Source organism: Sphingorhabdus sp., from assembly GCF_044338195.1.
Taxonomy (GTDB): domain Bacteria; phylum Pseudomonadota; class Alphaproteobacteria; order Sphingomonadales; family Sphingomonadaceae; genus Sphingorhabdus_B.
Genome location: NZ_JBIIMC010000003.1, coordinates 1 through 57,671, shown reverse-complemented (window position 1 = coordinate 57,671; position 57,671 = coordinate 1). Strand labels below are relative to the sequence as shown.

General features: G+C 55.6%; 51 protein-coding genes (1 of these 51 running past the window's edge). 26 read left to right on the top strand and 25 right to left on the bottom strand.

The window, feature by feature from the left end:
- Positions 1 to 755: the 5' portion of an enoyl-CoA hydratase-related protein gene (locus ACIQZK_RS01600; RefSeq protein WP_397574678.1), read on the bottom strand. The gene continues 4 nt to the left of window position 1, outside the view; only the first 755 of its 759 coding nucleotides appear in the window; its start codon is at positions 753 to 755; its stop codon lies off the left edge, out of view.
- Between ACIQZK_RS01600 and ACIQZK_RS01595 the strand changes: the two genes are divergently transcribed.
- On the top strand, positions 734 to 784 hold the full coding sequence (locus ACIQZK_RS01595; RefSeq protein WP_397574677.1) for a hypothetical protein: 51 nt from the start codon (positions 734 to 736) through the stop codon (positions 782 to 784). The genes ACIQZK_RS01600 and ACIQZK_RS01595 overlap by 22 nt on opposite strands.
- A gap of 131 nt (positions 785 to 915) precedes the next feature.
- Here the strand turns inward: ACIQZK_RS01595 and mce are convergent, their stop codons facing one another.
- The 3 genes from mce to ACIQZK_RS01580 are packed head-to-tail and all read right to left on the bottom strand — an operon-like array spanning position 916 to position 3,372.
- Positions 916 to 1,356, bottom strand: coding sequence for a methylmalonyl-CoA epimerase (gene mce / locus ACIQZK_RS01590; RefSeq protein ID WP_397574609.1), 441 nt, complete (start codon positions 1,354 to 1,356; stop codon positions 916 to 918).
- The gene (locus ACIQZK_RS01585; protein WP_397574608.1) at positions 1,353 to 1,811 is read right to left on the bottom strand and encodes a hypothetical protein; all 459 of its coding nucleotides are present in this window, start codon (positions 1,809 to 1,811) and stop codon (positions 1,353 to 1,355) included. Before ACIQZK_RS01585 ends, mce begins: the two co-directional genes overlap by 4 nt.
- 34 nt (positions 1,812 to 1,845) lie before the next feature.
- The gene (locus tag ACIQZK_RS01580) at positions 1,846 to 3,372 is read right to left on the bottom strand and encodes an acyl-CoA carboxylase subunit beta (RefSeq protein ID WP_397574607.1); all 1,527 of its coding nucleotides are present in this window, start codon (positions 3,370 to 3,372) and stop codon (positions 1,846 to 1,848) included.
- A gap of 144 nt (positions 3,373 to 3,516) precedes the next feature.
- On the opposite strand from ACIQZK_RS01580, the gene ACIQZK_RS01575 reads away from it, so the two are divergent.
- Together ACIQZK_RS01575 and ACIQZK_RS01570 are read left to right on the top strand one after the other, a co-directional pair.
- Complete coding sequence (locus tag ACIQZK_RS01575) at positions 3,517 to 4,458, top strand: rhodanese-related sulfurtransferase (protein ID WP_397574606.1); 942 nt, start codon at positions 3,517 to 3,519, stop codon at positions 4,456 to 4,458.
- Complete coding sequence (locus ACIQZK_RS01570) at positions 4,451 to 5,080, top strand: glutathione S-transferase (RefSeq protein ID WP_397574605.1); 630 nt, start codon at positions 4,451 to 4,453, stop codon at positions 5,078 to 5,080. The genes ACIQZK_RS01575 and ACIQZK_RS01570 overlap by 8 nt, the downstream gene beginning before the upstream one ends.
- A gap of 60 nt (positions 5,081 to 5,140) precedes the next feature.
- On the opposite strand, the gene gorA is transcribed toward ACIQZK_RS01570, so the two are convergent.
- Entirely contained in the window at positions 5,141 to 6,487 is a 1,347-nt protein-coding gene (gene gorA, locus ACIQZK_RS01565) for a glutathione-disulfide reductase (RefSeq protein ID WP_397574604.1), read from the bottom strand.
- An 84-nt stretch (positions 6,488 to 6,571) separates the two neighbouring features.
- Entirely contained in the window at positions 6,572 to 8,074 is a 1,503-nt protein-coding gene (gene pgi / locus ACIQZK_RS01560; protein WP_397574676.1) for a glucose-6-phosphate isomerase, read from the bottom strand.
- Positions 8,075 to 8,194: 120 nt separating this feature from the next.
- Between pgi and lepB the strand changes: the two genes are divergently transcribed.
- From lepB to era, 3 genes are read left to right on the top strand one after another with little or no spacing between them, the layout of a single operon-like run.
- Complete coding sequence (lepB, locus tag ACIQZK_RS01555; protein WP_397574603.1) at positions 8,195 to 9,085, top strand: signal peptidase I; 891 nt, start codon at positions 8,195 to 8,197, stop codon at positions 9,083 to 9,085.
- Positions 9,082 to 9,750 (top strand): ribonuclease III, encoded by a 669-nt coding sequence (gene rnc, locus ACIQZK_RS01550; protein ID WP_397574602.1) that lies wholly within the window; start codon positions 9,082 to 9,084, stop codon positions 9,748 to 9,750. The genes lepB and rnc overlap by 4 nt, the downstream gene beginning before the upstream one ends.
- Complete coding sequence (gene era / locus ACIQZK_RS01545) at positions 9,747 to 10,640, top strand: GTPase Era (protein ID WP_397574601.1); 894 nt, start codon at positions 9,747 to 9,749, stop codon at positions 10,638 to 10,640. The genes rnc and era overlap by 4 nt, the downstream gene beginning before the upstream one ends.
- A 129-nt stretch (positions 10,641 to 10,769) precedes the next feature.
- Here the strand turns inward: era and topA are convergent, their stop codons facing one another.
- The 3 genes from topA to plsY all read right to left on the bottom strand — a co-directional run bounded on the left by topA (position 10,770) and on the right by plsY (position 15,096).
- Complete coding sequence (gene topA, locus ACIQZK_RS01540) at positions 10,770 to 13,313, bottom strand: type I DNA topoisomerase (protein ID WP_397574600.1); 2,544 nt, start codon at positions 13,311 to 13,313, stop codon at positions 10,770 to 10,772.
- A gap of 80 nt (positions 13,314 to 13,393) precedes the next feature.
- Positions 13,394 to 14,488 carry a DNA-processing protein DprA gene (dprA, locus tag ACIQZK_RS01535; RefSeq protein ID WP_397574599.1) on the bottom strand — a complete coding sequence of 365 codons (1,095 nt, stop codon included), beginning with the start codon at positions 14,486 to 14,488 and terminating at the stop codon, positions 13,394 to 13,396.
- An 8-nt stretch (positions 14,489 to 14,496) separates the two neighbouring features.
- Entirely contained in the window at positions 14,497 to 15,096 is a 600-nt protein-coding gene (plsY, locus tag ACIQZK_RS01530) for a glycerol-3-phosphate 1-O-acyltransferase PlsY (RefSeq protein WP_397574598.1), read from the bottom strand.
- Between the two features lie 255 nt (positions 15,097 to 15,351).
- On the opposite strand from plsY, the gene hemA reads away from it, so the two are divergent.
- The gene (hemA, locus tag ACIQZK_RS01525) at positions 15,352 to 16,611 is read left to right on the top strand and encodes a 5-aminolevulinate synthase (RefSeq protein WP_397574597.1); all 1,260 of its coding nucleotides are present in this window, start codon (positions 15,352 to 15,354) and stop codon (positions 16,609 to 16,611) included.
- On the opposite strand, the gene ACIQZK_RS01520 is transcribed toward hemA, so the two are convergent.
- Entirely contained in the window at positions 16,599 to 17,585 is a 987-nt protein-coding gene (locus tag ACIQZK_RS01520; RefSeq protein WP_397574596.1) for a threonine/serine dehydratase, read from the bottom strand. The genes hemA and ACIQZK_RS01520 overlap by 13 nt on opposite strands.
- Before the next feature lie 54 nt (positions 17,586 to 17,639).
- On the opposite strand from ACIQZK_RS01520, the gene ACIQZK_RS01515 reads away from it, so the two are divergent.
- From ACIQZK_RS01515 to ACIQZK_RS01495, 5 genes are all read left to right on the top strand, one after another.
- Positions 17,640 to 18,848: a saccharopine dehydrogenase family protein gene (locus ACIQZK_RS01515; RefSeq protein WP_397574595.1), complete on the top strand. Its 1,209-nt coding sequence runs from the start codon at positions 17,640 to 17,642 to the stop codon at positions 18,846 to 18,848.
- Positions 18,848 to 20,002, top strand: coding sequence for a carboxynorspermidine decarboxylase (locus ACIQZK_RS01510; protein ID WP_397574594.1), 1,155 nt, complete (start codon positions 18,848 to 18,850; stop codon positions 20,000 to 20,002). Before ACIQZK_RS01515 ends, ACIQZK_RS01510 begins: the two co-directional genes overlap by 1 nt.
- A gap of 128 nt (positions 20,003 to 20,130) precedes the next feature.
- Complete coding sequence (locus tag ACIQZK_RS01505) at positions 20,131 to 21,336, top strand: type III PLP-dependent enzyme (RefSeq protein WP_397574593.1); 1,206 nt, start codon at positions 20,131 to 20,133, stop codon at positions 21,334 to 21,336.
- Between the two features lie 67 nt (positions 21,337 to 21,403).
- Positions 21,404 to 21,832 carry an MAPEG family protein gene (locus ACIQZK_RS01500; protein ID WP_397574592.1) on the top strand — a complete coding sequence of 143 codons (429 nt, stop codon included), beginning with the start codon at positions 21,404 to 21,406 and terminating at the stop codon, positions 21,830 to 21,832.
- Between the two features lie 35 nt (positions 21,833 to 21,867).
- On the top strand, positions 21,868 to 22,311 hold the full coding sequence (locus ACIQZK_RS01495) for an MAPEG family protein (RefSeq protein ID WP_397574591.1): 444 nt from the start codon (positions 21,868 to 21,870) through the stop codon (positions 22,309 to 22,311).
- Here the strand turns inward: ACIQZK_RS01495 and ACIQZK_RS01490 are convergent.
- The 6 genes from ACIQZK_RS01490 to ACIQZK_RS01465 all read right to left on the bottom strand — a co-directional run bounded on the left by ACIQZK_RS01490 (position 22,308) and on the right by ACIQZK_RS01465 (position 30,236).
- Positions 22,308 to 23,507, bottom strand: a complete 1,200-nt coding sequence (locus tag ACIQZK_RS01490; protein WP_397574590.1) for a class I SAM-dependent RNA methyltransferase — start codon at positions 23,505 to 23,507, stop codon at positions 22,308 to 22,310. The two genes, ACIQZK_RS01495 and ACIQZK_RS01490, sit on opposite strands and share 4 nt — an antisense overlap.
- A gap of 142 nt (positions 23,508 to 23,649) precedes the next feature.
- On the bottom strand, positions 23,650 to 25,371 hold the full coding sequence (gene ilvD, locus ACIQZK_RS01485; RefSeq protein ID WP_397574589.1) for a dihydroxy-acid dehydratase: 1,722 nt from the start codon (positions 25,369 to 25,371) through the stop codon (positions 23,650 to 23,652).
- A 36-nt stretch (positions 25,372 to 25,407) separates the two neighbouring features.
- Positions 25,408 to 26,142 carry an N-formylglutamate amidohydrolase gene (locus ACIQZK_RS01480; RefSeq protein WP_397574675.1) on the bottom strand — a complete coding sequence of 245 codons (735 nt, stop codon included), beginning with the start codon at positions 26,140 to 26,142 and terminating at the stop codon, positions 25,408 to 25,410.
- On the bottom strand, positions 26,142 to 26,972 hold the full coding sequence (locus ACIQZK_RS01475; protein WP_397574588.1) for a 4-(cytidine 5'-diphospho)-2-C-methyl-D-erythritol kinase: 831 nt from the start codon (positions 26,970 to 26,972) through the stop codon (positions 26,142 to 26,144). Before ACIQZK_RS01475 ends, ACIQZK_RS01480 begins: the two co-directional genes overlap by 1 nt.
- The gene (locus ACIQZK_RS01470) at positions 26,972 to 28,621 is read right to left on the bottom strand and encodes a tetratricopeptide repeat protein (RefSeq protein ID WP_397574587.1); all 1,650 of its coding nucleotides are present in this window, start codon (positions 28,619 to 28,621) and stop codon (positions 26,972 to 26,974) included. Before ACIQZK_RS01470 ends, ACIQZK_RS01475 begins: the two co-directional genes overlap by 1 nt.
- A complete protein-coding gene (locus ACIQZK_RS01465; RefSeq protein WP_397574586.1) occupies positions 28,596 to 30,236 on the bottom strand; it encodes an electron transfer flavoprotein-ubiquinone oxidoreductase in 1,641 nt (546 codons plus the stop codon). Before ACIQZK_RS01465 ends, ACIQZK_RS01470 begins: the two co-directional genes overlap by 26 nt.
- Positions 30,237 to 30,350: 114 nt before the next feature.
- Between ACIQZK_RS01465 and ACIQZK_RS01460 the strand changes: the two genes are divergently transcribed.
- The 4 genes from ACIQZK_RS01460 to ACIQZK_RS01445 all read left to right on the top strand — a co-directional run bounded on the left by ACIQZK_RS01460 (position 30,351) and on the right by ACIQZK_RS01445 (position 34,569).
- A complete protein-coding gene (locus ACIQZK_RS01460) occupies positions 30,351 to 31,112 on the top strand; it encodes a uracil-DNA glycosylase family protein (RefSeq protein WP_397574585.1) in 762 nt (253 codons plus the stop codon).
- A gap of 23 nt (positions 31,113 to 31,135) precedes the next feature.
- Positions 31,136 to 32,878 (top strand): lytic transglycosylase domain-containing protein, encoded by a 1,743-nt coding sequence (locus tag ACIQZK_RS01455; RefSeq protein ID WP_397574584.1) that lies wholly within the window; start codon positions 31,136 to 31,138, stop codon positions 32,876 to 32,878.
- A 4-nt stretch (positions 32,879 to 32,882) separates the two neighbouring features.
- Complete coding sequence (moaB, locus tag ACIQZK_RS01450) at positions 32,883 to 33,392, top strand: molybdenum cofactor biosynthesis protein B (RefSeq protein WP_397574583.1); 510 nt, start codon at positions 32,883 to 32,885, stop codon at positions 33,390 to 33,392.
- 88 nt (positions 33,393 to 33,480) lie between these two features.
- Positions 33,481 to 34,569 carry a PA0069 family radical SAM protein gene (locus tag ACIQZK_RS01445; RefSeq protein ID WP_397574582.1) on the top strand — a complete coding sequence of 363 codons (1,089 nt, stop codon included), beginning with the start codon at positions 33,481 to 33,483 and terminating at the stop codon, positions 34,567 to 34,569.
- A gap of 37 nt (positions 34,570 to 34,606) precedes the next feature.
- On the opposite strand, the gene ACIQZK_RS01440 is transcribed toward ACIQZK_RS01445, so the two are convergent.
- The 5 genes from ACIQZK_RS01440 to ACIQZK_RS01420 all read right to left on the bottom strand — a co-directional run bounded on the left by ACIQZK_RS01440 (position 34,607) and on the right by ACIQZK_RS01420 (position 42,227).
- On the bottom strand, positions 34,607 to 36,205 hold the full coding sequence (locus ACIQZK_RS01440; protein WP_397574581.1) for a long-chain fatty acid--CoA ligase: 1,599 nt from the start codon (positions 36,203 to 36,205) through the stop codon (positions 34,607 to 34,609).
- Between the two features lie 63 nt (positions 36,206 to 36,268).
- Positions 36,269 to 39,745 carry a DNA polymerase III subunit alpha gene (gene dnaE, locus ACIQZK_RS01435; protein WP_397574580.1) on the bottom strand — a complete coding sequence of 1,159 codons (3,477 nt, stop codon included), beginning with the start codon at positions 39,743 to 39,745 and terminating at the stop codon, positions 36,269 to 36,271.
- A 62-nt stretch (positions 39,746 to 39,807) separates the two neighbouring features.
- Positions 39,808 to 40,296: a glutathione peroxidase gene (locus ACIQZK_RS01430; protein ID WP_397574579.1), complete on the bottom strand. Its 489-nt coding sequence runs from the start codon at positions 40,294 to 40,296 to the stop codon at positions 39,808 to 39,810.
- Between the two features lie 16 nt (positions 40,297 to 40,312).
- Positions 40,313 to 40,984 (bottom strand): ABC transporter ATP-binding protein, encoded by a 672-nt coding sequence (locus ACIQZK_RS01425; RefSeq protein WP_397574578.1) that lies wholly within the window; start codon positions 40,982 to 40,984, stop codon positions 40,313 to 40,315.
- On the bottom strand, positions 40,977 to 42,227 hold the full coding sequence (locus tag ACIQZK_RS01420) for a lipoprotein-releasing ABC transporter permease subunit (RefSeq protein ID WP_397574577.1): 1,251 nt from the start codon (positions 42,225 to 42,227) through the stop codon (positions 40,977 to 40,979). Before ACIQZK_RS01420 ends, ACIQZK_RS01425 begins: the two co-directional genes overlap by 8 nt.
- A gap of 451 nt (positions 42,228 to 42,678) precedes the next feature.
- Here ACIQZK_RS01420 and ACIQZK_RS01415 point away from each other — a divergent pair, with 451 nt between their 5' ends.
- Positions 42,679 to 43,164, top strand: coding sequence for an Hsp20 family protein (locus ACIQZK_RS01415; RefSeq protein WP_397574576.1), 486 nt, complete (start codon positions 42,679 to 42,681; stop codon positions 43,162 to 43,164).
- A gap of 107 nt (positions 43,165 to 43,271) precedes the next feature.
- Here ACIQZK_RS01415 and ACIQZK_RS01410 read toward each other — a convergent pair whose 3' ends face one another.
- The 3 genes from ACIQZK_RS01410 to tpiA form a co-directional block, all read right to left on the bottom strand.
- Entirely contained in the window at positions 43,272 to 44,906 is a 1,635-nt protein-coding gene (locus ACIQZK_RS01410; protein WP_397574575.1) for a CTP synthase, read from the bottom strand.
- A 101-nt stretch (positions 44,907 to 45,007) separates the two neighbouring features.
- On the bottom strand, positions 45,008 to 45,361 hold the full coding sequence (gene secG, locus ACIQZK_RS01405) for a preprotein translocase subunit SecG (RefSeq protein ID WP_397574674.1): 354 nt from the start codon (positions 45,359 to 45,361) through the stop codon (positions 45,008 to 45,010).
- 84 nt (positions 45,362 to 45,445) lie between these two features.
- The gene (gene tpiA, locus ACIQZK_RS01400; protein WP_397574574.1) at positions 45,446 to 46,192 is read right to left on the bottom strand and encodes a triose-phosphate isomerase; all 747 of its coding nucleotides are present in this window, start codon (positions 46,190 to 46,192) and stop codon (positions 45,446 to 45,448) included.
- Positions 46,193 to 46,346: 154 nt separating this feature from the next.
- Here tpiA and ACIQZK_RS01395 point away from each other — a divergent pair, with 154 nt between their 5' ends.
- The 9 genes from ACIQZK_RS01395 (at position 46,347) to lexA (ending at position 55,525) form a co-directional block, all read left to right on the top strand.
- Positions 46,347 to 48,287: a SurA N-terminal domain-containing protein gene (locus tag ACIQZK_RS01395; protein ID WP_397574573.1), complete on the top strand. Its 1,941-nt coding sequence runs from the start codon at positions 46,347 to 46,349 to the stop codon at positions 48,285 to 48,287.
- Complete coding sequence (gene trpE / locus ACIQZK_RS01390) at positions 48,274 to 49,749, top strand: anthranilate synthase component I (protein WP_397574572.1); 1,476 nt, start codon at positions 48,274 to 48,276, stop codon at positions 49,747 to 49,749. Before ACIQZK_RS01395 ends, trpE begins: the two co-directional genes overlap by 14 nt.
- A gap of 13 nt (positions 49,750 to 49,762) precedes the next feature.
- Positions 49,763 to 50,752 (top strand): SRPBCC family protein, encoded by a 990-nt coding sequence (locus ACIQZK_RS01385; RefSeq protein ID WP_397574571.1) that lies wholly within the window; start codon positions 49,763 to 49,765, stop codon positions 50,750 to 50,752.
- A complete protein-coding gene (locus ACIQZK_RS01380) occupies positions 50,749 to 51,333 on the top strand; it encodes an anthranilate synthase component II (protein ID WP_397574570.1) in 585 nt (194 codons plus the stop codon). Before ACIQZK_RS01385 ends, ACIQZK_RS01380 begins: the two co-directional genes overlap by 4 nt.
- The gene (trpD, locus tag ACIQZK_RS01375; protein WP_397574569.1) at positions 51,330 to 52,325 is read left to right on the top strand and encodes an anthranilate phosphoribosyltransferase; all 996 of its coding nucleotides are present in this window, start codon (positions 51,330 to 51,332) and stop codon (positions 52,323 to 52,325) included. The genes ACIQZK_RS01380 and trpD overlap by 4 nt, the downstream gene beginning before the upstream one ends.
- A complete protein-coding gene (gene trpC, locus ACIQZK_RS01370) occupies positions 52,325 to 53,107 on the top strand; it encodes an indole-3-glycerol phosphate synthase TrpC (RefSeq protein ID WP_397574568.1) in 783 nt (260 codons plus the stop codon). The genes trpD and trpC overlap by 1 nt, the downstream gene beginning before the upstream one ends.
- The gene (gene moaC / locus ACIQZK_RS01365) at positions 53,100 to 53,567 is read left to right on the top strand and encodes a cyclic pyranopterin monophosphate synthase MoaC (protein WP_324476517.1); all 468 of its coding nucleotides are present in this window, start codon (positions 53,100 to 53,102) and stop codon (positions 53,565 to 53,567) included. The genes trpC and moaC overlap by 8 nt, the downstream gene beginning before the upstream one ends.
- The gene (locus ACIQZK_RS01360; protein ID WP_397574567.1) at positions 53,564 to 54,745 is read left to right on the top strand and encodes a molybdopterin molybdotransferase MoeA; all 1,182 of its coding nucleotides are present in this window, start codon (positions 53,564 to 53,566) and stop codon (positions 54,743 to 54,745) included. Before moaC ends, ACIQZK_RS01360 begins: the two co-directional genes overlap by 4 nt.
- A gap of 93 nt (positions 54,746 to 54,838) precedes the next feature.
- Complete coding sequence (gene lexA, locus ACIQZK_RS01355) at positions 54,839 to 55,525, top strand: transcriptional repressor LexA (protein ID WP_397574566.1); 687 nt, start codon at positions 54,839 to 54,841, stop codon at positions 55,523 to 55,525.
- Here the strand turns inward: lexA and ACIQZK_RS01350 are convergent.
- Positions 55,519 to 57,671 (bottom strand): ComEC/Rec2 family competence protein (locus tag ACIQZK_RS01350; protein WP_397574565.1); only part of this gene is annotated, 2,153 nt, incomplete at its 5' end. The two genes, lexA and ACIQZK_RS01350, sit on opposite strands and share 7 nt — an antisense overlap.

The window sequence follows — 57,671 nt, the reverse complement described above, 5'->3', positions numbered from 1 at the left end:
TGTCCCTTAAACTCGGCCTTACGTTTCTGCAAAAAGGCAATCGCACCTTCGCGGGCATCGTTGCTGTCACCCGCAATCTTTTGACCTTCGGCCTCACGCAGCAAGGCGGTTGCATAATCCGCATCCAACGCCGCAGCGATATTCTGACGCATGATGCCAATGGCGACGGTCGGCCCGTTGGCCAACCGTGTTGCCAAAGCCATCGCTTCAGTCATCAGTTCGGCATCATCGACAGACTTGTAGATCAGGCCCCAATCTGCAGCTTTATCCGCAGGGATTTTTTCGCCAAGCAACATCATTTCGGTCGCGCGTGCCTTACCGACAAGGCGCGAAAGCATCCAGCTTGCGCCGCCGTCGGGCACCAAACCAATGTTGACAAAGGCCTGGAGGAAGTAAGCGGATTTGCCGGCAATCGCAAAATCGCTGGCGAGCGCAAGGCTGCAGCCAACGCCGGCTGCAGGACCGTTGACAGCTGTGATGATTGGCACGTCAAGTTTGGCCAGCTTGAGCATCAACGGGTTGTAGCTTTTGGTCAGCGCCGAATAAGCCCCCTGCCCGCCGCTCACCGATGCACCTGCGCCGCGTGCAGACAAGTCAGCGCCCGAGCAAAAGGCGCGGCCTTCGCCGGTAATCAGGACAACGCGCGCGCCATTCAATTGGTCAAGCGCAGCGCTAATGTCGTCCGCCATCTGCGGCGCCATGGCGTTCAGGCGCTCAGGGCGGTTGAGGGTTATTGTTGCGACATTGTCCGAAATGTCGAGGCGGATGGTTTCATAGGTCATAGTTCAAGCTCCCTTCATTCTATTCACCGTCATGCTGAACTCGTTTCAGCATCCATTTTGCCTCCCAAAAACCCACGCTCTGGGATTATAAATGGACCCTGAAACACGTTCAGGGTGACGATGTGGTGGTTGGTCAATGTGCCTGCGAAGGCACCTCCATAATTTCAGTCAGCACACCCTGCATGTCCTTCGGGTGCACAAAGAAAATCAGCGTCCCGTGCGCACCAATCCTTGGTTCGCCCAGCACGCGCTTGCCCATAGCCTCAAACTCCGCCTTGGCAGCGTGAATGTCGGGTACTTCGTAACACACATGATGCTGCCCGCCCGCAGGGTTCTTTTCCAGAAACGCGGCGATGGAGGTATTGCCCGGCAGCGGCTCAATCAGCTCGATCTGCGTTCCGTTCAACGCGCCATCGGCCCCGGGCGTGTCGACAAAGCAAACCTTCACCCCCTGATCCGGCAAGTCGAACGGATCATGGATCTTCGTCGCGCCCATCACGTCGCGGTAAAAGACGATGCTGTCCGCAATGGAAGGCGTGGCGACGCCGATATGGTTGAGACGGCCTAGTTTCATAATTCTTCATCAAATTTCTGTGTTGTGGCAACTGCCTCTTCGACATTCGTTATGGGCAGAAGTTTTTTAGCGAAATGGAGTTCAATTAAAGCGTTGTCTAACTCTGTCTCTAGCATTTGTACGCGTTTTTTTGCTGTGACAATTTCAGCCTCTTTTAATGCCACTCGCCTTTCAGCCTTCTCGACCTTCCTTACAATAACCTGATTCTTCGAAAGCGGTTCTGTTTTTTGTTTGGCTTGTTGTGGTTTGATTACACGTTTCGAAGTTTCTTTTGCCTTCCGGCGGTGATTCTTCTTCGGCCGCTCGGCTAACGCCCGGGCGCTTTCGCGGGGAGCCTTATCTGTTAAATGGTAATCTATATTTATTTTATTTTTCAATTTTCCACGAGCTATACCGATAAATGACCCGTGCAACCCGATTGCGGTCGAACCGCCGAAATGATCTCCTTTTGCCATTTCAATCTCCAACAAAGATCAAATAAATCATTTACTACAACGGAATATTGTCATGCTTTTTCCAAGGGTTTTCCAACCCCTTGTTCCGCAATTTTCTCAGGCCCAAGGCAATCCGTTTCCGGGTAGAATGCGGGTAGATGACCTCGTCGATAAAGCCCTTGCTCGCCGCCACAAAGGGGTTAGCAAAGCGGTCTTCATATTCCGCGGTCTTCACCGCCTGCTCTTCAGTGGATAGCCCGCGGAAGATGATTTCAACCGCGCCCTTTGCGCCCATCACCGCGATTTCAGCGGTCGGCCATGCGTAGTTAAGGTCACCGCGCAAATGCTTGGACGCCATCACGTCATAGGCGCCGCCATAGGCCTTGCGCGTGATGATGGTGATTTTGGGCACGGTTGCCTCGGCATAGGCAAAGAGCAATTTCGCGCCATGCTTGATGATACCGCCATATTCCTGCGCGGTCCCTGGCAAGAAACCAGGAACGTCGACGAAGGTGACGATCGGAATATCGAATGCGTCGCAGAAGCGGACAAAGCGCGCGGCTTTTTTGGAGCTGTTGATGTCGAGCACACCCGCCAGCACCATGGGCTGATTGGCGACGATGCCCACTGTCCGGCCCTCAATGCGGCCAAATCCGATGATAACATTGGCCGCATGTGTTGGCTGAACCTCAAAAAAGTCGCCCTCGTCAACCGTTTTGCGGATCAGCTCATGCATATCATAAGGCTGGTTCGCGCTTGGCGGGATTAACGTGTCGAGGCTTGGTTCAATCCGGTCCCACGCGTCTTCGGTTGGCCGTTCCGGAACGCCGGTGCGGTTATTCTCTGGCAAATAGTCGAAGAAATCACGGACCGACAGCAGCGCCTCAATATCATTTTCGAAAGCATTGTCGGCGACACCCGACTTGGTCGTATGCGAAACCGCGCCGCCAAGCTCTTCCTGCGTGACGACTTCATTGGTCACCGTCTTGACCACATCAGGACCAGTGACGAACATATAGCTGCTGTCCTTCACCATGAAGATGAAGTCCGTAATCGCTGGCGAATATACCGCACCACCCGCGCATGGGCCCATGATGAGGCTGATTTGCGGAACCACCCCGCTTGCAAGTGTATTGCGTTGAAACACCTCGGCATAGCCGCCAAGCGATGCGACGCCTTCCTGAATACGCGCGCCGCCGCTGTCGTTTAGGCCAATGACGGGCGCGCCGACCTTCATCGCATTGTCCAAGACCTTGCAGATTTTCATCGCATGCGCCTCGGATAGCGACCCGCCGAATACCGTGAAATCTTGACTGTAGACATAGACCAAGCGGCCGTTGATAGTGCCGCTGCCGGTGACAACGCCGTCGCCGGGGATCTTCTGTTCGGCCATGCCAAAGTCGGTGCAATTATGCGTCACATAGGCGTCGAGCTCTTCGAAGCTGCCTTCATCCAGCAGAATATCAAGCCGTTCGCGCGCCGTCAGGCGGCCCTTGGCATGTTGCGCGTCAATACGCTTTTGTCCGCCACCCAATTTGGACGCTGCGCGCCGCAATTCCAGTTCAGCAATATTGGCCGACATGGTTTTCCCCATAAGCAATTTTGTTGCGTGAAGCTTTGGCATCGTGGCGATGCAATTGCAAATTAATCGTGCGATTAAATTTACGATTATCGGGGTAATATTCAAAGCTGCCAAAAGCGAAAAAGGACGCTATAGGGCCACTCCATGGAACAAGTTCATCCCATCAAAGTCGCTGCACTCTATCGCTTCGTTTCGTTCGATACGCCTGCAGCGCTTCAGCCGCTAATCCACGATCAGTGCACTGCAGGCGGCATCAAAGGCACCATTTTACTAGCGCATGAAGGAATCAACGGCACCGTCGCCGGAGAGCCCGCTGCTATCGACGCCCTCATTTCGTTTCTGCGCGCCATTCCGGGCTGCGCCGAACTCGACGTCAAATATTCGCATGCCAATCAAATGCCATTCTATCGGATGAAAGTGCGGTTGAAGAAGGAAATTGTTACGCTGGGCGTTGACGGTATCGACCCGAAACGTGAAGTCGGCACCTATGTGCAGCCAGAGGATTGGAATGCATTGATCTCCGATCCGGACACCGTCCTCATCGATACCCGCAATGATTATGAGGTTGCGATTGGCACCTTTGAAGGCGCAGTCGATCCGCGGACCAAATCATTCAGCGAATTTCCGGAATGGTTTCGCGCGCATCGCAATGAACTTGCTGCCGGAAAAACCAAGTTTGCGATGTTCTGCACCGGCGGCATACGTTGCGAAAAATCGACCGCCTTCCTGAAATCGGAGGGGATAGACGATGTCTACCACCTCGAAGGCGGCATATTGCGCTATCTTGAGAATATTCCAGAAGCAGAGAGCAAATGGCAGGGCGAATGCTTCGTCTTCGACGAGCGCGTGTCCGTGAAGCATGGGCTTGAGCTTGGCGAAATGGAATTGTGCCATGCCTGCCGCAGACCGATTTCGCAAGAGGACAAGGCGTCAGCACATTTCATCGAAGGCGTCGCCTGCCCGGCTTGCTATGCCGAACGCACCGACGAAGACCGCGCGCGTTTCGCCGAGCGGCAGAAACAGATCGCGCTCGCCAAAAAACGCGGCAAACAGCATATCGGCGTCAATCCTCGACTTGATGACTGACCGCCCGATCCTCTACAGTTTCCGCCGATGCCCTTACGCCATGCGGGCAAGAATGGCGATTGCGGTGAGTAAGGTTCAGGTCGAACTACGCGAAGTGGTGCTTCGGGACAAGCCGCCTGAAATGGTCGCGGTGTCGCCAAAGGGCACAGTTCCGGTGTTAGTTGTGGGCGACGGTCATGTTGTCGACGAGAGCCTGGACATCATGCGCTGGGCATTGGCGCAAAATGATCCTGAGAATTGGCTGGCCCATGAGGATGCGGGCATGATCGCCGCCAATGATGGCCCGTTCAAACACGCGCTCGACCGCTACAAATATCCGCATCGTTATGGTCTGGCAGACGGTTTGGAACATCGTGAGGCCGCACGGGAGCATTTGTCGGGCATGAACGAGATATTGGCGACGCAACCCTATTTAGGTGGCGCCCAGCCGGCATTTACCGACATCGCGTTGTTTCCTTTTGTCCGGCAGTTTGCTGCAACGGACCCGATATGGTTCGACGCATTGCCACTGTCCGCGCTTCAGGCTTGGCTGAACGGACTGCTTGCGTCGGACCTGTTTGGCCATATCATGACCCGCTACCCCAAATGGACATCGGGCGACGAAATCATTCACTTTCCATAAACCGCAGTGATAGCTGATAAACGCCCTTCGACAGGCTCAGGGCTTCGGTGAAGTTTTCCGTTATTTCATCAACACCAGTTCTTCGGACATGCTTGGATGCAGCGCGACGGTATCGTCGAAATCCTGCTTCGTCAGCCCTGCTTTGACCGCAATGGCCGCTGCTTGAAGGATCTCGCCACTGTCTGGACCAATCAAGTGCAACCCGACCACGCGCTCGTTTGCGCCCGCGACCACCATTTTATACAAAGCGCGTTCGTTGCGGTCGGCCAACACATTCTTCATCGCGCGGAAATCGCTTTTGTATATTTTGACGTCAGGATGCGCCGCGCGGGCTTCGGTCTCGGTCATCCCGACGCTGGCAATTGGCGGATTACTGAACACCGCAGTCGGTATGCAGTCATAATTCACCGTGCGCGGATTGTTGCCAAAGACGCTGTCGGCAAAAGCATGGCCTTCGCGGATCGCAATGGGTGTGAGCTGCACGCGATTGGTGACATCGCCCACCGCATAAATGCTGGGCACGTTGGTCCGATTGTCGTCGCCAACCTGAACCGAGCCGTCCTTACCAAGCGCGATGCCAACCTCTTCAAGGCCAAGGCCTTTGCTGTGCGGCGTCCGACCAATGGCCCATAGCAGAAGATCGGTTTCAATCGTCTCGCCTTGGTTGGTTTCGATCACCAAGCTGCCATCATCCTGCTTGGTGATGGATTTGAAGCTACAGTTGAAGCGAATATCGATGCCCTTATGGCCGCTAATGTCCACAAGGCGGTCAACAATTTCGTCATCATAACTGCGCAGAATGCGGTCGCCATGGGTCACAAGGCTGACTTTGACGCCAAGTTCGTTGAAGATACCGGCAAACTCATTCGCGATATAGCCGCCGCCTGCGATCACCGCCCGTTTAGGCAGCTCGGGCAAGCTAAACACTTCATTTGACGTGATACCATGCCCGGCGCCCGGTATTTCAGGAACCGATGGCCAAGCGCCCGTGGCGATAAGGATATAGGCCACCGAAATCTCGCGTCCGCTTGCCAAACGCACGCTGTTGGGCCCTGTCACGACCGCGCGTTCGCGAAACACCTCCACCTTGTTGTTGCCAAGCGTCTGGCCGTAAAGACCTTCGAGACGGTTCACCTCCGCCGCGACATTGTCGCGCAAAATATTCCAATCGAACGTCGCGCCCGCCATGTTCCATCCGAAACGTTGCGCGTCGTGCAGGTCTTCGGCGAAATGGGATCCGTAGACGAGCAGCTTTTTGGGAACACATCCGCGGATAACGCATGTGCCACCCACGCGATGTTCTTCGGCAACGGCGACACGCGCGCCATGCGACGCCGCTATCCGCGATGCGCGAACCCCGCCCGATCCAGCGCCAATGACAAACAGATCATATTCAAATTCAGCCATGCTATTTTTTCCTTATATCATGGACATATGGTTGCGCCGCAACGCATTTGCCAATGGCATTTTTTCATCTGTCTTATCGAACGGTCAGTTGTCGCCCAATGCCGCCGCAATCAATGCCGTCGTGGATGGATCAAAGCCCGTGGCGCCAGTATCGCCGATGCTTTTTGCGATTTGCTTGCCCAGCTCAACCCCGAATTGGTCAAACGGGTTAATGCCGAGCAACACTGCATTCACAAAAGTCCGGTGTTCGTAAAACGCAATCAATGCGCCCAACGCCGACGGCGTCACATCGTCCATCAATATCGTGGTTGATGGTCGGTTGCCAGCGTAGTTGCGTGCCAGATCATCTGACTTCTGCCCCGCCATCAACGCCGCGCCTTGGGCAAAACAGTTCACCAACAGCGTCTCATGATGCGCGGTATCATAGTCATGTCCGGGCGTTTTGCTCGCAATGAATTCAACGGGAATAAGATGCGTCCCCTGATGCAATAACTGGAATACCGCATGTTGCGCGTCGGTTCCAACCCCGCCCCATGTGACTGGCGCGCTGTTGCGGCCGAGCGGCACACCTTCGGCTGTCACCGATTTGCCGTTTGATTCCATTTCCAACTGCTGAAGATAATCGGGCAGCAATCGCAGACGTTCGTCATAAGCAAAAACCGCGCGGGTCTCGCAAGCCTTTATCTGGGCATAATATAGATCGCAGAACGCAGCCATCGTTGGTGCATTTTCCAACAGGGGCGCATTGCGGAAATGCCGGTCCATCGCCGCGGCACCTTCAAGCAGTTCTTCATACACGGCCCAGCCAAGCCCGAGTGCCACGGGAAAGCCAATCGAGCACCAAAGCGAATAGCGCCCGCCAACCGATTCATTGAACGGCAATATGCGGTTTTCATCCACGCCCCATTCAAGCGCTTTGTCCGGATTGGCCGTAAGCGCCACGATCTGGGCATAAGGATCGGCAACGCCGCCGTCGCGCATCCACTCCATTGCGCTGGTTGCATTCAGCAAGGTTTCCGTCGTGGTGAAGGTTTTGGATGCGACCGCGACGATTGTCTTATGCGGGTCCATGCCTTTCACAGCCTCCGTCAGAGCAGCGCCATCGATATTCGACACAACTTTGACATCGTACCGTGCACCATCGCGGCCGAGCGCATCGACCAGCAATTTCGGCCCAAGCGCAGAGCCGCCAATGCCGATGTGCAAAATATGTTTGATGTCGCCCATGAAGCCAGCGTCGATCGCCTCGACAAGGCCACGCATGCGTTCTTGAAGTGCACGTGCATGGGCAACGGCCTGCACATCGCCATTGCCACGCTCTGCCGTATGCTCGGCAGCACGGCCTTCAGTCACGTTGATTGCTGCGCCCGAAAATAATGCCGATTTGGGGTCGTCCAAATGCATGTCTTCGGCAAGTTTGGCAAATTGAGACAGCATGGCGTCATCAAGATGTGTTTTCGACATGTCAAAGCGCAGTCCCGACTGTTCTATGGTCATTTTGGCAACGCGGTCGGGGTCTGACGCAAACAGCTCAACCAGCGTTTTTTCTTGCTGCTTTTCAAGCTCAGCCCAGCTGTGATCCGTCATCATATACCCTTTATCAATCGCGCGAATGTCGCCTGTGAATCTCGACGCTGGCAAATAGCGCGTCTACGCGATAAAAGGCCAGCCAATCCGTCATAAGACGACATTAATTTGCGAGATTATGTGACCTCACCCACCGACAAGACAGACGACGCGAACGCGGCTGCTCCTTCACAACCGCAACCAGCAACGCCCCCATCCGAATGGCGCGAATTTGGCGGCTTCCTTTTGAAGCTGGCGGTATTCGTGTTCATTCTGCGCAGTTTCATCGTGTCCCCGTTCAATATTCCTTCGGAATCGATGCAGCCCCGCTTGCTCATCGGTGACTATCTGCTGGTGGCAAAATGGCCGTATGGCTATTCCAAATATAGCCTGCCATTTTCCTTGCCCCTTATCCCCGGGCGGATATTCGCCAGCGCGCCAAAGCGCGGCGATGTTGTGGTGTTCAAGGCACCCATGTCGAACGGTACAGATTATATTAAGCGCGTGATCGGCCTTCCCGGTGACGTCATCCAAATGCGCAACGGCATTTTGGAGATTAACGGTGTGGCGGTCAAAAAAGAACGCATTGCCGATCTTGTTATCCCGGTGACCCAAAATATGCGCGATACCGCTGAAATGGACCGCAACCCCTTCCCGTGCTGGCGCCCCGACATGGAAGAGGCCAGCCCGGATGGTGGCACGCAATGCCGGTACCCGCGTTTTCGTGAGACTTTGCCAGAGGGCAAGAGCTACGAAATTCTCGACCTCGCCAACGGATTGGAAGGCGACAACACCGAAGCCTTTGTTGTTGGTGAAAAGGACCTGTTCCTGATGGGCGACAACCGCGACCGCAGCGCGGACAGCCGCTGGACACCCATTGATAAGCCCGGTGCCATCGGCATCGTGCCACAAGAAAATCTCGTCGGGCGCGCGCTGGTGTCGGTATTTTCGACCGATGGGTCGTCACATTGGCTGCTGCCATGGACATGGTTTACCGCGGCACGCCCTGACCGCATTGGACAAGGGTTTTGACCAACAGCGATAAGGATAATTGGCTGAAGGCTTTAATGCCCGAGCCACCGTTGGATCTGGCGCTATATCACCGCGCGTTAACGCATGGCAGCACCGGACAGGCGGATTATCAACGGCTTGAGTTTTTGGGTGACCGGATATTGGGTCTGGTCATCGCGGACATGCTGTACCACCGATATGCCGAGGAGGCAGAAGGTCGCTTGTCGCACCGATTGAACGCCTTGGTATCGGGACTGACATGTGCGGATATCGCGCGTCAGCATGGGGTTCCCGATCATTTGCGGCTTGGCAAACAAGCGCGCGACGACGGGGCGCAGCAAAGCGACAATGTGCTTGGGGACGTTATGGAGGCGCTGATCGGCGCTCTTTATTTGGACCACGGTATCGACGCCGCGCGCACGCTAATCGAACGCCTCTGGGGTCCGTTGATCGAAACTGCCAATGGTGCGCCAAAGCACCCCAAATCCGCGCTTCAGGAATGGTGTGCCGCACATGGCCGCAAGGTTCCGGAATATATAATAACGAAAAAAGAAGGCCCTCCCCACGCTATGACATTTGAAATTACCGTCACCGTAAAAGGTTTTGACCCCGTCACCGCGACGGCGCACAGCAAACAGGCTGCGGAAACTGCGGCCGCGCTCGCATTTTTGGACGTACACGCATGACCAAAAAATGCGGTCATGTCGCCATTATTGGCGCACCGAATGCGGGCAAATCCACGCTGGTCAATGCTTTGGTTGGCCAAAAGGTCGCGATTGTCAGCCCCAAGGCGCAAACGACCCGCACACGTATGCTTGGAGTCGCGCTCGCCGGCGAAACACAGATCATATTGGTCGACACGCCAGGCATATTTGCGGCACAACGCCGCTTTGACCGCGCCATGGTTGCCGCGGCTTGGGATGGTGCGGGCGATGCTGACATGATTGCGCTCATCGTCGACGGCCGCGCCGGTGCTGGTCCAAAGGTGGAAAAGATATTGGAAGGCCTCAAGGGCCGCCCCGAACGCAAGTGGTTGGTGCTGAACAAGGTCGATATTGCCGCCAAGGAAAAGCTGCTGTCGCTGACGACGAAATTGACCGAAAAATGCGATTTCGAACAAATTTACTATATAAGCGCGGCAACGGGTGACGGCCTTGACGAATTTAAGCAGGCGCTTGCGGATGCGATGCCCGAGGGCGAATGGCATTTCCCTGAAGATCAGGTTTCCGACGCCACAGACCGTCTGATCGCGTCTGAAATCACGCGAGAGCAGCTATATCTCCAACTCCATGAAGAGCTGCCTTATGCCAGCGCCGTGGAGACCGAGAAATATAGCGAACGCGAAGATGGTTCGTTGGAAATCCACCAACAAATCCTTGTCGCCAGACCGACCCAGCGCGCAATCGTACTTGGCAAAGGCGGCGCACGGATCAAGGCGATTGGCGAAGCGGCCCGCACCGAATTGGCCAAATTGATGGGCGTGAAGGTCCATCTCTATTTGCATGTGAAGGTGCACGCCAAGTGGGACGAGGATCGCACCTTGTATCGCGATATTGGGCTCGAATGGGTCGAGTAACGAAACTGCCTCCTACATCCAAATAGTGTCGTTCCCGCGCACGCGGGAACCCATGGTCTGACGGTTCAGTTTAAGGCTTACAGCCAAGTCCATGGATTCCCGATCAAGTCGGGAATGACAAAATTGGAACTATTTCGCTGTTTTTGCCTTAGGTTTAGCTGCCGCCTTTTTCTTAGGTGCAGCCTTTTTCTTCGGCGCCGCTTTCTTTTTTGTTTTTGATGGCATGGCCGCGCGTGCGTCGATCAATTGCGCAGCTTCCTCCAGCGTGAGTTCGTCGGGTGCAATCGACTTGGGCAAAGTCGCGTTGGTCGTACCGTCGGTCACATAAGGCCCAAAGCGGCCTTCCATCAGCTTAAGTTCAGCCTCGGTACGTGGATGCTTTCCAAGCTCCTTAAGCGGAGCACGTGCAGCGCCGCGACCGCGACCCGGATTGGCGGCCGCCTCGGCAAGCTTTGCCACTGCACTGTTCATGCCCGTTTCGAACACTTCGCTCGTCGACTGCAACCGCGCATATTTCCCATTATGCGCCAGATATGGCCCATAACGCCCAATGCTGGCTGTTATCGGCTCACCGCTTTCGGGGTGGGTTCCAACCGTGCGCGGCAAGGACAGTAGCTTTACCGCCCACTCCAGGCCGATATCCTCAGCAGGAATATCTTTCGGGATAGATGCGCGCTTGGCGTCTTTGCCTTCGCCCATTTCGAAATAGGGACCAAAACGACCTGATTTGCGGCTAACCTCCAACTGCGTTTCTGGATGTTGACCAAGCACTTCAGGGCCTGTGTCCTCGCCATTTTCGCCACCGGGCTGTGCAAATTTCCGCGTGTATTTGCAATCCGGATAATTGGAACACGCGACAAAAGCGCCAAATTTGCCACCACGAAGGGCAAGTCTGCCCGCACCGCATTTCGGGCATAGGCGCGGGTCAGTGCCATCTTCACGCTCAGGAAACAAATACGGCGACAGGAAGATATCCAGCTCAGCGGTTACCTCGGAAGGCTTTTGCTCCATGACTTCAGCCGTCTTTGGCTTAAAATCACGCCAGAATGATTCCAGAAACGCCTGCCAATTTGCACGACCGCCGCTGATTTCATCAAGCTGATCCTCCAGCCCTGCGGTATAATCATAAGCGACATAGCGTTCAAAAAACCGTTCAAGAAATGCTGTGAGAAGTCGGCCCGATTCCTCTGCAAAAAAACGATTTTTTTCGACACGGACATATGCCCTGTCTTTCAGAACCTGAATGGTCGACGCATATGTCGATGGACGACCAATACCCAACTCTTCCAAACGCTTTACGAGCGTAGCTTCGGAAAAACGCGGAGGTGGTTGTGTGAAATGCTGCGCTTTCTCAACGGCATGCTTCGCGGGCGCATCGCCGACGGACATCGCTGGCAAAATCGCACCATCTTCGCTCTCGCTATCGTCCAGACCTTCTTCGTAAACGGCCAAGAAACCGGGGAATTTCATAACCTGACCTGTGGCGCGGAGCGCGGTCTGTCCGGTGCCGTCAACCAGATCAACCGTGGTTCGCTCCATCCGTGCTGACGCCATCTGGCTGGCCATCGCGCGTTTGTAGATCAGGTCATACAAACGGCCATGATCGCCGGAACCTGCCTTATCCTTGGAGAAATCGGTCGGACGAATGGCTTCGTGGGCTTCTTGCGCGTTTTTGGCTTTGCTTTGGTAGACCCGCGGTTTGTCGGGCAGATAGCCGCTGTCAAAGCGGTCGGAGATCGTTTTACGCGCGGCGGAAATGGCACTGTGGTCCATTTGGACACCGTCCGTACGCATATAGGTGATCGCACCATCTTCATACAGCCCTTGCGCAATCCGCATGGTGTGACTGGCCGAAAAGCCTAGCTTGCGCGCGGCTTCCTGCTGAAGTGTGGATGTCGTAAATGGTGGCTGTGGGTTGCGCGTGACCGGCTTTGTTTCAACAGAATCGACGGTGAACTTACCTGCCTCGACCGCGGCGCGCGCTTGCTCTGCCTCGACCTCGGTTTTCAAATCCATTTTATCGAGTTTTTTGCCGAGATATTGGGTCAGGCGGGCATCGAACTTTTGCCCCTTATGCTCCATTGCAGCCTTCACCGACCAATATTCCTGCGCACGAAACGCTTCGATCTCGCGCTCGCGCTCAACGATTAAGCGCAGGGCAACCGACTGGACACGACCAGCGGACTTTGCGCCCGGCAGTTTGCGCCACAATACCGGCGACAGCGTAAAGCCAACCAGATAATCCAATGCACGGCGCGCGCGATAGGCGTCGATCAGGTCGATATCCAACGCCCGCGGATGCTTCATGGCGTCGGTGACAGCCTGTTTGGTAATCGCGTTGAAGGTCACGCGCCCCACATTTGCAGGCAGCGCCTTTTTCTTGGCGAGCACTTCCTGCACATGCCAGCTGATGGCTTCGCCTTCACGGTCAGGGTCGGTTGCGAGAATTAAGCCGTCGGCCTTTTTGGCTTCGTCGGTTATCGCCTTGAGCTGCTTTGCTTTGTCAGCATAATTATCCCACAGCATTTCAAAGCCATTTTCAGGATCAACAGAACCATCCTTGGGCGGCAAATCGCGGATATGTCCGTAGGACGCCAGAACCTTGAACCCGGGGCCCAAATATTTCTCGATTGTCTTGGCTTTTGCAGGTGATTCAACGATGACTAATTGCATGATAATATGAGCTTTTCTAAAATCTCTCGCGTACGCGTATAGGCTGATGGGGTTGGAGGGGTGTCGTCAAGACGAAAATTTCATGCAGCGAAACGTACTTTTCCGCCTGCCCCGCGCTCCAGTTTTCCAGCCAGTTCCATTTCGAGCAGAACCATCTGCACATTGGCTTGGCTGCTGCCCGATTGGCGCACCAATTCATCCACCGAAACATAGGTCATGCCCATCAGGTCGATGACGGCTTGTCGCTCGTCATTGATGTCGTCGCCGATAGTTGCCGGATCAGATGGAACATATCGCGCCGGCGCCGCACGCATCCGGTGATCCAATGGCCGGACAAGTTCGGATATTTCTTCGGCATTCTGCACAAGCGTTGCGCCTTCGCGAATAAGCTGGTTACAGCCCCGCGATCTTGGATCAAGTGGCGACCCCGGAATGGCCATAACTTCACGCCCGGCTTCTGCGGCAAGCCGAGCGGTAATCAGCGATCCGGATTTGGGGGCAGCCTCAACCACAACGGTGCCCGCCGATATCCCTGCAATAATCCGGTTGCGATATGGAAAATGCCGCGCGCGGGGCTCCGTGCCCGGCGGTTGTTCGGCGATGAGCAAACCACGTTCGGCGATGGCTTCCTGAAGCGCCTTGTTCTCCGGCGGATAAACAACATCGATACCGCCTGCGATCACCGCAATCGTTCCGCCTTCGATTGAACCTGCGTGCGCGGCGGTATCAATACCCCGCGCCAGTCCGGAGACGACCGGGAATTCCATTTGGCCAAGATCATAGGCCAGCTGCCGTGCGAACTGACACGCGCCAGCCGACGCGTTGCGCGCACCAACGATGGAAATGGCCACGCGATTGAGCAGCCCCAAATCGCCCTTCACACACAAGACGGGCGGCGCATTGTCCAAGTGCGACAGCAAAGATGGATATTCAGGATCGCCAATGAATATGTGACGCCCGCCAAATCTCTCAACAATTTGCAATTCGTGGGTGACAGAGGCTTCGTCGGCAAGCAGCGACGAAACCCCACCGCCGCGACGAACGAGGTCAGGCAAAGCCTCCAGCGCAGCCTTTGCGCTACCAAAGCGGCTAATGAGCTGGCGATAACTAACAGGACCAATATTGGGGGATCTAATGAGCCGAAGCTTATCAAATTGTTCCTGGCTGCCTCCCATATCCGCGGTCAGCTTTTGCTTTTGCCGATACGCGGTTCGGTGCCGTCCATCAGGTTTTCGATATTCGTCCGATGTTTCCAAAACACGATCAACGTGCATGCGACCAAAAGGGCCACCAAGTCATATCGGCCGAAATAAGCCGCGGCTATCGGCGCGCATAAAGCGGCCAGCAGTCCCGCGAGTGAAGATATTCGGAAAATCACGAGCGCGCCAATCCAAGCGATGGCGTAAACAACGCCGCCTTGCCAAAACAGCCCGAACATGATGCCGGCATAGGTCGCAACACCCTTACCGCCTTTGAAACCCAGCCATACAGGGTACAAATGCCCAAAGAACGCGCCTGCAGCTGCAAATACTGCGCCGCCCGGCAGATAATGGGTGGCGATAAAGACTGCGAAGAAACCTTTTAGCAGGTCGAGCAACAGAGTCAGTGCGGCAAGCCCCTTGCGTCCGGTCCGCAACACATTGGTCGCACCGATATTGCCCGAGCCGATGTTCCTTATATCGCCGCCGCCAGCCGCTTTGGTCAGCAACAACCCAAACGGGATTGCGCCGAGCAGATAGCCAAGCAGAAGACCCGCAATCATGTTGAACCCAATATCATCCATTGGTCGAATCCCCTCAATAGCTGCATTACGTAACTGTTTTGTTCCACCCGCTCAAGGCCACTGACGTGTCCGCCAGCGTGACCAGCTTTGGCCTGACACCAACACAGAAGGTATAGCTGTCCCGCCCTATCGCGTTTTGGTTTGTCGCAAATCAAATCACTCTAAGCGAAAATATCGCATAGAAGCGTCCATTATCCGGCTTGTTGCAAGTCGTTCGCGCTGGATTTTTCCATTTCCGGGGACTAATGGGCGTCGATGTGCCGCAGCAGCGGCTTAAACCCGGGGTTAGTATCCGTGAATTACGATGCTGTTTTCGAAAAAGCGATTGACCGTCTTCATGCCGAAGGGCGCTACCGCGTGTTTATCGATATTTTGCGGAACAAGGGCAATTATCCCAACGCGCGCTGCTTTGCCGGACATAACGGCCCCAAGGACATCACCGTGTGGTGTTCAAACGACTATCTCTGCATGGGGCAGCACCCCAAAGTCATCACCGCTATGGAAGACGCGTTGCATGACGTAGGCGCTGGCTCTGGCGGAACGCGCAATATTGGCGGCAACACACATTATCACGTCGAACTCGAGCATGAGCTTGCCGATTTGCATTGCAAGGATGGCGCATTGCTGTTCACGTCGGGCTATGTGTCCAACGATGCAACGCTGTCGACATTGGCCAAGGTATTGCCCGGATGCATCATCTATTCCGATGAATTGAACCACGCTTCCATGATTGCCGGTATTCGCAACGCCGGCTGTGAAAAGCGCGTTTGGCGGCACAATGATCTGGCGCATTTGGAAGAGCTGCTCGCGGCCGATGATCCAGAGGCACCGAAGCTAATTGCCTTTGAAAGCGTGTATTCGATGGACGGCGACGTTGCGCCTATCGCCGCCGTTTGTGATTTGGCCGACAAGTATAACGCGCTCACTTATTGCGACGAGGTGCACGCCGTTGGCATGTACGGCGCGCGTGGCGGCGGCATTAGTGAACGTGATGAAGTCGCCGACCGCGTAACGATCATTGAAGGCACGCTGGGCAAGGCATTTGGCGTGATGGGCGGGTATATTGCCGCTGATCAAAAGATTATTGACGTCATTCGGTCCTACGCACCCGGATTTATCTTTACGACATCGCTCTCGCCTGTGCTGGTGGCGGGCGTATTGGCATCGGTCCGTCACCTGAAGGTATCGAGCGAGGAGCGCACCGCGCAGCACGCCAATGCCGCAATGTTGAAAACGTTATTTGCCGATGCGGGATTGCCCGTCATGGTCAGCAATACGCATATCGTGCCATTGATGGTCGGCGATCCCGTGAAGGCCAAGAAGATCAGCGACATATTGCTCGCGGAATATGGCGTATATGTTCAACCGATCAACTACCCCACTGTGCCCCGCGGCACGGAGCGGTTGCGCTTTACGCCGGGTCCGCAGCACACCGAGGCTATGATGCGCGATTTAACGCGCGCATTGATTGAAATATGGGGCCGGATGGATATCCGCGCGGCTCAGGCTGCTTGAGCCAAAAGCTGCACAAAGGTTTCCCGGTCTACATTCCCGCCTGATAACGTAACCGCGGTTACTGGCTTTACGTCTATCTTTCCGGCAAGAACGGCCGCGAGCGCAACGGCACCGCCGGGCTCGACCACGAGGTGGAGTTTCTCAAACACCAACCGCATCGCTGCAGCCACTTCTGCGGTGGTTACCGACACGCCCTGTGACACCCGGTTGCGTAAGACGTCGAAGTTTATGGGGTAAGTCTGCGGTGTCTGTAAGGCATCGCAATAGGTTGGGTGGAGAAGGTCTTTAACGGGCAAAATCTCGCCCGCTTCAAGCGAACGGATGATATCATCCCAGCCTTCAGGCTCAACGATCGCGATGTCCGCGTCGGGGCAGGCAAGCGCAAGGCCAGAGGCAAGACCGCCGCCACCGCAACAGGAAACAATCAAATCTGGCCCCGATATGCCAAGGCTTTGCAGCTGTTCGGCGATCTCGATGCCGGCAGTGCCCTGCCCTTCGATGACCCACGGATCACCAAAGGCATGCACAAGGGTCGCATTGCTCTGTGCAATCAACCCGGCGGCCACTTTCTCACGCGATTCCGTTGCGCGGTCATACAACACAACTTGCGCGCCAAGCGCCCTTGTCGCCTCAAGCTTCATACGCGGGGCGTTCGAGGGCATGACGATGGTTGCCGATATGCCCAGCTTCTTCGCGGCCCAGGCGACGCCCTGCGCATGATTGCCACTGGATACACCAACGACGCCGCGCGCGCGCTCATCCGCGTTCAAATCGGAAAGCCGATGCCACGCGCCGCGAATCTTGAACGCGCCGATGGGCTGAAGCATTTCGGCCTTGCACCAAATCGTTACACCATCGACCTCAACCGGCAGCAAGGGCGTTTTTGGCAGAATAGCAGCGATCTTGGCCATCGCCCGCTGCACCCCTTCGTGCGTTGGCGTTGTGATGGCTGCAGCCAATTCTTGTTCTGTCATAAAAGGCCCCTATATGCGTGCGCTGAACGAATCTCTGATAAGAGGAAATGGGATATGAGCAAGGTATTGGTAATTGGCGCTGGTGGCGTTGGATCGGTTGCGGTCCACAAAATGGCCATGAATCAGGACATCTTCAGCCATATCAGCCTTGCAAGCCGGACAAAGTCGAAGTGCGATGCGATTGCAGCTTCGGTCAAGGAGCGCACGGGCGTCGTTATCGACACTTATGGCCTTGATGCAGATGATGTTGCTGCGACAACCGCTTTGCTGAACCAGATTAAGCCAAGCCTCGTCGTCAACCTCGCGCTCCCTTACCAAGACCTCAACATCATGGACGCCTGCCTTGCTGCGGGCGTGCATTATATGGACACCGCGAACTATGAACCGCTGGATGTCGCCAAGTTCGAATATCACTGGCAATGGGCATATCAGGATCGTTTCAAGGATGCCGGCTTGGCCGCTTTATTGGGTTCAGGCTTTGACCCCGGCGTGACATCAGTGTTCACGACCTATTTGAAAAAGCATCACTTTGATCGCATCGACACGCTCGATATTCTCGATTGCAATGGCGGCGACCATGGTCAGGCCTTTGCCACCAACTTCAATCCGGAAATCAACATCCGTGAAGTCACTGCCGTCGCGCGCCATTGGGAAAATGGTGCCTGGGTCGAAACCCCCGCAATGTCGGTGAAGCAGAGCTTTGACTTTGAAGCGGTTGGCCCAAAGAACATGTATCTGATGTACCATGAGGAAATCGAAAGCCTCAAAACCCATCTGCCCGAAATCAAGCGTATCCGTTTCTGGATGACCTTTGGTGACGCATATATCACCCACCTGAATGTCCTTCAGGCGGTTGGCATGACCCGGATTGATCCTGTCATGTATGAAGGCAAGGAAATCATTCCGCTTCAGTTCCTAAAGGCCGTGCTGCCTGAACCTGCATCGCTTGGCCCGACAACCAAGGGCAAGACCAACATTGGCTGTATCGCCACTGGCCTTGGCAAGGACGGCAAGGAAAAGACGCTCTACATCTACAATATCTGCGACCATGAAGATGCCTATGCCGAAACGGGCAATCAGGCGGTCAGCTATACCACGGGCGTGCCAGCGATGATTGGCGCCGCCATGCTGCTCACGGGCAAATGGTCCGGTGCGGGCGTTTGGAACATTGAACAGTTCGATCCCGATCCCTTCATGGACATGCTCAACGCGCATGGTCTGCCTTGGCAGGTGAAGGAACTGGACGGGCCGCTGACGTTCTAATGGAAACCAAGGCCGGCGATCCTGGCGCATTTGCGCATTTCGACCTGTATCGCGTCCCATCGCCGGCATTTGTCGTGGATGAAGCGGCGCTGCGGCGGAACCTTGCTATCCTCGCGGATGTAAAGGCACGGTCCGGTGCGAAAATTCTATGCGCGATGAAGGCGTTTTCCATGTGGAAAGTTGCGCCCATCATCGGCGAATATCTCGATGGCGTATGCAGCTCGGGTCTGTGGGAATCGCGGCTTGCCCGCGATTACTACAAAGGCGAGATCGCAACCTATTGTGCTGGCTATAAAGAAGCAGACATGGCCGAAATCATCGAGATTTCTGATCATGTCATTTTCAATAGCCCCCGCCAACATCAACGTTTCGCAGCATTCCTGAATGACGGCGTGGATGTCGGGCTTCGGCTCAACCCCGAACATGCCGAGGGTGAAGTTGCGAAATATGACCCCTGCTCACCCGGTTCGCGCCTTGGCTTTCCTGTAAGCCAGTTGAGGCGAGAACATTTGGACGGCGTGTCCGGTCTGCATTTCCACACCTTGTGTGAGCAGGATTTTGAACCGCTCAAGCGCACATGGGAGGCGCTGAAGCCACAGATAGCGCCCTATTTTGGCCAGTTGCGTTGGCTGAACTTTGGTGGCGGACATCACATCACCCGCGCGGATTATCAGCGTGACGACCTTGTGGCATTCATTCAGCAAGTCCGCGCCGAAACCGGTCTCGACGTCTATCTTGAACCCGGCGAAGCGATTGCGCTTGATACCGGCATATTGATCGGCGAGCTGCTCGATGTGTTCGAAAATGGTTTGCCCGTCGGCATCACCGATATCAGCGCGACCTGCCACATGCCGGACGTCATTGAGGCGCCTTACCGCCCCGCGATGCTTGGTGAGCTTCAGGACGGCCCTGCCGTGCGTCTGGGTGGCCCAAGCTGCCTTGCTGGCGATATCATCGGCGACTACCGCCTTCCCGTCGCGGCAGAGGCCGGAGCGCGCTTCGCATTCCTTGATCAGGCGCATTATTCGATGGTGAAGACGAACACCTTCAACGGCGTGCCGCTTCCGTCCATCTGGCTTTGGAACAGCGACACAGACGCGTTGGAATGTGTCCGCGCATTCGACTGGACCGAGTTTAGGGACCGGCTCAGCTAAAAACGCAACGAATCACTTTACATACCCCCCCGCTTTTCATAAGGGACGCGTCCGCTGCCCCAGGGGGACTTCCAATAACCGCAAGGCAGCCTTGTTGTTTCACGTTATTTTTTTGGGGGTCCCTTGAGTTGCACGAGTATCTTGACGCTTTAGCTGTAGTCCGCGCCCAGCGCCCTGACGAACCTATCACGCTCCTTCGCCCGCATGCCGCTTCGCGCGCCGCCCGTTTCTTCGTTGAGAAGTTTCAGGGTAAGTCGCTGTACGCGGTAAAGGCCAATCCTTCGCCTGCATTGCTTGAGACTTTGTGGGACGCGGGCATCACGCATTATGACGTCGCGTCGCTTGGCGAAGTGCGTTTGGTGAGCAAATTCCTACCGGATGCAAAGCTGTGCTTCATGCATCCCGTGAAAAGCGAACGCGCCATTGCGCAAGCTTACCACAACCATAATGTGCGCACATTCAGCCTCGACAGCCATGAGGAATTGGAAAAGATCGTGCGTGCCACCGATGGCGCAACGGATCTCGAGCTATGCGTGCGTATTCGCGTGTCATCAGAACATGCGAAACTCAGCCTTGCGTCAAAATTCGGCGCAGACCCAGCCGAAGTAGCAGACCTGCTCGTCGCGACCCGTCAGGTCGCCGACAGCTTGGGCATTTGCTTCCACGTTGGAAGTCAGGCCATGACGCCCGCCGCTTATGCCGAAGCCATGGGGCATGTTCGTGCCGCCATCGTTGAAGCATCGGTCACGGTTGACATCGTTGACGTGGGCGGCGGTTTCCCATCGGTTTATCCCGGCATGGAGCCACCGGCGCTTGAGGGCTATTTCGACGTCATCCACAATTGCTTCGAAGATCTTCCGATCAGCTACTCCGCCGAACTATGGTGTGAGCCGGGCCGCGCATTGTGCGCCGAATATGCGTCGTTGCTGGTGAAGGTCGAAAAACGCCGCGGCCAAGAATTGTTCATCAACGACGGTGCTTATGGGTCGCTGTTTGATGCAGCGCACATCGGCTGGCGCTTCCCTGTGGCGCTTCAGCGTTCGGACACGTCAATTGGTACCCAGATGGCTGAATTCAGCTTCTACGGGCCTACCTGCGACGATATGGACCATATGGCGGGGCCCTTCATCCTTCCCGATGACGTGCAAGCCGGTGACTATATCGAAGTCGGCATGCTGGGCGCATATGGCTGCGCGATGCGGACGGAGTTTAATGGCTTTGGCGAGACTGACACGGTTCCGGTCGAAGACGAACCCATGGCAAGCCTTTATGCCGAGTTGCCAGCCAATGACGCGAGCAATGTTGTGAAGATCGGCAAGCGGTCCGCGCAATAAGTTGCAATTGACAATCAATGTTACGTGAAGCACCCTTCCAATTATAAAAACTGGGAGGGTTTTCATTATGGATACGTCGATTTTAGCACCAGCAGCGGCGTTGGTCGTCTGGTCAATCATCATGCTTTTTTGGATGGCGGGAACGCGCCTTCCTGCAATGTCGAAGATCGGCATGGACCTTAGCAAGGCCGCACCGGGCGGACGTGGTCAGGATATCGATCCGCATGTATCACCATCGGTTGCCTGGAAATCGCACAATTACACGCATTTGATGGAACAGCCGACCATCTTTTATGCAACGATCATGATCCTAGCGATTTCCGGCGGGGCAACATCACTGTCGGTGTCGCTGGCATGGGGTTATACCGTGTTGCGCGTCATTCACAGCATTTGGCAGGCAACAATCAACACGGTGGCAATACGCTTCGTGTTTTTCCTGCTGTCGAGCCTGTGCCTGACGATACTGGCAGTCCAAGCGCTGCTGGCGACGATCTGAAGATGGTATGAATTTGTTTTAAGGGGAGAGTGGATATGAATAGTGCAATATTAGGACCAGTCGTCGCGCTTGCGGCATGGACGATGATTATCTGGATATGGATGTATGCCACGCGCATACCCGCCATGAACCGCGCAGGGATTGACGGCGCAAAGATTGTTGGTTCTTCCGCCGGGGCCTTGCGCGATGCGCTGGCTGCCAAAGGCGAAGAAAAAGCCTCATGGGTCGCAGACAATTACAACCACTTACACGAAGCACCTACGGTGTTTTATGCGGTATGTTTGACACTTGCCATGGTTGGCCAAGGCGACAATCTGAATGCAACGATTGCTTGGGTGTATGTCGGCCTTCGCGTGGCACATAGCTTGGTACAAATTTTGTCGAACCGCGTTATCATTCGGTTTGGACTGTTTGCACTGTCGTCATTGGCACTCATGATGCTCGTCGCACATGCCGTAATGGCGGTGCTTTTGCACTAACGGGTGAATTGCCCAACAAGCTCGATATGGGTTGACCAGCGGAATTGCCCGACAGGCCAAATCCGCTGCAACCTGTATCCAGCGGCCACCAATGTTTTTGCATCCCGCGCGAAACTCGCCGGATTACAGCTAACATAAGCAATCGACGGAACCGTGGAAGCCGCAAGGTTCGCCACCTGCTCCTTTGCGCCCGCGCGCGGCGGATCAAGCACGACGGTCTGGAACCGGTTCAGTTCCTCAGGTGACAGCGGCCGGCGGAACAGGTCACGATGTTCCGCAAATATAGTGCGGCCTGACCGGCCCGCAGCAGCCTTGAGCGCCAGACTGGCCTGAAGATCAGCCTCACCTGCGTAAATCTTGCGCCCAGCGCCCATCGACAACGCAAATGTCCCTGAACCCGCGAATAAATCCGCCACGATGGTGTCTTCGCCGATAATCTCATTTACCGCCTGCACCAGAGCCGCCTCGCCATCCAAAGTCGCCTGCAGGAAACCATAAGGCTGGTAACCCACAGCAACACCGCCCAGCGTGACTGTAACAGGCTCTGGCTCATAAAATGGAACGGGGCCATAGCCTTCATCCAGCGACAGGCGCGCAAGACCATAGGTTTTCGAAAATTCCGACAAGGTCTCATGCGTATCAAGATCATTGGCGATCCAGTTTTCGATCAACACGTCAACGCCTTGATCTACCATCGCCAATTTGATCTGAACCTGACGCGCGCGGTTCAGCCGTGGTTCCAGCAGGCTGCGCAGCGGCTTAAGCAGTGCGAACAGTTCTGGCGTCACGACGTCACATTGCCTTAAGTCAATGATACGGTGACTTTTTTCGGTGCTGAATCCCAGTTGAAACTGTTTTCCTGCCCATGCCGAACGGACCGCAATGCGCCGGCGGGTGGCGGGGGGAGACAGATGGACGGGCATCACTTCGCCGATGTCGACCTGCTGCGTCGCCAGCGCATGTGTAACGCGCTCTGCAACAAACAAGCGCAGGCTGTCTTCATCAAGATGCTGCAATTGGCATCCGCCGCATAATGGGAAATGCTGGCACGGCGGCGTTGCGTGATGCGGTCCGTGGATTAATCCGCCTGCGGGATCGACGATGTCACCGGGGGCTGCATGCGCGACATAGCGTCCATTTGCAGTTACGCCGTCGCCGCGCGCTGCGACCCTGATAATCTCTTCTGTGATGCTCATAGCGCCCCATGCCCGTGAAGGCGCGCGCAATCAACCGGCGTCTTTGCTTGCGCCATTTTCGGCAGCAATTTGCTGGGTCAGGACCGCAGCGTCCCCGCCGCAGCAAGCTAGGCTGGCCAGCAGCAAAGTTACCGCCGCATATTTAGATATCGGCAAAGACATGCGTTTCGGCGCTGCCACCAGGATGCGTGACTGCGCCTTTATACGCAGGGCCGACATTTTGTGCATAGCGCCATATGGCACCTGACCCATAATCGGTGGCGCGGGGAGCCCAATGTTTGCGCCGTTCTTCAAGGACTTCGGCGGGCACATTGAGGTCGATAACACCGGTTTCGGCATCAATCATGATCTCGTCGCCATCCTCAATCAGCGCGATGGGTCCGCATTCAGCCGCTTCGGGGCCAACATGGCCAATGCAGAAGCCGCGTGTAGCGCCAGAGAAGCGTCCGTCGGTGATGAGCGCAACCTTCTCGCCCATGCCCTGCCCGTATAGAGCGGCTGTGGTCGAAAGCATTTCGCGCATGCCGGGACCGCCCTTGGGTCCCTCATAACGGATGACAATGACCGAACCTTCGCGGATTTCGCGTGCTTCAACCGCGGCAAAGCAATCTTCTTCGCAGTCAAAAACCTGTGCCGGGCCTGTAAATGTCAGGCGGTCCATACCCGCGACCTTCACGATTGCCCCATCTGGTGCCAATGTGCCGCGAAGGCCAACGACGCCACCCGTTGGCGTTATTGGCGCCGTTGCAGGGTAAATCACCTTCTGGTTGGGATTCCATGTGATTTCATCGATATTTTCGCCAAGCGTCTTGCCGGTGACGGTCATGCAGTTGCCATACAAAAGCCCTTCGGCCAGCAACGACTTCATCAGCATGTACACACCGCCCGCATCGTACATGTCGCGGGCCACAAATTGTCCGCCCGGCTGCAAATCCGCCATATAAGGTGTTGTTTTGAACGCCTCGGCCACGTCGAACAGATCAAATGAGATTCCCGCTTCATGCGCCATTGCGGGCAAATGCAGCGCACCATTGGTTGAACCACCGGTGGCAGCAACAATTCTTGCCGCATTTACAAAGGCTTCACGCGTACAGATGTCACGCGGTCTAATGTTTTTCGCCAACAAATCCATCACCTGAACCCCTGCAGCATGCGCAATTTGGTCACGTGTTGAATAAGGCGCAGGCGCCATGTTGCTGTTGGGAAGCGAAAGGCCAATCGCCTCGCCCACACATGCCATAGTGTTTGCGGTATATTGACCGCCACAGGCTCCGTGCCCTGGGCAGGCAACGCGCTCAAGCTCTTCAACCTCCGACAATGGGCACGCACCCGCTGCATATTTGCCAACGATTTCAAAGACGTCCTTAACGGTCACGTCCTTGTCGTGATAGCGACCGGGAAGGATGGAGCCGCCATAGACAAAGATAGACGGCACATTCAGCCGGAGCATCGCCATCATGATCCCGGGCAGTGACTTGTCGCAACCTGCAAAGCCAACCAGCGCGTCATAGCAGTGCCCACGCACCGACAACTCAACCGAATCCGCAATAACTTCACGGCTCACGAGCGAGGACTTCATGCCCTGATGGCCCATGGCGATGCCGTCGGTTACTGTGATGGTATTGAACCGGCGCGGCATGCCGCCGCCCTGCTCTACGCCCTTACGCGCGATGTCCGCTTGCGCATCCAATGTTGTATTGCATGGCGCACTGTCATTGCCTGCCGACACAACGCCTACAAATGGGCGTGCAATTTCTTCAGCGGTCAAACCCATTGCGTAATAATAGCTGCGGTGTGGTGCGCGTTCCGGGCCAACTGAAACGTGGCGGCTGGGCAATTTGGATTTGTCGAATTGGTTTGGCATGATGGTCTCCATTATCGCCGCGGCCTTTACGCGTTTTTATGTGGTTAAGCCAAGCTGTTCCGAAACAAAATGGCACATTCCCGACAAAATATGTGCAAATCTTGCTTGCCCTGCAGCATCGCCAACCAAATCCTGTCGCATTTCAATCCCGATATAGGGAATGTCGTTGGCCTCGGCATGCCGGTTCATCGTCGCGTTCAGCAATTTGCCTGAATAAGGAAGCTGATCACCGACGTTGAGGCCGGCATCCTGTAAGAACGGGATCGCGGTTTTCGATGCTACTTCGTGCGCATTGTAGAGCACACCAACATCCCATGGGCGCGCCTCTTCGGGCCGCGTCTTCAATGCGGGCGTAAAACTGTGCAGCGACAATATGAGTGCTGGCCGGCACTCCAGCAAAATCGTTTCTAGCCGGTCATGATAGGGCCGGTGATATCGCGCGATCCGGTCCGCGCGCTGTTTTGCGTCCAATTCATTGCCCGGGATGTGACGTCCATCGCTTTCGCTTGGGATAGCGCCTGCTTCGCCTTCCTCGCGGTTTAGGTCGACGACCAGACGAGAGTATCGTCCGAGGAACGCGGCAAAACGCGCGTCTTGCGTCAATATATGCGCAACCGGGTCAACGCCAATGTCCCACGCAATATGGGCATTGAGGTTTTCGGCGCCCAATCCCAACACAACGTCGCCGGGAACCGCATTCGATGCATGGTCGCCAATGATTAGGAAACCACCGCTTTTGGGTTCGCCCAATATCCGGAATGGATCCACCATCATCGCAGCTGGGTTCCCATCGACCACCAAAGAGGATCCAGACGCGAAATGGCCGCTTCCAAATCCTCGGCGTCCGCAAAAAGCGCGAAACAGGTGGCGCCTGATCCCGACATGCGAGCCATGGCCGGGTTGGCGCGTGCCAGCACGTCCAAAATGTCTGTAATGGCGGGACAAATACCCGCCGCGATGGTTTCAAGGTCGTTACGCCCTGATAAGGCAGCTTGCCAAATGTCGCGCCGCGCAACTGGTCCTTTGTCCTGACCGTCCCATGCCTTAAAAATGGCGCCTGTCGATACCGACTGCAACGGGTTGACCAGTAACAGGTGCCGCGCAGGCACATTGCTGTCATCGCGCAATTCAAGCGCTGTTCCGGTGCCGCTGCCAAAGCTCGTGCGGCTAAAAATGCAGGCGGGAATGTCGGCACCCAGCGGTGCCAATATATCCGCAAGTTCCTGCTCGCTTGCCTGAATATCCCACAGCCGGTTCAACAACCGTGCCGCTGCCGCAGCATCGGCCGAACCGCCGCCGATACCCGACGCTATTGGCAGGTTTTTTGTGAGACGAATGGATGCCCCGCTGGTGATGGAAAAATGCGCGCGAAGCCGGTTCGCGGCTTGCATGACCAGATTATCGTCATCGGTAGAAAGTCCGCTGCCAAAGGGGCCGTCGATCGTGAGGTCGAGTGTATCGGAAAGCGATGCCTGCAACTGATCGCCATGCTGTGCAAAGGCAAACAAGGTTTCAATGTCATGGTAGCCGTCTTCGCGGCGTCGACGCACGTGTAGCGCCAAATTGATCTTGGCATAGGCGGTCTCGGCATCCACTGGCATCACTTAGCCGCCCTTATGTCGCCGGGCAGGCCTGCTTCCAACTTTGATGAAATACGCGAGGCAACCGCTGCGTCCGCCGAGATTGCCGCGCTATTCCATGCATGTCGCGCGTCACGCCGGCGACCTGCCTGCCAATATGCGTCACCCAGATGCTCGAAAATTGTCGCGTCAGCATCTTCGATCGACGCGGCTTTTTCCAACATGGTTACGGCGTCAATATATTTGCCGTTTTGGAACAAAGCCCAGCCGAGCGAGTCTGCATAAGCCGATGATGTTGGCTCTGCTTCATATGCACGCCGCACAAATGCCTCTGCGTTGATCACGTCCTCGCCCCGCTCCAGCATAGCATAGCCGAGATAATTCAGCGCGCTCGCATTGGATGGATCTAAAACGATCGCATTTCGAAGCTCCCGTTGGGCTTCATCCCATTGACCATTATCGTCCAACGCGCTGGCGAACATAAGATGAAATGAGGCGCGACTTTGCGGTGCCTGACGTTTGAAGTCATCCAAGTCCATTGCGATGCGATATTGGGCGATAGCCTCTGGCAGACGCCCATTTTGCTGAAACATCTGGCCAAGGAAGGTTGCGCGCGCAGCCGAATTGGCATTCCCATCATAACTGAGGCGCGCCAGTTCAACTGCGCCATCATTGTCACCCATATCGCGTAACAACGCCGCCTTTGCGAAAACGGCGCGTGTCCAATAGGGCGAAGCTGACGGAATTTTATCCAAAAGTGCAACTGCGTCACGGCCGCCAGATAATTCGCCCAACGCATGTGCCGTTGTGATGACGGCAGGCGGATATTCCGGCGCGGTCCATAGGGCCAAGCGTGCAAGTGCCAGGCCGGGTTCCGGCACCCCCTGTTCAATCAGTGAGGTTGCGATCCGCACATATAATGCCGCGAGCCCGATATTGGGGCTGATATTCGATTTAGGTCCGTTAGCTTCATTAAACTGGCCAGCGAACTCGGAGCCCATCGCGGTTCCAAGCATTGCATTTGCAAAAGCGGCGTCGCCTTTAGCCGCCAAAACGGGGGCGGCGTTGATGAAGAGATCGCGCATGGCATCGCCGCCAACCGAGACCATGTTTCGCAATCCCAATTTCGCTTTGGCATTTTGGCCCGTGGCGAGATCAAGATACACGATCTGGTCAACGGCGTAGAAATTGAAAAATGGGTCCGTATTTCCCTGTTTGAGGGTCAAGTCATGCGTGCCCGTCTTCGCGACGGACACCCAAGCGCGCAATATGGGCGCCATAAAACCAAAATTGCTGCGGGCTTCCAATTCATCGATTGCCAACAACGCCATGGACCAACGACGCTTTTGAAAGGCGTCGGTGAATAGAAGCAACGGTCCCTCGGGCGGAACGTCATTCTTCAGTTCCCGAACGCGAATGGCCTGCAGTGCTGCCGCAAAGTCACCTTGCCGCACAGCATTTTGGTAGACTCGCTTCGCCAATGTCTCGCTGTCGGAAGACTTTTCAAACAGCCTGAGGTAACCCGCCAACGCCTCCCCGTGACGCGCGTCAAACTCTGCCGCACGCGCATTTGCGTAGGCGATGACGCCGTCATCAACGGAGGCATAAGCTGGCGCCGCACATAAAAAGAGCGCGGCGGTCAGCTTACATATTGGGGTAATTCGGCCCACCGCCACCCTCCGGCGTGACCCAATTGATATTCTGATTAGGGTCTTTGATGTCGCAGGTTTTGCAATGTACGCAGTTCTGGGCGTTAATCTGATAGCGTGGGTCTTTGCCCTCTTCCTCAATCCATTCATACACGCCTGCTGGGCAATAGCGGGTCGATGGGCCGGCGAATTCCATGAATTCGCTGTTCTTTTGCAGGTCCATATCCTTGACCTGCAAATGGATGGGCTGATCTTCGGCATGGTTGGTGTTTGACAGGAATACCGACGACAATCGGTCAAAGCTGAATACGCCATCTGGCTTTGGATAATCGATCCGTTCGCCTTGGTTCTTCTTTTTCAGCGCCTTGTGATCTGGATGATGCTTCATGGTGAATGGCATGCGGATACCAAAGTTTTCGAGCCACATGTTCACGCCCGCGAGCATCGTTCCAACCACATTGCCGTATTTTTCAACCAGCGGCAGCACGTTGCGCACCATATGCAGTTCTTTGGAGACCCAGCTATTGTCATATCCGGTTTGGTAAGCCGTCAACTCGTCATGTTCGCGGCCCGCGGCCAGTGCTTCAACAACGGCATCTGCGGCCAACATGCCGGACTTCATTGCGGTATGCGTGCCCTTAATCCGTGGCACGTTTACGAAACCTGCCGAACAACCGATCAACGCGCCGCCCGCAAATGCCAACTTCGGCACCGACTGCCAGCCACCGTCGCTAATCGCGCGCGCGCCATAGGAAACGCGCTTGCCACCGGCCAAAATCTTCTTGACCTCCGGATGGGTTTTCCAGCGCTGCAGTTCTTCAAAGGGTGACAGATATGGGTTGGAATAGTTCAACCAAACCACAAAGCCTAAGGCCACTTGGTTGTTCGCTTGATGGTACAGGAATGCGCCACCATTTGCGTCGGTCAATGGCCAACCTTGGCTGTGAATGACGCGGCCTGCCGAATGCTGTTCCGCAGGAATATCCCACAATTCTTTCAAACCAATGCCATAAACCTGTGGCTCGCAATCCTTGTCCAATCCGAACTGCGGTTTAATCAACTTGGTTAGATGCCCACGCACACCTTCGGCAAAGAAGGTATATTTCGCATGCAGTTCCATTCCGGGCATGTAATCGTCTTTGTGGCTGCCATCGCGCGCAACGCCCATGTCGCCTGTCGCCACGCCCTTGACCGAGCCGTCCGCATTATACAGAATTTCTGCAGCCGAAAATCCGGGGAAGATTTCTACGCCCAGATTTTCCGCCTGCCCCGCAAGCCAGCGGCACAAATTGCCCAGCGAGCCTGTGTAGGTGCCTTTATTGTGCATGAAACCCGGCGTCAGGAAATGCGGCATGTTAAACTTGCCGGTCTTGGTCATTATCCAATGCTGGTTGTCGTTCACGGGTGTATCCGCCAATGGGCAGCCCATCGTGCGCCAATCCGGAAGCAGCTCGTCAAGCGCCTTTGGATCTATGACAGCGCCGGATAAAATATGCGCGCCAACCTCAGAACCTTTTTCCAATATGCAAACGCTGGTGTTGGGTGACTGCTGCTTAATGCGTATCGCCGCGGATAAACCTGCTGGCCCCGCACCAACAATAACAACATCATATGGCATCGACTCGCGTTCACTCATTGCCTTTATCCTTTACCCGGCATGTAAATCAGGCCATCCGAATTTTCGGACAGCTCGTGGAAATTGCCATGCCAAGCAATTGACCCTGTCGTCAACAAGTGACTGAAGGGATTTATGGGAGATCGTGCAGAAACTGCAGCCTTGGCGGCTGTTGAATCACTAACTGGCTGGTGGACGCTGGCTGGTGTGGATTCTGCCGTGGGCGAGGAGACGGTCAACTGGTTGGCCGCCGACGAAGTCACGAATCCTGCAAAACAGGCTGCCACAGCCAATAACAGTGCCGCCAATGTCCCTGTCGTGCCGCAAATTCCATCCATTCCCTGGCCCAATGATATTGCAAACTTACGGCAGATGGTCCGCGATGGCGCGCCACTTCCTGGCAATGACCTCGGCCCCGTTCATATCCCGCCCATTGGCCCGGAAAACACCGCGATAGTCATCATTTCGGATTTGCCCGATTTGGCAGATGCCGACGAAGCAACCGCGGGAACGTCTGCGGTGCACATTTTGCTGGAACGTATGTTGGCGGCAATTGGTATCAACATCTCGGATTGCTACCGGACGTGGCTTGCAACCACGGTACCGGCGACGGGGGAGCTTCCCGATCACATGCTGCCGGAATTGGGCCATTATATGCGCCATCAACTCGGCCTCATTAAACCCAGTTCGGTGATTTTGCTCGGTTCATCCGCCTGCAAGGCTCTGTTAGACGCTGATCTTATGAACGCCCGCGCAGAATTACGGAATGTTAACCATGATGGCCGCAATATCGCCGCATTGACGACATTCCATCCGCGTACGCTCATTGCGCGGCCTACCATGAAGGCACAGGCATGGAGAGATCTGCAGATGTTTGCAAAAAGGGATGCCTTGTGAGCGCAAACACACGCCTTAGCAGAATGCGCGCGCTTAGGTGGCTTGGTCCACTTTTGGCGTTGTCACCCGTGGCTGCTGCGCATGCAACCACCAGCGAGGGCTTTCGCGCCATCGTTTCTACGCAGGTTGCTCCGACGGTTTTGGATGCCAAAGAAAAGGCCGTCTTTTCGGCCATTTACGACGCAATTCGAAACCAGAAATGGGATGAGGCTGCGCGGTTAATCGATGAAGCCCCGCAAGGTCCAATGGCCGCGATGGCACGCGCCGAATTATATCTTGCCCCCGACAGCCCAAAGGTTGAGGTCGCGCAATTGCACGATCTTTTGCAGTCGGCACCCTATCTTCCGCAAGCGGAGCAGCTTGCGACAATGGCGCGCAAGCGTGGCGCGGATATTCTTCCCGAACGCCCGGGCATCCGCCGTTTCTCATGGCTCGGCGGTGCACCAAAGCGCGATTTGCCCGCAAACGCGGCGGGTGATGCTATTCGCAGCGAGCTTCAGCAGTTTATCAAAGACGATCAGCCTTTGGCCGCAGAACAATATCTGGAAACCAAGGCCGAAGAGCTTTCACCTGAAGCATTGACCGAGCTTCAATACCGCGTCGCTTGGTCTTATTATATCGAAAATGATGACCAGTCTGCCAAACGTGTGGCGTCACTCGCGCGCACGGCCGGTGGCGAATGGGGCACGCAGGCGGCATGGGTGCATGGTTTGGCGTCGTGGCGGTTGGGTGAATATGCCGAGGCGTATGAAGCATTTGATGTGGTCTCACGCCTTGCTGCCAATGACGACCTAAAGGCAGCAGGCTTGTTTTGGGGTGCGCGCGCGGCGATGGCGGCGAAATATCCACAATTTGTGCAGCCAAAAATGCAAAAAGCGGCGCAGCTGCCCGAAACCTTTTATGGTCTGTTGGCGAGTGAAGCGCTCGGCATGGAGCCCATTGCCCGCAGGGCAGCCAAAGTTGCAAAGCTTGATTGGGCCAGCCTGAAAGATCAGCCAAATGCAATCCTTGCCGTTGGTTTAGCCGAAATTGGCCAAACGAAACTTGCCGATGAAGCCTTGCGGCATCAGGCGCGCATCGGTGATGCAAGGCAGCATACAAATTTGGCGCAGCTGGCCGGATCGCTGAACCTTGCCTCCACGCAGTTTTGGCTGGGTCATTATGGGCCCACACGCAACCAGAGCAATGCCATGGCACGCTATCCCATGCCGAATTGGGAACCACTCGGCGGCTGGCGCGTAACGCCTGCGCTTGTCTACGCACATACGTTGCAAGAGTCGAATTTCCGCACTGATGTTATCAGCCCAGCCGGCGCACGTGGGCTTATGCAAGTGCGGCCCGGCACCGCGCAGGATATGGCGCGGGCACGGGGCGCGACCTTTACTGCTTCGCAATTGGATCGTCCTTCGATCAATCTAGAATATGGACAATCCTATCTCGAAAAATTGCGCGATTTGCCCGCCACGGGTGGCCTGCTGCCCAAGGTGATTGCGGCCTATAATGCAGGCCCCGTCCCGCTTGCGCGTTGGAACAGCGAAATTCGGGACAATGGCGATCCGCTGCTTTTCATTGAATCCATCCCATATTGGGAAACGCGGGGCTATGTCGCGATTATCCTGCGCAATTATTGGATCTATGAAATGCGGGCAAACAAGGCGTCGGGCAGCTTAAAAGGGCTCGCCCAATATATGTGGCCGAAATTTCCGGATGCCAATGGCACCGTAACCGCGCGTCGCGTCACAGGAGGCTCCATTGCCGCTCGATAACAACATGGCTTTCAAACCCGTCAATATTGCCCTTCTGACGGTATCCGACACGCGTGGACCTGGTGATGACACCAGCGGCGATTTATTGGCCGAACGTATCAAAACGGCGGGGCATAAGATTATCGAACGCGCAATTTTGCGTGACGATACCGCGCTGATCACCGCCCGCCTGCACAATTGGATTGATGACGAGCATATCGACGTTGTCATATCCACCGGCGGCACAGGCCTCACCGGGCGCGATGTGACGCCGGAGGCGCTGGACCGCGTTAAGACCAAGGATATTCCTGGGTTTGGCGAGCTATTTCGTTGGCTGAGCTTCGCCAGCATTGGCACATCGACCATACAGTCACGCGCCTGCGCAGTATTGGCACGCGGCACCTATATCTTTGCCCTGCCCGGCTCAAATGGCGCGGTGAAGGATGGATGGGACCAGATTTTGGTCCATCAGCTGGATAACCGGCACCGCCCCTGCAATTTCGTCGAACTGATGCCGCGCCTGTCCGAGAGGTAAATGCGCAGAATACTGCCGTTCGTGCTGCGATTGCGTTGAACGCATTTTTGTTCTTTATATGTTCTCATTCTTATGGCATAATTTGCCTATGGAGAATGTCGTCGAACGCAATGTTACAAAAGGACGTGGGGCGCCCACAAACGCGGTGCCAACCCGATTTAACCTCAATAACCGTGTTGCCGACGGAGACTGGCTGGACGCGCGCGAAGCGTTAGATGGCGGGAAGCCTACGCTTAAGACGACGGTGACCGAAGAGTTCGCCAAATCCATTCTTTCACTCAACAATTCTCCCGACGTCCCCTTTGACCGGTCGGTAAACGCATATCGCGGGTGCGAGCATGGCTGCGTCTATTGTTTTGCACGCCCAACGCACGCCTATCATGACCTGTCGCCGGGGTTGGACTTCGAAAGCCGTCTTTTCGCCAAGCCAAACGCAGCGGACATCTTGCGCAAAACGATTGCCAAGCCGGGATATCGGCCAGCGCCGATCGCGATCGGAACCAATACCGATCCGTATCAGCCGATTGAGCGCACCTATCGCATCACGCGATCGATCTTGGCGCTGATGGTCGAAACATCACACCCCATTGTCATCACAACAAAATCCGCACGCGTAGTTGATGATATCGACCTGCTAAGCCAGCTGGCGTCAAAGCAACTGACGGGTGTTGCGATATCGGTAACCTCGCTTGATGCGAAACTTGCGCGGACATTGGAACCCAGAGCATCATCGCCGATGACCAGACTTGCGGCGGTACGCAAACTTTCAGACGCGGGTATCTATGTGCATGTGAATATCGCACCGATTATCCCGGCGGTAACTGATTATGAGATTGAGGCAATCGCGGCGGCGGCCGCGGAATATGGTGCTACCAGCATCAGTTCGATACCCATCCGCCTTCCGCATGAAGTCGCGCCCTTGTTCCGCGACTGGCTTGACGTCCATTTCCCCGACCGCGCGGCGAAGGTCATGAATATCATTCGCGATATGCGCGGCGGGAAAGACAATGATGCCGAATTTTTCTCACGGATGAAGGGCCATGGTCCTTGGGCCGACCTGATACGCACCCGTATGCAAGTCGCGCGAAAGAAACATGGCTTGGACGGTTCCAAATGGCATGTCAGAACTGACCTGTTCGTGCCGCCAAATATGAATGGGCAGCTGAGCCTGTTTTGAAAATCTCACAAACACGGCTGCCCAGAACTTTTGGGGATCAATCCTCTAAAACAAAATCCTTGAACTGCTGACGCAGCGCAACCTTCTGGATCTTGCCGGTGCCGGTGTGTGGCAGCTCGTCAACGAACAGCACCCGGTCTGGCATCCACCATTTTACGATCCGTTCGGCGAGATATGCTTTCACCGTGGCTTCATCGACCTCCGCGCCGGGCTTCTTGACGGCCACGAGCACAGGGCGTTCATCCCATTTGGGATGCGGAACGCCAATCGCGCCGGCCTCCGCAATTCCGGGACATCCTACGGCGATATTTTCCAACTCAACTGAGCTAATCCATTCACCGCCCGATTTGATAACATCCTTGACGCGGTCGGTGATCTGCATCGTACCATCGGGGTGCAGAACGGAAACGTCACCGGTATCAAACCACTGGTCGGCGTCGACCGTATCTGCCTCAGCCTTGAAATAACGTTTAATGACCCAAGGCCCACGTATTTGAAGCGCGCCCGATGTCACGCCGTCCCGCGGGGCGACATTGCCGTCCTTATCAATGACACGCAGTTCGACACCAAATGGCGTTCTGCCCTGCTTACAGACAATGTCGATTTGCTCATCAAGTGTCAGGTCATCCCAGTTGGGTGTGGGGGCGCCCATTGTGCCAATCGGTGACGTTTCGGTCATGCCCCATGCGTGCGATACGCGGACATTTGCCTTCATGAGGCGTTCGATCATCGCGCGCGGCGCAGCGGAACCGCCGATAGTGACAAGGCGCAATTTGCCGAGCGTCGCATCGCGTCCAGCGGCAGCCTCTGCATCCAAATGCGCGAACATGGCGAGCCAAACGGTCGGAACACCGGCGCTATGCGTAACGCCTTCCTTCAGCATCAGCCCGTGCAAGGTCGCCGCATCATTGGTGGTTGAAAAGACGAATTTAACGCCCGCTGCCGCCCCTGCAAATGGCAAACCCCAGCTCGCCGCATGGAACATCGGCACGATGGGCAACAAAGCCGCCTGCGGGCTGAGATCGAATATGCTCGGGGCGATTTCAGCCATGGCGTGCAGCATCGTCGAGCGGTGTTGATACAATACACCCTTTGGATTTCCTGTCGTACCGCTGGTATAGCAGAGCATACATGGATCACGCTCGTCACCGGTCGCCCATTCATAATTGCCGTCCTGGCCGTTGATCAACGCGCCGTAGCTGTCGTCGCGGTCAAACACGATATAATGTTCAACCGTCTTCAGATGCGGCTTTATGCGGTCGATAATGGGCTGGAACATGGCATCATACATCAACACCTTATCTTCGGCGTGGTTCATGATGTAGATCAGGTCTTCATCGAACAGCCGGACGTTGACCGTGTGAATGACGCCGCCAAAACCAATGGCTCCGTACCAAGTGGCAAGGTGCCGATGGTGGTTCATGGCAAAGGTTGCGATCCTGTCCCCTTTTTGCAGGCCAAAGCCAGCAAAGGCTTGCGACAGCTTACGAGCTTCGGCCGCAACACCCGCCCAGCATGTCCGTTCAAGCGTGCCGTCAGCCCAACGGGTTACGATTTCGCGCGTGCCATGCTCCCGCGCTGCATAATCAATTAAGTGGGTTACCCGAAGGTCCCAATCCTGCATCGTGCCGTACATCAAAGCTCTCCCTCATCTGACGTTGCCAATATTCTTAGCGTATATTTCGGTGTTTGTTGCTGATCAATGCACCAAAGCTAGGCTCGGGCCAATCGGTGAAAGTTCAACATTATCTATGCCTTCAATGGCCTTTACTTGGTCCAGCAAAGACGCGTCTATACGGTATTTTCGGCCCAGCACGATCTGCACCCATCGGCCATCGGAAGACCGCGTTTTAATAATGAGCTCGCTCCGTCCGCCTTGCAACGGCTCAACCATCTCAGCCAAACGTGCAATGGCGGTTTCTTGCGACACATCCAGCTGCATTTTCAGCCGCGATACGCTTGTCAGCCCGCTTAGAGCTTTTGCGCTTTTTACGGTGAAGCTTGGCACTTCGTCCCCTACCCGCATATCCATTTCACAATGTAGCAATAGGCATTCGGCATCCTTTGCCCATTCGGCCAGTTGACTGCCCACGGCCTCATCAAAACAGCGCACCGAAAACTGTCCGCTCATGTCCGAAAAATCGGCAATCATAAAACGTTTGCCCTTGCGGGATTCGCGCCACCGCACGCCTTCAATAAGCGCGGACATGGTAGCAGCGCGACGAACGCCTTCGGGTATGGGGCCACTCTCCAGCCAAACCGCATAGGGTTTTGCACCATGGCTGGCCGCCAGCGCATCATATTGCGAACATGGGTGGGCAGAGAAATAAAAGCCAAAGGCGTCCTTTTCTTGATTCATCTGCTCGCCCGGAGCCCATGATAGTCGCCTATCAATCCGTAAGGCCGCCATGTCCGACCCACCCTCGCCAAACAGCCCGCCCTGCCCGCTTTCACGGGAATCACGCGCAGATTGCGCTGCGGCCAGAAGCGTTTCTGCAGCGCCATGCACGGCCGCGCGATTAGGCTCCAACGCATCAAATGCGCCAGCAGCGGCGAGATTTTCAAGGCTGCGCCGATTTATCTGACTGGGATCAACCCGGTTGGCGAAATCATCGAGGCTTTTGAAAAGCCCTGCCGCTGTTCGCTCCGCCACAAGCACTTCCATGGCACGTTCGCCGACATTCTTTATGCCCCCCAATGCATATCGGACGGCATGTTCGCCATGGGCGTTGGTCTCAACGGTAAACTCGGCATCGCTTTGGTTGATGTCGGGCGGATGGCACACGACCTCTAAGCGGCGCATGTCATCCATGAAGATCGCAAGCTTGTCGGTCTGATGCATGTCGAAACACATGGATGCGGCGAAAAACTCTTCCGGATGGTGGGTTTTCATCCATGCTGTTTGATATGCAAGCACGGCGTAGGCCGCGGCGTGGCTCTTGTTGAAGCCATATCCAGCAAATTTGTCGATCAAATCGAACAGCTCATTTGCCCGGTTCGGCGGAATGGCATGGGTGGCACAGCCGCTGACAAACCGTTCGCGCTGCGCGTCCATTTCGGCCTGAATCTTCTTACCCATCGCACGGCGGAGCAAATCTGCTTCGCCAAGGCTGTATCCCGCCAAAATCTGGGCGGCCTGCATAACCTGTTCCTGATAGACGAAGATACCGTATGTTTCGTTCAATACGGGTTCAAGCAGCGCGTGCGGATATTCGATGCTCTCTTCGCCATTCTTGCGTCGACCGAACATCGGGATGTTGTCCATTGGGCCCGGGCGATAGAGCGATACGAGCGCGATAATATCGCCGAAATTGGTCGGCTTAACCGCAGCAAGCGTCCGCCGCATCCCTTCGGATTCCAGCTGGAACACACCGACGGTGTCGCCGCGCTGCAGCAATTCATACACGGCCGGGTCATCATGCGGCAAAAGCCCAAGGTCAATGTCGACCCCACGCTTCGCCAACATCTGCGTGGCCTTTTGCAAAACGGAAAGTGTCTTCAGACCCAGAAAGTCGAACTTAACAAGGCCCGCGCTTTCGACATATTTCATGTCGAATTGCGTGACCGGCATATCCGAACGCGGGTCGCGATATAAGGGCGCAAGCTCGGACAATTCACGGTCGCCGATAACAACACCGGCGGCGTGCGTTGAACTGTGGCGTGGCAAGCCCTCAAGCTTCATAGCAAGGTCAAACAAGCGCTTCACTTGCGCGTCGCGGCGATATTCCTCACGCAATTCAGCGACACCAGCCAATGCGCGTTTCAAATCCCACGGATCAGCTGGAAGATTTGGCACCTGCTTGCACAGCCGGTCCACCTGCCCGTAACTCATTTGCAGAACGCGCCCGGTATCGCGCAGAACAGCCCGCGCTTTCAGTTTACCGAAGGTGATGATCTGCGCGACTTGGCGTGTGCCATATTTTTTCTGCACATAACGGATCACCTCTCCGCGCCGCGTTTCGCAGAAGTCGATATCGAAATCCGGCATCGACACACGGTCGGGGTTCAAGAAACGTTCGAACAGCAGGCCAAGCTTGATGGGATCAAGGTCCGTAATGGTCAGCACCCACGCCACGAGCGAACCCGCGCCTGAGCCACGGCCGGGGCCGACGGCAATGTCCTGCTCCTTTGCCCATTTGATGAAGTCAGCAACGATCAAGAAATATCCGGAAAAGCCCATGGAGCAAATGACGTCCGCTTCGAACGTCAGCCGGTCGAAATAAACTTGGCGCGTTGCTTCATCGGTAATGCCTGCGGTCTCAAGGCGCTGCAAAAGCCCCAAACGGGCGTCCTCACGCAGTTGCGCATCCTCAGCCGTGCGATCACCCGCAAGGCTTGGCAGAATTGGGTTTCGATAGGGCGCCAGCGCAGTGCAACGCTGGGCAATGACAAGCGTGTTGGCCAAAGCCTCAGGCACATCGGCGAACAAAGCGCCCATTTGCTTGCCGGTCTTGATCCATGTGTCACGGCTGCTTCGCCGCCGGTCTTCGCTTTCGACATATTCGCCATCGGAAATGCACAGCATTGCGTCATGCGCATCGAAGAAATCCGGCTCGGCGAAAAACGCGGGGTTCGTGGCGACCAATGGAATGTCGCGGGCATAAGCCAGATCAATCAAAGCCTCTTCCGCGGCTTCTTCGCGGCTATCGTTGCGCCGGCTGAGCTCGATATACAACCGATCCGGAAACAAGGCCTGCAAGCGCGACAGATATTCACCCGCGGCATTGTTTTGGCCATCACTCAGCAGTTGCGTTACGGCACCTTCAGCGCCACCCGTCAGCGCAATCAGGCCATCGGAAAATGGCGCAAGTTGTTCGAGCGTAACATGCGCGTCCAAATCTTCGGGACGATCAAGATGCGCCATGGAAACGAGGCGGCACAGATTATCATAGCCGCTTTCGTCTTGCGCAAATAATGGCAGCCAGTCGCGGATGAACTTGCCATCGCTTGTCGGCCGCCGGACGGCAAGGAGCGCGCCAATTATGGGCTGTACGCCGTTTGACTTCGCGCCATCCTGAAATGGCATCACGCCATAAAGACCATTGCGGTCGCAAATCGCAATCGCGGGAAAAGCTAGCTTTTTTGCCGCTTCGCCAATCGCCTTGGGTTCGATTGCGCCTTCCAACATGGTGTAAGCGGAAAATACGCGCAAAGGGACAAAAGGCACATAAGACATAAATCTACGTTAGATGACTCGCGAGATTCGACAATCCACCATTTCGGCTAATCTGTGGACAATCAGGCAGGTTGCGCGAGAAGCTTTTCGATATCCTTGGCAAGCGCTTCGGGTTTGACTTGTGGGCCATGACGGGCAACCACACTGCCCTTGCGGTCAACCAGAAATTTGGTGAAGTTCCATTTGATCCCGCGTGATCCCAACAGACCAGCTTGCTGTTGCTTGAGATAATGCCAAAGCGGGTCCTCATTGTCGCCATTGACGTCAATTTTGGACGCCAAAGGGAATGACACATCATAGGTCAAGGAACAGAAATTCTTTATCTCTTCCGCGTCGCCCGGCTCCTGCGCGCCAAACTGATTGCACGGGAAGGCCAATATCTCGAGCCCCTGATCCTTATATTGCCGATACAGCGCCTCGAGGCCCTTATATTGTGGCGTAAAGCCGCATTTCGACGCGGTATTTACGATCAGCAGGACCTTACCCGCATGCGCCGCCATGGCTTCACTTGCGCCACCGGGCATTTTGACCGAAAAATCGTACACTGACATCTTCTATCCCCTCAGCTTAAGCTAATCTTCCGTCCTTTAGCCGCACGACGCGGTCCATCTTCGCGGCAAGGCGCTCATTATGTGTCGCAACGATTGCCGATGAGCCTTGCTCACGCACCAATGCCATGAACTCACCCAGCACAATGTCGGCGGTGTGTTCGTCGAGGTTACCGGTCGGTTCATCCGCCAGTACCAGTTTCGGCCGGTTCGCCAGCGCCCGCGCAACGGCGACACGTTGCTGCTCACCGCCAGACAATTTCGATGGCCGGTGGTGAAGTCGTTCAGACAGCCCAAGTTGCGTCAGCAAATGGGTCGCGCGTTCGATGGCATCTTCGGGCGTTGCATCGGCAATCAATTGGGGAAGGACGACATTTTCAAGCGCGTCGAAATCGGGCAGCAAATGGTGGAATTGGTACACAAAACCAAGCTTTTGCCGGCGTATCTCGGTTTGACGGTCAACACCTGCCGAGCTGACTTCTTCTCCATCCAATTTGATGGAACCCGAAAAGCCGCCCTCAAGCAGACCGACAGCCTGAAGCATCGTGGATTTCCCCGAACCCGACGGACCAAGCAACGCGACGAGCTCGCCCTTGCCAACCACAAGGTCGACACCGCGCAGCACTTCTATGGTGGCATCGCCCTGCACAAATTTGCGGCGCACATCTATGAGCTCAACGACATTATTCATAACGCAACACCTGAACTGGATCGGTACTCGCCGCCTTCAGCGCGGGGTACAAGGTGGCAAGGAAGCTGAACAGCAAGGCCAACCCACAAATCGCTATCACTTCGACAGGGTCCGTTCTGGAGGGCAACTCGGTTAGGAACCTGATAGATGGGTCCCATAAATTTTGGCCTGTGAGCAGCTGAATGAAATTGACCACCGACTGCCGGAAATACAGGAAGATAGCGCCCAATATCAGGCCAAGCACAATGCCTGACGACCCGATCAACACGCCCACCGTCATGAATATCCGCAAAAGCGACTTTCGTGACGCCCCCATCGTCCGCAATATCGCAATGTCCCGCGTTTTGGCCCGCACCAACATGATGAGCGATGACAGGATGTTGAACACCGCGACCAGCACAATGATCGAAAGCACAACAAACATGGCGACGCGCTCCACCGCCAGCGCCTCAAACAAAGATGCGTTCATGCTCTTCCAGTCGACAATTAGGCCTTTGTTTTCTAGTTTCGGCAAAAGCGGCGCCAGAATCTCGTTCACCTTGTCGGGGTGTTCGGTCTTGATTTCGATGATACCTATTTCGTCACCCAACAGCATGAGTATCTGCGCCCTTTCTATGGGCATAATTACAAACGCTTTGTCATAATCATAAACGCCAACTTCAAAGATCGCAGCGACTTCATAAGAAATTTCGCGTGGAACCGTCCCAAAGGGCGTTGTCCGTCCAGCGGGGTTGATGATCGTAATGCTTTGCCCGACCTGAACCCCCAAATTTTGGGCAAGACGCGAACCGATAGCGACCCTGTCTTCATTCGGGCTCAACGACCGCAAACTTCCGGCGACCGTTTTTCCTTTTAGCGTTTCGTTCTTCAGTATGTCGTTGACCGACATTCCACGGGCCAAAATGGCTTCGACCCTACCGTTAAACGTGGTGAGCAATGGTTGTTCAATCAGTGCAGTGGCGTCGGTTACGCCCGGCGTTTTTTCGACATCGTTCAAAATCTGACGCCAGTCCTGAAGCCGCCCGCCATAGCCTTGAACGACGGCATGACCATTCAGGCCGACAATCTTGTCAAATAATTCGGCGCGAAAGCCGTTCATGACGCTCATGACGATGATCAGCGCAGCGACGCCAAGCGCGACCGCGACTAGGCTAATACTCGCGACGAGGAAGATGAAACCTTCACCTTTGCCCGGCAGCAGATAGCGGCGGGCCACCATGCGTTCATATCGCGACAATATCATGTGCGGTCACTTATCACTGTTTTTGGCATATCCGGTTCTTAGGTTCCACCATGAGGACTGGCAAGCATTGTTGCAGGGGCGCAACAGCCTTTGAAAAAGCGTTCGGTGGAGTATGGTTCCATTTGCAAAGCCGACCGCAAAGGAAGATGACATCATCGAATTCGTCGAGAGCCTGTAAAGGCCGATGGTTCAGGGGGAAAATCAGACCCGCCGGTGGGGACCGGTAGAGGACTGAAACTATGCGCTAGCAAAGCTGCAAAGCGAGGCCGTTCGGAGATATCCGGGCGGCCTTGTTTTTTGTGCCATTGTTTTTCGATGCATTTTTTCATCTTGCAATTTTGTGGGCACTCCCCATCTCATGATGCGGAGGCCGAAAGGCTCCAAAACGACATAGCTGACCGCTGCTCTTGCGGGGTTGGCACACACCAAATTGCTTGATGGAGAATTTGATATGCAACGTTTTGATTTTACACCCTATCGCCGCAACACTGTCGGCTTTGACCGTTTGTTTGAACTGCTCGAAAACACCGGGCGCGCAGCGACCAACGAAAACTATCCGCCTTTCAATATCGAGCGCACGGGCGAAAATGACTATCAAGTCACGGTCGCCGTTGCGGGGTTCAAGGCCGACGAGATCGACATTGTTGCGCAGCAGAATCTGTTGATTGTCACGGGCAGCAAGCAGACGGAAGGCAACGACAATCGTGATTTTCTGCACATGGGCATCGCGAGCCGCAATTTCGAACGCCGCTTCCAACTTGCGGACCATATTCATGTGACCGACGCTGATATGGCCGATGGTCTTTTGATTATATCGTTAGTGCGCGAAGTGCCGGAAGCGTTGAAACCACGCAAGATCGCCATCGGCGGCAAAACCGCACCTCATGTGATCGAGCACACAGATAGCGCCAAGAAAAAAGGCACCAACGCAGCCTAAATATATTCGGGGCGGTCGATTGCTCGTCCGCCCCTTCACATATTATGCGCCCGCGTCGCAATTGCGCGGCATGGATGCAGAAACGCCGATGAAAGCGTATCGAATCGCTACACCAGTCGGCTTTGCTTCACCGCGGCAGCAACGAAACTTGCAAACAACGGGTGCGGCGCAAAGGGACGCGATTTCAATTCGGGGTGGAATTGCACGCCGATAAACCACGGGTGGTCGGGGCGTTCCACGATTTCTGGCAGTTCACCGTCTGGCGACATACCGCTGAACACAAGTCCGCCCTGCTCCAAAGCCGATTTGTAATGGACATTGACCTCATAACGGTGGCGATGCCGCTCAGAAATGTCCTGCGTGCCATAAATGCCCGCGACATGGCTGTTTCCAGCCAACTTCGCATCATACGCACCAAGACGCATCGTGCCGCCAAGATCGCCGCCCGTTTCACGTTTCTGGATGCCCTCTTCGGTCATCCATTCGGTGATGATGCCAACAACTGGTTCGGTGGTAGGGCCAAATTCGGTGCTGGATGCGCCGGCGATACCCGCGGTGTTCCGCGCACCTTCAATGCACGCCATCTGCATGCCGAGGCAAATGCCAAAGAACGGCACTTCGCGCTCTCGGGCGAATTTGACCGCCGCAATCTTGCCTTCGGAACCGCGCTCACCAAAGCCGCCGGGGACGAGGATTGCATTCATGGGCTCTAGTGCAGCGGCAATGTCATGTTCCGACTGCTCGAACAGTTCAGCGTCAATCCACTTAATGTTCACCTTCACGCGGTTTGAAAGTCCACCATGCGTAAGCGCTTCATTCAAAGACTTATATGCGTCGGCAAGGCCAACATATTTGCCGACAACGCCAATGGTGACTTCACCTTCGGGATTTTGTTGGCGGTCAATGATATCATCCCAGCGGCCAAGGTCTGGCTCACCGTCTGATTCAAGCCCGAACGCGCGCAGGACTTCATTATCCAAACCTTCGGCATGATATTGCAGCGGAACCGCGTAAATGCTTTTCGCGTCCAAGGCGGGAATGACAGCCTCTTTACGCACGTTACAAAATGCCGCGATTTTTGCGCGCTCATTTTCCGGCAGCGGATGTTCGCAACGGCACAGAAGAACATCGGGCTGAATACCCAATGATGTCAGTTCGCGCACGCTGTGCTGTGTCGGCTTGGTCTTTAGCTCACCTGCCGCCGCAATGTACGGAACCAGAGTAACATGCACGGACAAGGTCCGTTCGCGGCCAAGCTCATTGCGCAACTGCCGGATAGCTTCGATGAACGGCAGCGATTCAATGTCGCCAACCGTTCCGCCAATTTCGCACAAAACGAAATCAAGGTCTTGCGTATCCGCCTTGGCGAATTCCTTGATAGCATCGGTCACATGCGGAATGACCTGAACCGTCGCGCCGAGATAATCCCCGCGACGTTCCTTTTGGATGATCGTCTGATAAATGCGACCCGACGTTATGTTATCCGACTGCCGCGCAGAAACGCCCGTAAACCGTTCATAATGCCCAAGGTCGAGGTCGGTTTCCGCCCCGTCATCAGTCACATAGACTTCGCCATGCTGATAAGGCGACATCGTGCCCGGATCAACATTGAGATAAGGATCGAACTTCCGGATTCGAACGCGGTATCCGCGCGCCTGCAAAAGGGCAGCAAGCGATGCTGCCATAAGACCTTTGCCAAGCGAGGAGACCACGCCACCGGTGATAAAAATGAACCGTGCCATGGGAGAAAAGGCTTAAGACAGGTTTACGGTAAAACACAAGCGAACGAATCCGTTCACTGAAAAATAACCTGTGTAAAAAACGTTTTTTCGTACCGAAGCGATTATTTATCGAGCGGAACTTCAGTCGCAGGAGCCGCCGAAGCTGGAGTTGCTGGCGCAGTCGTCGCTGGTGCAGCTGGAGCCGCAGGCACTTCGGTACGCTCAAGGCTGCTATCGATTTCGCCCGTACCGCCTTTTTTCGCCGCGACGAAGGCCAATGAAATCGAAAGCACGATGAACACGGTTGCCAATATGGTTGTCATACGCGTCAGAAAGTCAGCTGCACCGCGCGCGGACATCAATCCCGATGGGCTTCCGCCCATACCCAGGCCGCCGCCTTCAGACCGCTGCATCAGGATAACACCTACAAGCGAGGCTGCGACAATAGCCTGAACGACGATAAGAAAATGGAAAATGCCCATGATGAATTCCGAATAATGAAAGGCAATAAGTTGCCGGTTGCTGCGCCCACATAGCGAGCGCACGACCGTTCTTCAATGCTATTCGCCGAAAGCTTGCGCTGCGGCCAAAATGGGTTCGAATTTCGCACAGGTCAGGCTTGCGCCGCCAATCAACCCGCCATCGACATTTTCGACCGCCAAAAGCTCTGCTGCATTATCTCCGTTCATGGAACCGCCGTATAGAATCCGAACGCTGTTCCCAACCGCGCCATACCTATCGACCAGTGCTGAACGAATGGCACCGTGCATTTCCCGTACATCCGCCATTTCAGGAATGCGCCCGGTGCCAATGGCCCAAACGGGTTCGTAAGCGACGCTCAACCAGTCGCCAGATATGTTCTCAGGCAACGACCCCGCAACCTGCCCCAAAACAATGTTTAGTGCATTGCCTGCGTCCCGCTCAGCCAGCGTTTCCCCGACGCAGATGATGGCTTTCAGGCCAGCCTTGTGCGCGGCTTGAGCCTTTGCCAGCACGTCGTGATCCTGCTCATGCTGTGCAGCGCGGCGTTCGCTGTGCCCAACAATTACCAGAGACGCCCCCGCATCGACCAACATATCCGCCGACACACATCCCGTATGCGCGCCCGATGCCTGCATGTGGCAGTCCTGCCCACCGATTGGGAAGCTATGTGCATTATCGCACGCCCGGTTGATGAGGGTTGCGGGCAAACATAAGGCGGAGTCGACAGCTGGATAGTGCAGAGATTTTTCGGCGATTGCGGCGATTTCTGCCAAGTCGCTTGTCACGCCATTCATCTTCCAGTTTCCGACAACCAACTTACGCATGCCATTATCCTATCTGTGGGGTTTGCGAATCTTGTTTTGGCTCTGGCATGGTTTCGACAATCGGAGCAAGTCTATCCCTTGATTGCCAAAGCCTTGCCGCCTAAAGCGTCTCGCAACAATCGGCGCAGCCCGTGATATCAGGAAATTGCAATTCATGATTACCTCCATTCGTTCGCTCATTAACTCTAAATTCGGCGCGATTTTCGCTTTGTTGTTCGTCGGGATGATTGCCATAGCTTTTGCGCTTGGTGATGTGTCCGGATCGGGCAACTTCGGGGGCTTGAGCGGCGGTAATGTTGCACGCGTCGGTGACCGCAACATCACATTGGGTGAATTGAACGATGCCCTTGATAATCGCTTAAAGGCGGAGCGTCAGAATAACCCGACGCTTGATATGGCCGGTTTTGTAGAGAGTGGTGGATTGGATTCGACGCTCGACCAGCTAATCAATCGCTACGCCATCACCGTATTTGGTGAAGAATATGGTGTCGCCGTAAGCAAGCGTCTTGTGGATTCGGAAATTCGCAAAATTCCCGGTGCCATGGGGCTTGATGGAAAGTTTAGCGCAGATGCCTTTCGTGCCTTTGCCCAACAAATCGGCGTGAGTGAAAAAGCCATCCGTGACGATCTGACGCAAAATTTATTTGCGCAACAAATCCTGCCATCTGCGGCAAGCGGACCGGCTGCCCCCGATGGTATGGCTCTGCCTTATGCATCGTTGATGCTGGAAAAGCGCGCGGGACAGATCGCTTCGATTCCCGCCACCGCATTTTTGCCCAAAGCGCCCCCAAGCCCTGCGGCGCTCACCAAATTCTATTCTGAAAATGCAGTAAAATTCACGATCCCTGAAAAGCGCGCGATTAGCTATGCGATTTTTGACAAGACGATCATCGCTGGCCGCGCAAAACCGACGGAAGCGGACATCGCGGCATATTATAAAGCTAATGCTGCAAAGTTTGCCGCATCGGAAAGCCGCAACATCAGCCAGATGATCGTGCCAACGGAAGCCGCTGCAAAGTCGGTCATTAGCCAAGTCGCGGCGGGTAAATCATTGGCCGACGTCGCCAACGGCTTGGGTCTGTCCGTAACGACAACGGCCAATATCACCAAAAGCAGCCTCGCCAGCACCGCCACGGCAGCGGTTGCCGACGCAGTCTTTGCCGCAAAACAGGGCACATTGGCAAAGCCAGCACGTGGTAAACTCGGCTGGACCGTTGCACGCGTCGACAGCGTGAACAATGTCGCGGCAAAGTCACTTGCCGCTGCCCGCGCAGAGATCGAAAAGGAACTACTACAGACCCGCAGCGAAGAAATGCTGACCGAGATGACTTCGGAAATCGAAGATGCATTTGCCGATGGCGCGACGATATCTGACATTGCGAAGCAAAACGGCCTGACCATTAACACCTCGCCGAAATTGCTGGCGACAGGTCAGGATATCAGCAACCCTGCATATAAGCCTATTCCGGAAATGCAGGTCATTTTGCCCGCAGCATTCCAAATGGAAACCGGTGGTGAAGCACAATTGATCGAGTTGGTGCCCGGCGAAAAATTCGCGATGATTGCGGTTGCCGATTTTGATGAAGCCGCGCCGCCACCACTTGGTGACGTCCGCGCGTTGGTTCAGCAACAATGGGCGTTTTCCGAAGGCGCAAAGGGTGCACGTGCTGCTGCCGACCGTTTGCGTAAGCTGGTGGATAGCGGCCAACCGCTGCAGGCTGCTCTCGCCGCCGCCAATGTTCAAGGCGCACAGGTTGAAACCCTGACAGGTACACGGGCAGATCTCTATCGCGAGGGCCAGCAAGTGCCTCCGCCATTGTCGCTCATGTTCGCCATGAAAAAAGGCACTGCTAAAATCATACAGGCAGGCGGCGACCGCGGATGGTATGTTGTGTACCTGACCGACGTCATCAAGGGCAACGCCAGCGGCAACGCCGCCCTCCTGGCTGCCCGCAAGCAGGAACTTACGGGTATATTGCAGCAGGAATATGCTGCACAGCTGATCGTTGCTGCATCGAAGGATGCCGGTGTTGAAAAGAACGACGACGGGATCGCAGAAGTGCGCGCTCGCCTAACCAACCGTGACGGCAACTAAACCCGAACTCATTTGGCGCAAGCGCATTGCTGATACCGAAACGCCGGTGTCAGCTGCGCTAAAGCTGTTTGTACCCGAGCGCGGTGATTTCATTCTGGAATCGGTCGAAGGCGGCGAAACGCGCGGACGGCATAGCCTGATTGGTATCGCTCCCGATCTGGTGTTTCGGGCGGCTGGCGATAAAGCGGAAATCAACCGGCATTGGATGACCGACAGGGACGCTTTCGCGCCTTCTCCTCTGCCATCATTGGATGCGTTACGGGCACTCGCGGCTGACTGCCGGATGGATGTTCCCGAAGAACTGCCCCCCGCCCTCGCCTGCTTGGTTGGCTATTTCGGTTACGAGACAATTGGCCTCGTTGAAAAGCTGCCGCGGGCACCGCAATCGGCGCTTGAGCTGCCTGATATGCTGTTCGTCCGGCCAACCGTCATATTGGTGTTCGACCGGCTCAAAGACGAAATGTTCCTCGTCTCGCCAGTTTGGACCGGCCTACATGATGCGCAGGCAGTGGCGTTGGCGAATGAGCGCCTCGATGAGACAGAGCGGTTATTGAACCTTGGGCAAGTGCCTTCGGCTGGCGCGGTGTCCGTATCCGAAGAACGCGAACTCAAGCTCACGCCCGTATTGCCCGCGGGCCGCTATGCCGAGATGGTTGCGTCGGCCAAAGACTATATTGAGGCAGGCGATATATTCCAGGTTGTGCTTGCCCAGCGTTTCACTGCACCCTTTGATCTGCCGCCTGTGCATTTATACCGCGCATTGCGCCGGATTAATCCATCGCCTTTTCTATACTTCATTGATCTTCCCGGCTTTGCGCTGATCGGTTCCAGTCCCGAGATATTGGTCCGCGCGCGCGGCGGAGAAGTGACCATTCGGCCGATCGCCGGAACGCGCCCGCGCGGCAAAAGCAGCATCGAAGACGCTGAAAACCGTGCCTCATTATTGGCTGATCCCAAGGAACGCGCGGAACATCTGATGCTGTTGGATTTGGGCAGAAACGATGTTGGCCGCGTGACAAAAGGCGGCACCGTTACCGTAACAGACAGCTATATGGTCGAATTTTACAGCCATGTGATGCATATCGTATCCAACGTTGTTGGAGAGCTTGCTGACGATAAGGACGCCATCGACGCTTTGTTCGCAGGCTTTCCCGCTGGCACTGTTTCAGGTGCGCCTAAAGTGCGCGCCTGCGAAATCATTGCCGAACTCGAACCAGAAACCCGCGGCGCCTATGCGGGCGGTGTCGGTTATTTTTCGCCCAATGGCGACATGGACAGCTGCATCGTTTTGCGCACCGCCGTTGTTAAAGACGGCATGATGCATGTTCAGGCTGGTGCCGGCATCGTCGCCGACAGCAATCCGGAATATGAACAGCGCGAGTGCGAGGCAAAAGCGGGCGCGCTGATTGCGGCGGCGCGTGAGGCGGTCAGGGTCGCTGGCGAGGCGGGATTTGGCCAATGAGAGCTGTGCGGTCATGACAGTCGAGGAAACCTCTGGGACGCGTGTTACGCTTACGCTGATTGGTATTCTGATCACGGCCATGCTCTTCCTGTTTTACGGCCCAGAAGAAAGCCCCCAGATTACGACGCTGACCGCGCTCTTAGCTATCCCTGCCGCTCTGGGTGGCCTCGTCACGCAATATGTTGATCCGTCCGGATTACGCTCACCCATGGGCTGTTTTTTCTGGCCAACATTATTTTTTCTAACCATCACGGGAATTGCGGTTGCGGCTTTTGAAGAAGGCGCGGTTTGCCTTGTGCTGATTATTCCGATCTGGATACCTGCGGCTATAGCTGGCGGATTGGTTCAGTATCTGAACGCACGGCGGCGGCGGCGACATGCCAAACGACATCAGCACAGATTTTACGCTTCTAGCTGGTTGTTGCTGCCCCTGCTGTTGATGATTTGGGATCAAATGTGGCCGGTCCATTGGACCAATGCCAGCGTGGAACGTTCCATTATAATCGATGCGTCTCCAAAAAATATTTGGCCTTATCTTGCCAGCATTCGCGATATTCGCGCGGACGAAGGCAAAGCGAATTTCACCCATGATATCGTCGGCATTCCTCGGCCAACCGAGGCGATTCTTACGCGTGAATCCGATAGAACCGTGCGCAAAGCCCTATGGGGCAAATCCGCGCGCTTTGAAGAGGTCGTTCAGTCTGTGGTTCCCAACCGCGGAATGACCTGGGCATTTGCCTTTCCCGACACCTCCATTCAGGAATACACAGACCGGCACATTTCTCCGGCTGGTCCTTTCCTGAATATCGCGTCAGGAAGCTACCGCCTTGAGCCGATTGGTTCCGAGCGTACGCGGCTGGTTTTAACAACGCACTACCGCATGAAAGTAAGGCTGGTTGGCTATTTTCAATGGTGGGGCGAAAGATTGCTGGGCGATGTTCAAGACAATGTACTCGCAATCGTAAAGGACCGCGTTTCGGCGGATGTAGGGCTTAAACAATGATCCTCGTCATCGACAATTATGACAGCTTCACCTGGAACCTCGTCCATTATCTGATGGAGCTTGGCGCTGAGGTTGAGGTCGTCCGTAATGACGATATGTCCGCCGGACAGGCACTGTCGACGGGTGCACAGGCTTTTCTCATATCACCCGGGCCAAAAACGCCGAATGAAGCGGGTGTGAGCCTTGAGCTCGTCGCGGCGTGCGCAGAGGCTGGAAAGCCATTGCTGGGCGTTTGTTTGGGCCACCAGACCATTGGGCAGCATTTCGGCGGCAAAGTTGCACGCGGCGGGTTAATGCACGGCAAAACGTCGCCGGTCACACATGACGAGACCGGATTGTTCGAAGGCCTGCCGTCTCCGTTTCAGGCAACGCGCTATCATTCGCTCATCGTCGAAAATGTGCCGCCGAGCCTTGTCGTGAATGCGACCAGCGATGACGGCCATGTCATGGGCTTTCGCCACGCCACGCTGCCTATCCATAGCGTTCAATTCCACCCTGAAAGCATTGCCACCGAACATGGTCACGCGATGCTGGCCAATTTCATGCGCATTGCCGGTATGGCCGTGAAGGACAGAGCATGAACGCCTTTGGCCCCCTGCCCGACCCGCAGCATCTGTTTGGCCATGACGAGGCCGCACAGGCCTTTGCGGACATCCTTGATGCACGCGCCTCTGAAGATGAAATACAGGCTTTCCTCGTTGCGCTCACCGCGCGCGGCGAGACGATGGTGGAAATCGCCGCCGCTGCGCAAGCGATGCGCGACCGGCTGATCCCCATTGATGCACCCGAAGGTGCTATCGATGTCTGTGGCACGGGTGGTGACGGGCATCATACGCTTAATGTTTCGACCGCAGTTTCGATCGTGGTGGCAGCGTGCGAGGTTCCTGTTGCGAAACATGGCAATCGCGCTGCGTCATCAAAGGCGGGTGCGGCAGATACGCTCGAAGCCCTCGGCCTCGACATGGAACGCGCCGGACGCATGGCCGAAGAGACGCTGAAAGACTTGGGCATTTGCTTTTTGTTCGCGGCCAACCACCATCCCGCAATGAAGCGGATCCAACCGATCCGCCAACGCATTGGGCAACGCACGATTTTCAATCTGATGGGCCCGCTTGCCAACCCGGCACGCGTAAAGCGCCAGCTGATTGGTATTGCACGGCCTGCCTATGTCCCTGTGTATGCCGAAGCGCTTCATCACCTTGGTACCGAACATTCGCGGATCATTTCGGGCGATGAAGGTCTTGACGAATTAAGTTTGGCCGGCGGTAACGAAGTTGCGGTGGTCGAACCCGAAGGTGTTCGTTTCCAACGTACTACTGCCGCTGATGCTGGCCTACCTGTGCACCCTGTCGACGCCATTCGCGGCGGCGATGCGCAGCATAATGCCGCTGAGCTGCGCAAGTTGTTGCTGGGCGAACATGGCGCGTATCGTGACGCCGTCCTGTTCAATGCCGCAGAGGCCTTGTTGGTCGCCGGCGTAGTTGAAACCATGCCCGATGGGGTTGAAGAGGCCGCAGAGGCAATCGACAAGGGTCTTGCCAATGCGTTGCTAGACTGTTGGGTGAAATATTGATGACCGACAAGCTTGCAGAAATCTGCGCGACCAAGCGCACAGAAGTGGCAGAGCGAAAGCCTAAGGGCTTGTCGCATTGGCCTGCCCCGTCGCCACCGCGTGGCTTCGAAGCGGCGCTGCGTTCCAAAAGCGCATCTGGCTTTGCGCTGATTGCGGAAATCAAAAAAGCCAGCCCGTCAAAAGGCCTCATCCGCGCAGATTTCGATCCAGCAGCCCATGCAAAGGCCTATCAGGCGGGTGGCGCGGCTTGCTTGTCCGTATTAACCGACGCGCCGTATTTTCAGGGGCATGAGGATTATCTCATCGCTGCGCGCAACGCCTGCGACCTGCCCGTCATCCGAAAGGATTTCATGGTCGATCCATGGCAGTGCGCCGAAGCGCGCCAAATGGGCGGGGATGCCATACTGATTATCGTCGCGGCATTGGATGATGTTGCTATGGTCGAAATCGAAGATGCGGCTTTTGCTGAGGGGCTGGATGTCCTTGTGGAAGTGCATGATGAGGCCGAATTGGACCGTGCGCTCACGCATCTGAAATCAAAATTGGTCGGCGTGAACAACCGCAATTTAAAGACATTTGACGTCGATCTGGCGACGACTGAGCGTTTGGCAAAATATGCGCCTGCCGACATATTGCTGGTCTGCGAAAGCGGCATTTCGACGCATGCCGATTGCCAACGGATGGCCACATCTGGGGTCAACACCTTCCTCGTCGGCGAAAGCCTGATGCGCAACGCAGACGTTCAACTTGCCACACAACGGTTATTGACCGGACATGGCTGATCTCACGCATCTGGGTGCCGATGGCGCTGCGCATATGGTCGATGTGTCGGCCAAAGCGGATACGGCCAGAGAAGCCGTTGCCGAAGGGCGCATCACGATGTCCGCAGAAGCGCTTGAGGCCGTGCGCGCGGGCAATATCAAAAAAGGCGATGTGTTGGGGACGGCGCGGATTGCCGGTATCATGGCCGCCAAAAAGACGAGCGAACTCATCCCGCTTTGCCACCCGCTCATGCTGTCCAAAATTGCCATCGCGTTTGAATTTGAAGACCATGGCATTCGCGCAGAGGCGCGGGTGCGTTTGAATGGTCCGACGGGTGTCGAGATGGAGGCTTTGACCGCTGTGTCGGTTGCCTTGCTCACACTCTACGACATGGCAAAGGCGCTCGATAAGTCGATGGTGATTTCCGACATCCGGTTGCTGTCCAAAACGGGCGGCAAATCGGGCGATTGGCACGCATGATTTCGGTCGCCGAAGCGCAGGCGCGATTGTTGGCGCTGGCTTCACCGCTGCCGTCGGTCGAACTGGAACTTACCAAGGCTGCGCGGCATTATCTGCACGGACCGCTCGATGCGAAACGCACACAACCCGCGGCCGATCTCTCTGCAATGGATGGATATGCGTTATCATCCGCTGCGTTTCCCGGGCCTTGGCACGTTATCGGTGAAAGCGCGGCAGGGCGACCCTTTGCGGGCGTTTTGGAGCGTAACCAAGCCGTGCGCATCTTTACGGGTGCACATGTCCCCGCTGGTGCGGATACTATTTTAATTCAGGAAGACGCTTCGCGTGACGGCGACACCCTTATGGCTACAGTGAAGGATGCGCTTGCACCGGGCATGCATATTCGCACGGCGGGTGGCGATTTTTCGTGCGGCGATACCGTTCTTGCAAAAGGCACTATGCTGGAGGCTGGGCCTTGCGCGCTGGCGGCTATGGCTGGCCATGGCACCGTTCAAGTTGGCCGCTGGCCGCATGTAACGATTGTCGCGACAGGAGACGAGCTTCTGCCTGCGGGCATACAATGCAGTTCGGCGCAGATACCATCATCAAACAGCACGATGCTGCATGCGATGCTATCAAACCTGCCATGTAAAATCACCGATGCGGGCATAATTCCCGACCGGTTGAATGAACTGGAGACAAGGTTGAGCGCGCTCGCATCCACAACCGATATCATCGTCACCACGGGCGGCGCTTCGGTGGGCGACCATGATTTGGTCCAGGCTGCATTGCGCAATATTGGCGCAGATATGGATTTTTGGAAGGTCGCGATGCGCCCCGGCAAACCCGTCATGGCGGGAAAGATTGGCAACACAATAGTGCTGGGTCTGCCCGGCAATCCAACTTCGGCATTTGTAACGGCGTTTCTGTTCCTGCTGCCGTTGATACGGCATATGGCGGGGAGCCTGTCGCCGCTCCCCGAAATCTTTGAGGCAAAGGCCGACAACGCATTGCTTCCGGGCGGAAGCAGGGCAGAATATGTGCGAGGCAAGATCGAAGGCGGTGCCATCACAGCTTTTACCTCGCGGGACAGCGGCTTGGTCTCCCCGCTATCGCACAGCAACGCGCTGATTATTCGCGATATAAATGCACCTGCCACGCCTGCGGGGGCGGTTGTTCAATATCATCGGTTGTTCTGACCGCGACGCGTTGACTGCGCACAAATGTTCTTGACTTAACCGCATTTGTTCTCTAATCGTTCTTCTCATGTTCAACATGATGGAACCCTGAATATGCTCACAGCCAAACAGCATGAACTGCTAGTGTTCATTAACCAGCGACTTGATGAAAGCGGTATTTCCCCCTCATTCGAAGAAATGAAGGAAGCGCTGGATTTGAAAAGCAAGTCAGGCGTGCATCGGTTGATTGGTGCGTTGGAAGAACGCGGCTTTATCCGCCGTCTTGCCAATCGCGCGCGCGCACTCGAAGTGATGAAGCTACCTGACGGCGGCAACTTGCGCAGCGATAATGTGACCAAGCTTACCCCCGCCGTTGCCAGCAGCAAGGCGCAGGTGCATTTGCCGGTGGCTGCGAACGACGTCATGGAAATCCCGCTGCATGGCAAAATCGCTGCCGGTGTTCCGATTGAAGCGTTGGAAGGCCAAAGTTCCTTGTCCGTCCCCATGGCGCTGTTGGGCGCTGGTGAGCATTATGCGCTCGAAGTTTCCGGCGACTCGATGATCGAGGCCGGGATTTTGGATGGTGACTACGCGCTCATCCGTAAAGCCACGACCGCACGCGATGGTGAGATTGTTGTGGCATTGGTTCATGGCGAAGAAGCGACGTTGAAATATCTGCGCCGCGAAGGTCAGCGAATCCGTTTGGATCCGGCCAATAGCACATATGAGCCACAATATTATGCGCAGCATGAGGTTGAGGTTCAAGGTAAGCTAGCGGGCCTATTGCGCAGATATCATTGATGTAAATCTGCGTTCTGCTGCGCAGCTTTGGCGGCCTGAACCCATGGCATATGCGCGCGATTCTCGTTGGCGGTTATCACGCGCTGTTCGGCCAAATAGATTGCAAGTCCGCCGGTCTGCTCTAACAGTCCCCGGTCTGCTTTAATCCATTTGGGCCGGCAGCTTTGCGGTAACCATCGGTCGCTGATGACGATGTCAACGCGCCTGCAGGCCGCGGCCATTTCCATGGCTGGGACTGGATAGGAAGTTCGCGTTGCCAATATGGTCCAGGTCCGGTTTGGCGCGGCCATAGTTATAATGCAGTTGTCGGATGTGCACCTTGCCCCCGGCCATTCTACTATCGGTGTGGCAACCGCATTACTTCCCGCTTTTTCGGAGATCATATCCCGAACAAAGTCGCCTGCCTTTCCGCGCAATAGTGAGAGTTTTCCATCGGCGGTGACGAGTGCAAGATGTTTTCCATCACCGGTGACCAATATATCAGGCCGTGGCGCCAATATCATTCCAGATATGCCGATCAGGAAAATCGGGATCCCGACATAACGCAGATGCGTTTGCAGCAAGCCAAAAAGCAATGCCCCCGCCCAGAACGCCGCATAAGACCAAATTGGCATTTCAGGCATCATTGAAACCGCGCCGGGTAAGCCACTTACAAAATGTGCCAACGCCAATATCGCTGAAATCCCTTGTCCGGCCAGCCACCAGAATGGCAGGCCAAGCCCGACCAAATCGAAAGCAAGTGCCAAAGCCTCCAACGGCATAATCACGAAGGTCGTCATGGGTATCGCGACGACATTGGCGAAAGCGCCATAAAGCCCTGTCTTATGAAAATGAAACAACGCGATCGGGGCCAAGATTATTTCGATGGCAAGCCCGGTCAGCACCAGTGAGACAACACCCCGTGCAAATCGATATATCATCGGCTCGTCCCGCCTTTCGGCAAAGCGCTTCACCAACGGCAGTTCGTGAACGATGACAATCGTGGCCACGGCCGCGAAGCTGAGTTGAAAACTGGGTCCGGCCAATGCCTCAGGCCAGAATAGCAGCACAATCAACGCGCCAAATACGACCAAACGCAGGGTGAGCGCGTCCCTGCCCAACGCCAGTGCGACAAGCACCAGAAGCGCGGCAATGCAGGAACGTATCGTCGGCACTTCCGCACCGGTTAAAAGGGTATAAGCCACCGCCCCCAATGCGGCCGCCGCCGCCGCACAGATGGGCACCGAAATCCGCAAGGCCAGCCATGACGACAATGACAGCAACCGGCTGACCGCGATAAAGATAAATCCAACAACCGCCGTCACATGAAGCCCGCTGATCGACAAGAGATGCGCCAATCCGCTGTCCCGCATCGCTTGCGCATCGGCCTCGCTTATGTGCCCCTGATCCCCCGTCACAAGCGCCGCGCCAATCGCGCCGGCATCAGGCGGCATCGACGTCAAAATATGCTGCGTGAGTTGCTCCCGCTTTGCCGACAACATCGCATTGGATTTTGCGGGCTCAATCAAGATCACAGGTCCCAATGCAGACCCGGTTGCGCCGATCTGCTGAAACCATGCCCGGCGCGCAAAATCATATCCTCCCGGCAAGGTTGGCCCAGCAGGTGGCATCAATCTCGCCCGCAACCGAATGACCGCGCCCACTTGAAATGTTGATTGATATTGTTCGGGCGTAAGATTTATCCGGACGACCGGAGGCAATTCACCCTGCCCATCCGTCGCAAGGCGTAGGCGAACAACCTCGCGCGCCGTGAGATTCTCGACGGCTTCAATCCGCCCATAAAAATCGCCGATCCAAATCTTACCCAGCACGGGTTTGTCGACGACCGCCGACTTCAGGCTAATGAGCCCAAAGCCAAGCAAAATAGTGGCCGCCGCGATTCCAAGAAACTGACGGCTGCGGCTATGCGATTTAGCCAGTAATGCAAACAGCCCAACCGCAATGGCCAGTAACAATAATCCCGGGGCCGCCGAAGCTCCACCAAATTGCCAAATGACGATCCCGATGCCTATGCCAACCGGCAACCACAAAGGTAGCTGATCACGCTCCCGATCAAGCCAGTTTTCGAGGGCAATGGACCACCTATGCCCCCCGCCCACGCGCGGCATATTGTTGAGGGTCAAAATGTCCGATATCCCCACCACAA

Coding starts and splice junctions, on each gene's coding strand:
- mce (WP_397574609.1), bottom strand. CDS start 1,356: ATGAAACTAGGCCGTCTCAACCATATCGGCGTCGCCACGCCTTCCATT.
- ACIQZK_RS01585 (WP_397574608.1), bottom strand. CDS start 1,811: ATGGCAAAAGGAGATCATTTCGGCGGTTCGACCGCAATCGGGTTGCAC.
- ACIQZK_RS01580 (WP_397574607.1), bottom strand. CDS start 3,372: ATGTCGGCCAATATTGCTGAACTGGAATTGCGGCGCGCAGCGTCCAAA.
- ACIQZK_RS01575 (WP_397574606.1), top strand. CDS start 3,517: ATGGAACAAGTTCATCCCATCAAAGTCGCTGCACTCTATCGCTTCGTT.
- ACIQZK_RS01570 (WP_397574605.1), top strand. CDS start 4,451: ATGACTGACCGCCCGATCCTCTACAGTTTCCGCCGATGCCCTTACGCC.
- gorA (WP_397574604.1), bottom strand. CDS start 6,487: ATGGCTGAATTTGAATATGATCTGTTTGTCATTGGCGCTGGATCGGGC.
- pgi (WP_397574676.1), bottom strand. CDS start 8,074: ATGACGGATCACAGCTGGGCTGAGCTTGAAAAGCAGCAAGAAAAAACG.
- era (WP_397574601.1), top strand. CDS start 9,747: ATGACCAAAAAATGCGGTCATGTCGCCATTATTGGCGCACCGAATGCG.
- topA (WP_397574600.1), bottom strand. CDS start 13,313: ATGCAATTAGTCATCGTTGAATCACCTGCAAAAGCCAAGACAATCGAG.
- dprA (WP_397574599.1), bottom strand. CDS start 14,488: ATGGGAGGCAGCCAGGAACAATTTGATAAGCTTCGGCTCATTAGATCC.
- plsY (WP_397574598.1), bottom strand. CDS start 15,096: ATGGATGATATTGGGTTCAACATGATTGCGGGTCTTCTGCTTGGCTAT.
- hemA (WP_397574597.1), top strand. CDS start 15,352: ATGTGCCGCAGCAGCGGCTTAAACCCGGGGTTAGTATCCGTGAATTAC.
- ACIQZK_RS01520 (WP_397574596.1), bottom strand. CDS start 17,585: ATGACAGAACAAGAATTGGCTGCAGCCATCACAACGCCAACGCACGAA.
- ACIQZK_RS01515 (WP_397574595.1), top strand. CDS start 17,640: ATGAGCAAGGTATTGGTAATTGGCGCTGGTGGCGTTGGATCGGTTGCG.
- ACIQZK_RS01510 (WP_397574594.1), top strand. CDS start 18,848: ATGGAAACCAAGGCCGGCGATCCTGGCGCATTTGCGCATTTCGACCTG.
- ACIQZK_RS01500 (WP_397574592.1), top strand. CDS start 21,404: ATGGATACGTCGATTTTAGCACCAGCAGCGGCGTTGGTCGTCTGGTCA.
- ACIQZK_RS01495 (WP_397574591.1), top strand. CDS start 21,868: ATGAATAGTGCAATATTAGGACCAGTCGTCGCGCTTGCGGCATGGACG.
- ACIQZK_RS01490 (WP_397574590.1), bottom strand. CDS start 23,507: ATGAGCATCACAGAAGAGATTATCAGGGTCGCAGCGCGCGGCGACGGC.
- ilvD (WP_397574589.1), bottom strand. CDS start 25,371: ATGCCAAACCAATTCGACAAATCCAAATTGCCCAGCCGCCACGTTTCA.
- ACIQZK_RS01480 (WP_397574675.1), bottom strand. CDS start 26,142: ATGGTGGATCCATTCCGGATATTGGGCGAACCCAAAAGCGGTGGTTTC.
- ACIQZK_RS01475 (WP_397574588.1), bottom strand. CDS start 26,972: ATGCCAGTGGATGCCGAGACCGCCTATGCCAAGATCAATTTGGCGCTA.
- ACIQZK_RS01465 (WP_397574586.1), bottom strand. CDS start 30,236: ATGAGTGAACGCGAGTCGATGCCATATGATGTTGTTATTGTTGGTGCG.
- ACIQZK_RS01460 (WP_397574585.1), top strand. CDS start 30,351: ATGGGAGATCGTGCAGAAACTGCAGCCTTGGCGGCTGTTGAATCACTA.
- ACIQZK_RS01455 (WP_397574584.1), top strand. CDS start 31,136: ATGCGCGCGCTTAGGTGGCTTGGTCCACTTTTGGCGTTGTCACCCGTG.
- moaB (WP_397574583.1), top strand. CDS start 32,883: ATGGCTTTCAAACCCGTCAATATTGCCCTTCTGACGGTATCCGACACG.
- ACIQZK_RS01445 (WP_397574582.1), top strand. CDS start 33,481: ATGGAGAATGTCGTCGAACGCAATGTTACAAAAGGACGTGGGGCGCCC.
- ACIQZK_RS01440 (WP_397574581.1), bottom strand. CDS start 36,205: ATGTACGGCACGATGCAGGATTGGGACCTTCGGGTAACCCACTTAATT.
- dnaE (WP_397574580.1), bottom strand. CDS start 39,745: ATGTCTTATGTGCCTTTTGTCCCTTTGCGCGTATTTTCCGCTTACACC.
- ACIQZK_RS01430 (WP_397574579.1), bottom strand. CDS start 40,296: ATGTCAGTGTACGATTTTTCGGTCAAAATGCCCGGTGGCGCAAGTGAA.
- ACIQZK_RS01425 (WP_397574578.1), bottom strand. CDS start 40,984: ATGAATAATGTCGTTGAGCTCATAGATGTGCGCCGCAAATTTGTGCAG.
- ACIQZK_RS01420 (WP_397574577.1), bottom strand. CDS start 42,227: ATGATATTGTCGCGATATGAACGCATGGTGGCCCGCCGCTATCTGCTG.
- ACIQZK_RS01415 (WP_397574576.1), top strand. CDS start 42,679: ATGCAACGTTTTGATTTTACACCCTATCGCCGCAACACTGTCGGCTTT.
- ACIQZK_RS01410 (WP_397574575.1), bottom strand. CDS start 44,906: ATGGCACGGTTCATTTTTATCACCGGTGGCGTGGTCTCCTCGCTTGGC.
- tpiA (WP_397574574.1), bottom strand. CDS start 46,192: ATGCGTAAGTTGGTTGTCGGAAACTGGAAGATGAATGGCGTGACAAGC.
- ACIQZK_RS01395 (WP_397574573.1), top strand. CDS start 46,347: ATGATTACCTCCATTCGTTCGCTCATTAACTCTAAATTCGGCGCGATT.
- ACIQZK_RS01385 (WP_397574571.1), top strand. CDS start 49,763: ATGACAGTCGAGGAAACCTCTGGGACGCGTGTTACGCTTACGCTGATT.
- ACIQZK_RS01380 (WP_397574570.1), top strand. CDS start 50,749: ATGATCCTCGTCATCGACAATTATGACAGCTTCACCTGGAACCTCGTC.
- trpD (WP_397574569.1), top strand. CDS start 51,330: ATGAACGCCTTTGGCCCCCTGCCCGACCCGCAGCATCTGTTTGGCCAT.
- trpC (WP_397574568.1), top strand. CDS start 52,325: ATGACCGACAAGCTTGCAGAAATCTGCGCGACCAAGCGCACAGAAGTG.
- moaC (WP_324476517.1), top strand. CDS start 53,100: ATGGCTGATCTCACGCATCTGGGTGCCGATGGCGCTGCGCATATGGTC.
- ACIQZK_RS01360 (WP_397574567.1), top strand. CDS start 53,564: ATGATTTCGGTCGCCGAAGCGCAGGCGCGATTGTTGGCGCTGGCTTCA.
- lexA (WP_397574566.1), top strand. CDS start 54,839: ATGCTCACAGCCAAACAGCATGAACTGCTAGTGTTCATTAACCAGCGA.